The sequence below is a fragment of the Paenibacillus pseudetheri genome (assembly GCF_924513355.1).
Taxonomy (GTDB): domain Bacteria; phylum Bacillota; class Bacilli; order Paenibacillales; family Paenibacillaceae; genus Paenibacillus_AQ; species Paenibacillus_AQ pseudetheri.
The window spans coordinates 118,156-175,826 of record NZ_CAKMAB010000010.1 but is presented as its reverse complement, the minus strand read 5'-3'; the positions used below and the strand labels follow the sequence as shown (position 1 = coordinate 175,826).

At 42.4% G+C, this 57,671-nt stretch carries 51 protein-coding genes, 1 pseudogene and 1 riboswitch (2 of these 53 only partly in view); of the genes and pseudogenes, 18 read left to right on the top strand and 34 right to left on the bottom strand.

The features are described from left to right. The 3 genes from L1028_RS12175 to L1028_RS12165 form a co-directional block, all read left to right on the top strand. Nucleotides 1-27: the end of a PQQ-dependent sugar dehydrogenase gene (locus L1028_RS12175; protein ID WP_234534088.1), read on the top strand. 2,193 nt of this gene lie to the left of the window's left edge; only the last 27 of its 2,220 coding nucleotides appear in the window; its start codon lies off the left edge, out of view; its stop codon occupies nt 25-27. 908 nt (nt 28-935) lie between these two features. Further along, nucleotides 936-2,009 carry a ribosome small subunit-dependent GTPase A gene (gene rsgA, locus L1028_RS12170; RefSeq protein ID WP_234534085.1) on the top strand — a complete coding sequence of 358 codons (1,074 nt, stop codon included), beginning with the start codon at nt 936-938 and terminating at the stop codon, nt 2,007-2,009. Then, nucleotides 2,006-3,022, top strand: a complete 1,017-nt coding sequence (locus L1028_RS12165) for an aminoglycoside phosphotransferase family protein (protein ID WP_234534083.1) — start codon at nt 2,006-2,008, stop codon at nt 3,020-3,022. Before rsgA ends, L1028_RS12165 begins: the two co-directional genes overlap by 4 nt. A 186-nt stretch (nt 3,023-3,208) precedes the next feature. On the opposite strand, the gene L1028_RS12160 is transcribed toward L1028_RS12165, so the two are convergent. The 7 genes from L1028_RS12160 to L1028_RS12130 all read right to left on the bottom strand — a co-directional run bounded on the left by L1028_RS12160 (nt 3,209) and on the right by L1028_RS12130 (nt 10,175). Next, on the bottom strand, nt 3,209-4,066 hold the full coding sequence (locus L1028_RS12160; RefSeq protein WP_234534081.1) for an aminoglycoside adenylyltransferase domain-containing protein: 858 nt from the start codon (nt 4,064-4,066) through the stop codon (nt 3,209-3,211). A gap of 20 nt (nt 4,067-4,086) precedes the next feature. After that, nucleotides 4,087-4,386 (bottom strand): hypothetical protein, encoded by a 300-nt coding sequence (locus tag L1028_RS12155; protein WP_234534079.1) that lies wholly within the window; start codon nt 4,384-4,386, stop codon nt 4,087-4,089. A 291-nt stretch (nt 4,387-4,677) separates the two neighbouring features. Beyond that, nucleotides 4,678-5,652 carry a phosphotransferase enzyme family protein gene (locus tag L1028_RS12150; protein WP_234534077.1) on the bottom strand — a complete coding sequence of 325 codons (975 nt, stop codon included), beginning with the start codon at nt 5,650-5,652 and terminating at the stop codon, nt 4,678-4,680. Between the two features lie 1,198 nt (nt 5,653-6,850). Further along, complete coding sequence (locus tag L1028_RS12145; RefSeq protein WP_234534075.1) at nt 6,851-7,027, bottom strand: hypothetical protein; 177 nt, start codon at nt 7,025-7,027, stop codon at nt 6,851-6,853. Nucleotides 7,028-7,165: 138 nt separating this feature from the next. Further along, a complete protein-coding gene (locus L1028_RS12140; protein ID WP_234534074.1) occupies nt 7,166-7,834 on the bottom strand; it encodes a carboxypeptidase-like regulatory domain-containing protein in 669 nt (222 codons plus the stop codon). Nucleotides 7,835-8,131: 297 nt separating this feature from the next. Beyond that, nucleotides 8,132-9,613: a DUF4179 domain-containing protein gene (locus L1028_RS12135; protein WP_234534072.1), complete on the bottom strand. Its 1,482-nt coding sequence runs from the start codon at nt 9,611-9,613 to the stop codon at nt 8,132-8,134. Continuing rightward, entirely contained in the window at nt 9,606-10,175 is a 570-nt protein-coding gene (locus L1028_RS12130; protein ID WP_234534070.1) for an RNA polymerase sigma factor, read from the bottom strand. The genes L1028_RS12135 and L1028_RS12130 overlap by 8 nt, the downstream gene beginning before the upstream one ends. Nucleotides 10,176-10,835: 660 nt before the next feature. On the opposite strand from L1028_RS12130, the gene L1028_RS12125 reads away from it, so the two are divergent. Further along, complete coding sequence (locus L1028_RS12125) at nt 10,836-11,996, top strand: collagen-like protein (protein ID WP_234534132.1); 1,161 nt, start codon at nt 10,836-10,838, stop codon at nt 11,994-11,996. A 242-nt stretch (nt 11,997-12,238) separates the two neighbouring features. Here the strand turns inward: L1028_RS12125 and L1028_RS12120 are convergent, their stop codons facing one another. Both L1028_RS12120 and L1028_RS12115 read right to left on the bottom strand, forming a co-directional pair. Continuing rightward, complete coding sequence (locus L1028_RS12120; RefSeq protein WP_234534068.1) at nt 12,239-12,625, bottom strand: hypothetical protein; 387 nt, start codon at nt 12,623-12,625, stop codon at nt 12,239-12,241. Nucleotides 12,626-12,791: 166 nt separating this feature from the next. Further along, nucleotides 12,792-14,411: an RNA polymerase sigma factor gene (locus L1028_RS12115; RefSeq protein WP_234534066.1), complete on the bottom strand. Its 1,620-nt coding sequence runs from the start codon at nt 14,409-14,411 to the stop codon at nt 12,792-12,794. Between the two features lie 247 nt (nt 14,412-14,658). Between L1028_RS12115 and L1028_RS12110 the strand changes: the two genes are divergently transcribed. Further along, nucleotides 14,659-15,411 carry a YdcF family protein gene (locus tag L1028_RS12110; protein ID WP_234534064.1) on the top strand — a complete coding sequence of 251 codons (753 nt, stop codon included), beginning with the start codon at nt 14,659-14,661 and terminating at the stop codon, nt 15,409-15,411. On the opposite strand, the gene ybaK is transcribed toward L1028_RS12110, so the two are convergent. The 5 genes from ybaK to L1028_RS12085 all read right to left on the bottom strand — a co-directional run bounded on the left by ybaK (nt 15,400) and on the right by L1028_RS12085 (nt 18,308). Next, nucleotides 15,400-15,873: a Cys-tRNA(Pro) deacylase gene (gene ybaK, locus L1028_RS12105; protein ID WP_234534062.1), complete on the bottom strand. Its 474-nt coding sequence runs from the start codon at nt 15,871-15,873 to the stop codon at nt 15,400-15,402. The genes L1028_RS12110 and ybaK overlap by 12 nt on opposite strands. 96 nt (nt 15,874-15,969) lie before the next feature. After that, the gene (locus tag L1028_RS12100) at nt 15,970-16,221 is read right to left on the bottom strand and encodes a YolD-like family protein (protein WP_042189285.1); all 252 of its coding nucleotides are present in this window, start codon (nt 16,219-16,221) and stop codon (nt 15,970-15,972) included. A gap of 86 nt (nt 16,222-16,307) precedes the next feature. Next, nucleotides 16,308-17,126 (bottom strand): SPL family radical SAM protein, encoded by an 819-nt coding sequence (locus tag L1028_RS12095; RefSeq protein ID WP_234534060.1) that lies wholly within the window; start codon nt 17,124-17,126, stop codon nt 16,308-16,310. Beyond that, nucleotides 17,123-17,656 carry a methylated-DNA--[protein]-cysteine S-methyltransferase gene (locus L1028_RS12090; RefSeq protein WP_234534058.1) on the bottom strand — a complete coding sequence of 178 codons (534 nt, stop codon included), beginning with the start codon at nt 17,654-17,656 and terminating at the stop codon, nt 17,123-17,125. The genes L1028_RS12095 and L1028_RS12090 overlap by 4 nt, the downstream gene beginning before the upstream one ends. Further along, entirely contained in the window at nt 17,646-18,308 is a 663-nt protein-coding gene (locus L1028_RS12085) for a bifunctional transcriptional activator/DNA repair enzyme AdaA (protein WP_423803035.1), read from the bottom strand. The genes L1028_RS12090 and L1028_RS12085 overlap by 11 nt, the downstream gene beginning before the upstream one ends. A 170-nt stretch (nt 18,309-18,478) precedes the next feature. Between L1028_RS12085 and L1028_RS12080 the strand changes: the two genes are divergently transcribed. Next, complete coding sequence (locus L1028_RS12080; RefSeq protein WP_234534055.1) at nt 18,479-19,018, top strand: MerR family transcriptional regulator; 540 nt, start codon at nt 18,479-18,481, stop codon at nt 19,016-19,018. Nucleotides 19,019-19,124: 106 nt separating this feature from the next. On the opposite strand, the gene aspA is transcribed toward L1028_RS12080, so the two are convergent. Next, nucleotides 19,125-20,549, bottom strand: a complete 1,425-nt coding sequence (gene aspA, locus L1028_RS12075; RefSeq protein WP_042128747.1) for an aspartate ammonia-lyase — start codon at nt 20,547-20,549, stop codon at nt 19,125-19,127. 393 nt (nt 20,550-20,942) lie between these two features. Further along, a complete protein-coding gene (locus tag L1028_RS12070) occupies nt 20,943-22,619 on the bottom strand; it encodes a hypothetical protein (protein WP_234534053.1) in 1,677 nt (558 codons plus the stop codon). 236 nt (nt 22,620-22,855) lie between these two features. On the opposite strand from L1028_RS12070, the gene kduI reads away from it, so the two are divergent. The 3 genes from kduI to kduD all read left to right on the top strand — a co-directional run bounded on the left by kduI (nt 22,856) and on the right by kduD (nt 25,377). After that, nucleotides 22,856-23,689, top strand: a complete 834-nt coding sequence (gene kduI, locus L1028_RS12065) for a 5-dehydro-4-deoxy-D-glucuronate isomerase (RefSeq protein WP_076286208.1) — start codon at nt 22,856-22,858, stop codon at nt 23,687-23,689. Between the two features lie 132 nt (nt 23,690-23,821). Further along, nucleotides 23,822-24,577 (top strand): DeoR/GlpR family DNA-binding transcription regulator, encoded by a 756-nt coding sequence (locus L1028_RS12060; protein ID WP_234534051.1) that lies wholly within the window; start codon nt 23,822-23,824, stop codon nt 24,575-24,577. Between the two features lie 41 nt (nt 24,578-24,618). Then, nucleotides 24,619-25,377 carry a 2-dehydro-3-deoxy-D-gluconate 5-dehydrogenase KduD gene (kduD, locus tag L1028_RS12055; RefSeq protein ID WP_234534049.1) on the top strand — a complete coding sequence of 253 codons (759 nt, stop codon included), beginning with the start codon at nt 24,619-24,621 and terminating at the stop codon, nt 25,375-25,377. Nucleotides 25,378-25,423: 46 nt separating this feature from the next. Here the strand turns inward: kduD and L1028_RS12050 are convergent, their stop codons facing one another. Then, the gene (locus L1028_RS12050) at nt 25,424-25,756 is read right to left on the bottom strand and encodes a DUF5301 domain-containing protein (protein WP_234534047.1); all 333 of its coding nucleotides are present in this window, start codon (nt 25,754-25,756) and stop codon (nt 25,424-25,426) included. A 104-nt stretch (nt 25,757-25,860) separates the two neighbouring features. Then, entirely contained in the window at nt 25,861-26,385 is a 525-nt protein-coding gene (locus L1028_RS12045; protein ID WP_234534045.1) for a hypothetical protein, read from the bottom strand. A 141-nt stretch (nt 26,386-26,526) separates the two neighbouring features. Here L1028_RS12045 and L1028_RS12040 point away from each other — a divergent pair, with 141 nt between their 5' ends. Both L1028_RS12040 and L1028_RS12035 read left to right on the top strand, forming a co-directional pair. Further along, on the top strand, nt 26,527-27,177 hold the full coding sequence (locus tag L1028_RS12040; protein ID WP_234534043.1) for an NUDIX hydrolase: 651 nt from the start codon (nt 26,527-26,529) through the stop codon (nt 27,175-27,177). After that, nucleotides 27,174-27,719 (top strand): GNAT family N-acetyltransferase, encoded by a 546-nt coding sequence (locus L1028_RS12035; protein WP_234534041.1) that lies wholly within the window; start codon nt 27,174-27,176, stop codon nt 27,717-27,719. Before L1028_RS12040 ends, L1028_RS12035 begins: the two co-directional genes overlap by 4 nt. 3 nt (nt 27,720-27,722) lie before the next feature. On the opposite strand, the pseudogene L1028_RS12030 reads toward L1028_RS12035, so the two are convergent. Next, nucleotides 27,723-28,208: pseudogene (locus L1028_RS12030) on the bottom strand (beta-galactosidase trimerization domain-containing protein); the annotation flags it as partial. A gap of 43 nt (nt 28,209-28,251) precedes the next feature. Here L1028_RS12030 and L1028_RS12025 point away from each other — a divergent pair. Beyond that, nucleotides 28,252-28,506, top strand: coding sequence for a helix-turn-helix domain-containing protein (locus L1028_RS12025; protein WP_234534038.1), 255 nt, complete (start codon nt 28,252-28,254; stop codon nt 28,504-28,506). A gap of 140 nt (nt 28,507-28,646) precedes the next feature. On the opposite strand, the gene L1028_RS12020 is transcribed toward L1028_RS12025, so the two are convergent. From L1028_RS12020 to L1028_RS11985, 8 genes are all read right to left on the bottom strand, one after another. Next, on the bottom strand, nt 28,647-29,198 hold the full coding sequence (locus tag L1028_RS12020; RefSeq protein WP_234534037.1) for an NADAR family protein: 552 nt from the start codon (nt 29,196-29,198) through the stop codon (nt 28,647-28,649). Continuing rightward, complete coding sequence (locus L1028_RS12015) at nt 29,195-30,088, bottom strand: NUDIX hydrolase (RefSeq protein WP_234534035.1); 894 nt, start codon at nt 30,086-30,088, stop codon at nt 29,195-29,197. Before L1028_RS12015 ends, L1028_RS12020 begins: the two co-directional genes overlap by 4 nt. Before the next feature lie 27 nt (nt 30,089-30,115). Beyond that, nucleotides 30,116-31,126 carry an AAA family ATPase gene (locus tag L1028_RS12010; RefSeq protein ID WP_234534034.1) on the bottom strand — a complete coding sequence of 337 codons (1,011 nt, stop codon included), beginning with the start codon at nt 31,124-31,126 and terminating at the stop codon, nt 30,116-30,118. Next, nucleotides 31,123-31,806: a nicotinamide riboside transporter PnuC gene (gene pnuC / locus L1028_RS12005; RefSeq protein ID WP_234534032.1), complete on the bottom strand. Its 684-nt coding sequence runs from the start codon at nt 31,804-31,806 to the stop codon at nt 31,123-31,125. The genes L1028_RS12010 and pnuC overlap by 4 nt, the downstream gene beginning before the upstream one ends. A gap of 389 nt (nt 31,807-32,195) precedes the next feature. After that, nucleotides 32,196-33,611 (bottom strand): alpha-L-fucosidase, encoded by a 1,416-nt coding sequence (locus tag L1028_RS12000; RefSeq protein ID WP_234534030.1) that lies wholly within the window; start codon nt 33,609-33,611, stop codon nt 32,196-32,198. Nucleotides 33,612-33,698: 87 nt separating this feature from the next. Next, nucleotides 33,699-39,386: a glycoside hydrolase domain-containing protein gene (locus L1028_RS11995; protein ID WP_234534027.1), complete on the bottom strand. Its 5,688-nt coding sequence runs from the start codon at nt 39,384-39,386 to the stop codon at nt 33,699-33,701. Between the two features lie 282 nt (nt 39,387-39,668). Continuing rightward, nucleotides 39,669-41,384 carry a sensor histidine kinase gene (locus tag L1028_RS11990; protein WP_234534025.1) on the bottom strand — a complete coding sequence of 572 codons (1,716 nt, stop codon included), beginning with the start codon at nt 41,382-41,384 and terminating at the stop codon, nt 39,669-39,671. Beyond that, a complete protein-coding gene (locus L1028_RS11985; protein WP_234534024.1) occupies nt 41,381-42,952 on the bottom strand; it encodes a response regulator transcription factor in 1,572 nt (523 codons plus the stop codon). The genes L1028_RS11990 and L1028_RS11985 overlap by 4 nt, the downstream gene beginning before the upstream one ends. A 246-nt stretch (nt 42,953-43,198) precedes the next feature. Here L1028_RS11985 and L1028_RS11980 point away from each other — a divergent pair, with 246 nt between their 5' ends. From L1028_RS11980 to L1028_RS11970, 3 genes are all read left to right on the top strand, one after another. Continuing rightward, a complete protein-coding gene (locus L1028_RS11980; protein WP_234534022.1) occupies nt 43,199-44,518 on the top strand; it encodes an ABC transporter substrate-binding protein in 1,320 nt (439 codons plus the stop codon). Between the two features lie 68 nt (nt 44,519-44,586). Next, entirely contained in the window at nt 44,587-45,474 is an 888-nt protein-coding gene (locus L1028_RS11975) for a carbohydrate ABC transporter permease (protein WP_234534019.1), read from the top strand. Nucleotides 45,475-45,476: 2 nt separating this feature from the next. After that, nucleotides 45,477-46,307 carry a carbohydrate ABC transporter permease gene (locus L1028_RS11970; RefSeq protein WP_060623171.1) on the top strand — a complete coding sequence of 277 codons (831 nt, stop codon included), beginning with the start codon at nt 45,477-45,479 and terminating at the stop codon, nt 46,305-46,307. A 221-nt stretch (nt 46,308-46,528) separates the two neighbouring features. Here L1028_RS11970 and L1028_RS11965 read toward each other — a convergent pair whose 3' ends face one another. Beyond that, complete coding sequence (locus tag L1028_RS11965) at nt 46,529-47,032, bottom strand: DinB family protein (RefSeq protein ID WP_234534017.1); 504 nt, start codon at nt 47,030-47,032, stop codon at nt 46,529-46,531. A gap of 122 nt (nt 47,033-47,154) precedes the next feature. On the opposite strand from L1028_RS11965, the gene L1028_RS31275 reads away from it, so the two are divergent. From L1028_RS31275 to L1028_RS11955, 3 genes are all read left to right on the top strand, one after another. Next, a complete protein-coding gene (locus L1028_RS31275; RefSeq protein WP_279306856.1) occupies nt 47,155-47,283 on the top strand; it encodes a hypothetical protein in 129 nt (42 codons plus the stop codon). 249 nt (nt 47,284-47,532) lie between these two features. Further along, nucleotides 47,533-48,240, top strand: coding sequence for a glycosyltransferase family 2 protein (locus L1028_RS11960; RefSeq protein ID WP_234534016.1), 708 nt, complete (start codon nt 47,533-47,535; stop codon nt 48,238-48,240). Continuing rightward, a complete protein-coding gene (locus tag L1028_RS11955; protein ID WP_234534014.1) occupies nt 48,237-48,953 on the top strand; it encodes a glycosyltransferase family 2 protein in 717 nt (238 codons plus the stop codon). Before L1028_RS11960 ends, L1028_RS11955 begins: the two co-directional genes overlap by 4 nt. A 502-nt stretch (nt 48,954-49,455) precedes the next feature. Here L1028_RS11955 and L1028_RS11950 read toward each other — a convergent pair. From L1028_RS11950 to L1028_RS11925, 6 genes are all read right to left on the bottom strand, one after another. After that, nucleotides 49,456-51,717: a 5'-nucleotidase C-terminal domain-containing protein gene (locus tag L1028_RS11950; protein ID WP_234534012.1), complete on the bottom strand. Its 2,262-nt coding sequence runs from the start codon at nt 51,715-51,717 to the stop codon at nt 49,456-49,458. A gap of 189 nt (nt 51,718-51,906) precedes the next feature. Next, nucleotides 51,907-52,005: riboswitch (purine riboswitch) on the bottom strand. A gap of 102 nt (nt 52,006-52,107) precedes the next feature. Then, the gene (locus L1028_RS11945; RefSeq protein ID WP_234534010.1) at nt 52,108-53,715 is read right to left on the bottom strand and encodes an S-layer homology domain-containing protein; all 1,608 of its coding nucleotides are present in this window, start codon (nt 53,713-53,715) and stop codon (nt 52,108-52,110) included. Nucleotides 53,716-53,920: 205 nt separating this feature from the next. Next, a complete protein-coding gene (locus L1028_RS11940; protein ID WP_234534007.1) occupies nt 53,921-55,522 on the bottom strand; it encodes an ABC transporter permease in 1,602 nt (533 codons plus the stop codon). Further along, on the bottom strand, nt 55,515-56,228 hold the full coding sequence (locus L1028_RS11935) for an ABC transporter ATP-binding protein (protein WP_234534005.1): 714 nt from the start codon (nt 56,226-56,228) through the stop codon (nt 55,515-55,517). The genes L1028_RS11940 and L1028_RS11935 overlap by 8 nt, the downstream gene beginning before the upstream one ends. 202 nt (nt 56,229-56,430) lie before the next feature. Continuing rightward, entirely contained in the window at nt 56,431-57,210 is a 780-nt protein-coding gene (locus L1028_RS11930) for a sporulation protein (RefSeq protein WP_234534003.1), read from the bottom strand. A gap of 161 nt (nt 57,211-57,371) precedes the next feature. Then, nucleotides 57,372-57,671: the 3' end of an ABC transporter ATP-binding protein gene (locus tag L1028_RS11925; RefSeq protein WP_234534001.1), read on the bottom strand. It continues 1,440 nt past the right edge of the window; only the last 300 of its 1,740 coding nucleotides appear in the window; its start codon lies off the right edge, out of view; the stop codon is at nt 57,372-57,374.

The window sequence follows — 57,671 nt, the reverse complement described above, 5'->3', positions numbered from 1 at the left end:
CTTGTTCGATTGGCACCTAACTTCTAACAAATATGAATAGATGAAAAAGCTATGCAGCCAGCGCGTGCCGATGTTCAATCGGCGCGCGCTGTTTGTGTTTAGCCTGTCGTTCTTCCTCACTTCTGTTATCAAAGCTGAAGAAGAACGAGGTTAAACTTGAAATGTATAAGGTGATGAGGATGTAAGTAAACCTTCCACTCCATCTGAATGATATGGCATTAATTCATTAGCTCTTTGTATGTCTATCCATTTTATTTCTGAAATTTCATTTTTTTCTTATCTTTCCATATGTGCCTAAAAAGAAAATACACAAACAGGTTCTATTTGTAAATAAATCTCACGTAACTTGCTCGTTAGTTCAATGATGAATTACTAGTATTCAATGAGTTTCTTTTCGATTTCTGCAATTTCGCCGTTCTTTGATATACCATCCCACAGAATTATTGACTCAGCATCGTTTCACTAGTTGGGCAAGTTTTTTGGAAATCGACGTCGTTTCCTTCAAACAACTTGAGGAAGCGCTCACGCTGACTTTTGATGCTCGCGAGTTCTTTATCAACTGCAGACTCGATGGAGCAGACCGACAATCTGCGCTGTCAGGCATTGATTTTTTTTCCATAATAGGTTATTTTATAGAAAGCTTAGCGATAAGCAAGTTCCTGACACGAAGGGAGATGTGTTTTAATGGCAACTACTTATATGGTGGTTTGGTCTTAAAACTGAATAGCAGGCATACGCGAAAAAAGCGGGGAACCCCCCTATTATTTGGTATGCCATCCTAAGTAACCTTTCGTGAATATTGCTGTTTGCAGGATACGATCAAGGTCGTATCTTTTTTGCGTCCTGATGCCGCGCGACAGCAGCTTCTTTAGAGGCTGCTTGTCCGTGGCATTTTTGCGTCCAAAAAACAACATTAAAGGAGCTAACAAAAAAACATGATGGATTTGAAAACCTATGGCTACACAGAAATAGAAGCAATCCCCGACGGATTATTGCCCGGCAGGGTGACAGAGCTTCGACGCGAGCGCTTCACGGTCATGACCGAGCGCGGCGAAGTAACGGCGGTGCTCAAAGGAGCGTTCTATCACAACGTGGAAATGCGCGTAGACTTTCCGTGCGTCGGTGATTTCGTATTGCTGTACTACAACGAAAGCGGAGATTCGCTCATCGTTACGGTACTGCCCCGCCGTTCCAAGTTCTCACGAGCAGATTACTCAGGGCATGCCGTAGGCTACGCCAAAACCGTGCGGGAACAGGTCGTTGCAACCAACTTTGACTATGTGTTTATCCTTTCATCTCTGAATTTGGATTTCAACGTTACCCGCATCATGCGGTACCTGACACAAGTCAGGCAGAGCGGCAGTCAGCCAGTCGTCATTCTGACCAAGGCTGATCTCGTTGAAGATTATACTCTCCCGCTTGCAGAAGTAACACAAAGCATCCCTGATGTGCCAGTTCATGCGATCTGCAGTCATACCGGCCAGGGGATGAACGAACTCTCTCCCTACTTGATGCCTGGTAAAACAGTCGTCTTTCTCGGCATGTCCGGCGTCGGTAAATCATCTCTGCTCAATGCATTGATAGAACAAGACGTAATGAGGGTTCAGGCGATCCGAGAGGTTGATAGCCGGGGGCGGCATACGACAACGCACCGTCAGCTGTTCATGCTCCCCTCCGGTACGATGGTCATCGATACGCCGGGTATGCGTGAGCTTGGGCTTTTTGATGCCGGCGAAGGCATACGCGCAAGCTTTACCGATGTGGAGGAATGGTTCCCGCAATGCCGGTTTACAGATTGCCGCCATCAGGGCGAGCCGGGCTGTGCCGTTCTCGCCGCGCTTGCCGACGGTTCGTTGCCGCGTGAACGGTGGGTGTATTATGTCGCCCAGCAGCATGAGCACAAGTATGTCCAGGATAAAACAAGCTACCTCATCAACAAGAGGGCTCGAAAGAAAACGATAGCTATGTCAAGCAAGCAAACGAAGAAAAACGGAGGATGGAAGAAATGAATATTAAATTTGAAACGCTTTTCTATGCCTTAAGCCGACAATTCAAGAAAGATATTATCTCGGCTGACTGCCAAACCATGCCGTTACAAGGCGGAACTGTGGGAAATGTGCACCTGGTAAACGGGATCGCCGAAACCGCGGATGGTGAAAAAATGCCGTACCGTATCGTGCTGAAAATTCAAAAGAAATGGGAACGTTACAACGATCCGGATTCCTGGCGCCGGGAATATGATCTCTATTCGTCTGACTTGGGGGCGACGTTCTCGGATGCCTTCCGCTGGCCGATATGTTATCACGCCGAGATCAATGCCGAAGAAAATGAATTCCAGCTGTGGCTGGAATATATCGATGGCGTAACTGGTTTGGACTTGACCGGTGACATGTATGAACAGGCTGCGCTGGAGTTAGGACGTTATCAAGGCAAGCTGTATGCGGAGAAGCCCGCTGTGCTGCAGAGCCTGACCAACCTGAGTCATGCGGATTTCATGAAGAATACGTATCTGCATTACCGGTCATGGCCAGTCGTCTACGATTATATACGCTCGGAGGACTGTGAATTCCCGCAGCACATGCGGCAAATGCTCATCGACATCGATGAGCACGCAGATGAGATACTCGCCCGCATTGAGCAATTGCCCCTAGTGCTATGCCACCGTGACTTCTGGGTGACCAACCTGATCTATGCCGACGGAAAAATCGCGCTTATCGACTGGGATACATCCGGATGGGGTTATCTGGGTGAGGATCTTGCAAGCCTGATTGCGGATGAAGCGGATATCGATCATATGGTCGAATACTACCAACGATGTGTCCCTGCGTATTACAAAGGTTTTTCGGAGTATGCGGATGCATCCCCTATCGCCGATAATTGCATCTTCGAATTGATCATTCTCATATTCGGGTACAGGCTTGTAGAGTGGTATATCCACACAGAGGACGATGACGAGAAAACAAAGTGTCTTCATACGCTCCAAAAAATCCATGAAATGAAGACCAGCCCTGCACAGGGTTGATTCTAAAAAAGAACTCCGAAACCCCTTGAATATAATGGGTTTTCGGAGTTTCTTTCATTACTCCCAGTCGGTGAATCGACAGTGGAAATAAAGTCCTAGGCTATCGCTATTTCATTTAACTAATGAGTTTCGTTAGCGAAAAAGTTATTATTAACAGTCTTTTTATAGGACTAAAAGAATTCTAGTTTAATGAATAGTTGTTTCGAGAACTCTGTCCAGATCATGTGATGCTTCAATAATGGCTGGCTCCAAATCACTCAGCCATTCGGAATACTCTAGACTTGTTACCAAGGATGGATCCTTTCTTAGCTCCTTGCATCTCTTCAAATTCTCTTTCCATCCGCTACTAAGATGTAAAAGTCCCCAATCTGCTGCATGGCTTTTAGACAAAATGACACCTTCCTGCCACCAAGCTATAAATTTAGAAGCTAATAGGAGCCAGTCAACGGAATGTAGACTATTTCCCTTGCCAAACTTCCGCATGCACTTAGCATATTCCTTAAAAAAACTAATGAACTCTTCTTTCGAATACGATGGAATATTGTCTAGACGGGACTCACCATATAACAAGATACTCTGCTCCTTGATCGTATACAGGGTGAACAGGTCTAATTGATTTTCCGTCCAGACGGATTCGCGCTTTGTTCCCCACCATAAGCCACTGCCCTTTTCACCACTCAGCATATTAATCGTAAGAAAGGCACCCTCAAGCATATCGGTGTAGAGGTTGGGTATTTGTCTATCGACGGATCTTTTAAGAAGGGATGATCTATAATTGGATCTCTGTTTGTTTAAAAGTTCGATTTCATTTTGGTTTAGGTCCTCTCCAATTACGACGAGAAAATCCAAATCCCCGTATCCCGGGGATAAATCATTGTGTATTGCCGAACCGTAAAGGTAAATGCTTCGCAACTTTCTATTAAGTATGGCCCGGATATCTTCTACAAATATGGACAAAGATTGTTCAAGTGTTTCGTCTTCAAAGGATTGGATAAACATTACAATCGCTCCATTATGAATTTCTATTTTCAGTAGTGTTTCCATAGTTATGTATCTGCGATCACTCACAATAACCCAGTTATGCTTATGGGTTGGTATCCGTTAAACTTTTCGCCTTCTTTAGATTGTAACAGCATGATATCAACCTCTGCTACGGCATTACGAAACAATTCGTCTGTCAATTCGATGCGATCTACTATATCTTCTATGGTTTTTACACCATATAACTTTTCCAAGGTTAGTACCACTTCGACAGGAAAATCCCGAGATGCATGAATCAAGAAGCTGTCAGCTTGGAATGGTGTATAGATGATCCGAAGTACATCTACAAGTGGATTCACAACATACTTATGATAGTAAATCAACGACTCTAAAAAAAGCCCGCGTTTTGTATATTTGACAGCCCGGTTCCTTTGACTGTAAATACCCTGAGCACGTATTAATTGTGATTGTAGTTGTGAATGGTGAGTCATGTGATCAACGTTTTGATATTTCACGATACCTATCTTATCTCAATATCATACATGGATTTGCCTCCTAATCGGTTTATTGCCATTTTATCGCCCATCGGTTAAACCTACCTGAAAATAAATTAACAATATCCTTGTTAAACTATATTGCCCGTTATTTGAAAAGAATTGATTGCTTCGAATGAATCAAATATCGTAAAATATCGTTTTACCGTTTAGGAAAGGCTTACAAACTTCAATTAAATTTGGCATTTGTTCACATAGCCACTTATGCGAATCTTTTTTACTTACAAGAAAAGCATAGTACCCAAATATCGCTAATAACATAAAACTCTCTAACTGCTCAGTATCTAATCTTCTGGTAAAAATATTAGTATATCCAAATAGTACAGCATCTCGCATTTCACTTTTCATCATAAGGGCACCCATAGCGACGTCCATCGCGTAATATCCAAAGCCCGACAAACCAAAATCAATGAATGAAATCCCCTTTGATGTGAGAATTAAGTTGCTATAGTTGATGTCGGCATGGATAAATCCCCATGTCTCTATCGTTTTGCTCAGTAATTTAATACGATCGTTTATCAACGAAAATGTTTTATCAAGGACATTAAAATCCATTGAAGTGATAATACCCATTTCTTCACCAGTTCTCAACTTGGTCAACATGGTATTCGTCCACTCCAACTCATATTTAGGTCTTATAAAACTTGAATCATGTTGATAGCTCATGGAAAACTGATGTAAATGTGCAATACGCGTCCCAAAGATACTGACTGTCTCCTCAGTGTTCAAATCTTGCTTGCACATATTTTCCCCAAAAAGCCATTTTAATACTGAACAATGTATTTCTTCTTGTTCAATGATAACGGTTGATACCAGTTCACCGTTTAGATTTGGAATAGGGATTTGAACAGGTAATTCGGAATGAGTCGACCAAGCTAACAGATATTCTAATTCTGAGTGGATAGCCTCGCGTGTATTATGCACACCCTGCATGTTTTTTGTAATGGGTTTATGCATTCGCAATAAGTAAGTATTTTCAGATCCTTTTTCTGTTACTTTATATGTAATATTTTCATTATGCCGAATCAATTCCGCGAAAGGATCAATAAAAGAATACATACGTAAAACTTCTTTATAACACTTAGTATAATCCATAAAATATCACCTCATAGTTTAGATAACAGAAAAAACTACTCTTTCTTGAGTTATTCGATAACTCATTAAACTATCCTGCCGTTAGTTGAACAAATAAAAACGGCTGCCGAAGCAACCGCTATTCTACTATCGTTCCCTGTTAGCTTAACAATTTAGGGTCGAATGCTCCTTACTTTAATATTCTTTTCTTAGTTGTATGGATGATTTTATCCAGTCATTTAAAAGAGTTGTACTTACTAAAAGTCCTCACCTATTCTAAAAATGGGAAACAGCACACCAGTATATGAGCCTTGTGTTTTCAACATTGTTTCTTCTGTAGAGATTATAGTGCGTACTTGAGATTCATTGATGTTTAAGTATTTAGTTGTTTCTTGAATTGTCATTAAGGCTTTATTAGAGATTTCATTATTGCTTGTTTAGAGGTGAGCATAAAGCTTAAAAAACAAGTAAACAAACGGAAAACTATAGTTGAATAGTACACATTGATGCGCAGGTGCTTCGGTATTCTGCACTTTTTATTAGCTAATGGTCAGAATAGTTTAATCACTAGGGAGGGGAAGTATTTGAAGTTTGAAGCAAGTGATAAACGCATAATTACATTAACCCCAAACTTCCAAATTTTCACAAGAAAACTATGACATTTTCTTTTCAACTATACTGCCCGTGTAAAGCATGTGATTGTTGATCCGTTGTTTATTGAAAACGCATTCACAGAATCGTAGCCAAATTCAGCTAAAGGACACGATAGCTCAATTAACATGATAAGACAGTCGATCAGTCAAGTTGATCGGCCGCCTTTATTCACTACCCCTGCTTTGTAATAAACTCGCATCGCATAGTCCTAGGATAAAACCTTTTCTTCGGATCAGCAAACTTTTTTACGATTAGATTGCGAAATGCTAAATAGTCTTCTTAATTTGAAAAAGGTCGAAAGTGCACCATTTTTACTGTTTCCATTTCAATTATCTAAATTATACCATGTAATACATTAATACATTGGCGAAGAACACTTAAAGTTAAAAATGCATGGTGTCCCTTTTCTGTAAAAAACGTTCCCCTTACCAAGTAAAGCTCGGTAGATGGTTGCGACTAACGTAAACCATTACTGTAAACCCGATGAATAAAACTGTTCCTTTTCAGGCTTAATGTACTCATAATCTAATAATGTCGTAACACTATCAATAAGTTCGACCGCCTCTTACACGACTTGTTTGGGTGTTTTATCTTTAACATCAATTTCATATTCCTTTCTGAGTAATTTTCTTGATGGAATTTTTAAATACACCTCTAAAAACTTCTGGAATATCTCATATTCTTCTTCAAACTCTCCAGTAATCTCAGCCTTACCATCAAGAGTTAGAAACTCAGGAATCATGCTTTGTTCTATATAAACACTCTTGTAATATGAGCAGGCTATCGAAGCCTGCTCAACACCTCCAGCATCTAGTCGTCTGGATGGATCTCACTCAGAAAACGCATGTTACTCATGCTGTTAACTAGAGGTAAACTCACTTCATTGCGAACCTATAGTTCTATCTTCTTTCCAAAAAAGTGTTCCTTCCCCTTGTTCCATTGTCTCCTTATCGAATAACTTGATATCAATCCGATTATAATCGTAGGCATTTAAAACCTTGTTTGTGCTTACATGGATTAAATATGAATATATCCGTTGGTTATTACCTCCATACTCTAAAACTTTGTTAATCTCATATATTTCAGATGCTTCATTATTTATAGTGACTTTGATGTCATCCTTTGAAAGATCTGGGCTAATATCAATAATTTCAGTGTCATTCAACAAATCAGCAGTTTGATTTAATATCTTAGCTCTTTTTAGACTCATCGGTCTGAAATATAACATTAATTGAGGAAAACCTTGTTTTATACGAAATGCTGTTAAAGTATAAACTTCCAATCCATCAATTTTCGCATTCAATTCAATATCATTAAATAAAGGTAAGTTCCATGCCCAATATTCCAAGTAGTTTATGTTGTAATCCTTACACGCATAAAACGTATAATAAAGTCCTTTCTGAACAAACAACTCATAATTTCCTTCTTCATCCGTAAATGTATTATAAATGTCTTCAAATTGATCATTTAATAGTCTTACTATTGCCCCTTTAAGAGGTTCTTCTTCAAAGTTTGTGATTCTACCAAATACTTTAATTTTTGTCTCCATGGTAATCACCTCAATATATGTATTTTATTTAGTTTGATATCAGATAACGTTGTAATTACGAACTTCGTAAAAGATCCTACATGAAGAGTATTCGCGAATTTATTGAGCTATCCTGCACGTTAGTTAAGCAAATAAAAAACGGATGCCGAAGCATCCGCTATACTACTATCGTTTCCCGTAATTGAACAGACTATATTAAGACATTACAAAATTCAAGATTTTGTGTAGATGTACCCGCGGCTGCTACCAGACACTGTTAAACAATTAAAAGGCCCTGATTTTCCGCTTTCGCTTTTCTTATTTGTCTTCTTTTGGCATTGGCAATGGTACTTTCCAATCCAGGTCATAGCTCTTTTTTGCCAATTCTGAAGTAAGAATGAGCTTTTGAGGGAGTTCTTTCATTTCATAACTTTGCAATTTTATTCGGATATGGTTTCTGCCTTGTTTATCCTTTCCTATCATTTTAAAATCTCCACCTGTTACATTGTATATTTTGCCCTTTTCATCCTTTATAGTCCAACCAAAACGATTAATAATTTTATCTGTGTCATCATCCACTAAAATCGTATCTGCTACATTAATATATGATATATCCTTTAAATAAGCCTCTAGTAAAATAGTAGCGTGCTTCTCATTCTTTGGAGATGCTTCATTTAATGGTTCGTCAAAGGTTACGGACATGATCTCAATCGTTTTACCATCATCATCTACTCTTACAGGTTTTTCCGCAAGCTGTTTTGGCTCAAATGATACGACTAGCGCATACGGTTCTGTTTTTTCTAAAGAATCCAATACTAGTGTATATTGATGATCAGGAGACAGGGGAGCGAATCCATACTTCCGATTAGAATGACCGTATTCTCCCACGGCCTTACGTGGAGTATCAAGCGCCCTAGTTAAATCTTTTACTTTCTCTCCTTTTTCATTTTCAACATGAAAATTCAGTTTATAATCATCATAGCGAACATAAGGATCAACTGAATCTAGTTTTCCTTTCACTTGTTTACTTTCCTCTACTAATCTTTTCTTTGCCTCTTCCGTCCATTTCGTTTCATAATCTACACGGGCAGCAGTCGGTGAATGCATAATGCTATTTAGATTGATTTGCAGTCCCTGTGGTGTGGTATACGTCTTATCGATTGGTAGCACCTTTGAAGCCTTAATTGCTTTTTCTAAATCAATTGGAATCTTTAGGGCCCAATTTCCTTTAACAGAGTCGATCTGATTCCCCTCGAACTGTAATAAAAGCTTCTGTTCTTCTGTTTCCCCCGGTTTTTTTAGAGTGAGATATCCGTAATTCCCTTGGATTTCTGCCATATACGTTTTAGTTTCTTTAATTACATTCCCTTTCAAATCTGTTACCTCTACGTTACTTATGTGAAGCTTATCCGGATGAATAAAGTTCTTTTGCTGATCCTTAATCGAATAAACAGCCACAATTCTCATCGGATCAGCCAATATCTCCTCTATTTCAAGAGTATAGCCCCGATCTGTAACAGAGGCATTTACCTTCTGTGAAAAACCTTCCTGTGCTGCATATTGCAGTTCTTTATCAGAACCATTAAATAGCGATTTAACATAGGCCGCAAAGGTAGGACTCACCGATATCGTTAAAAGCAAAGCGCAGCTGATTAAGACAGGAAGTACCAAAGTGCCTAGTAAACGCGACCTTTTTCTTTTATAGGCTACCACTTGGTCAGGAATTACAAAATTAGGCTGATCCAATTCTCCAGCAACATTTATTAGAGTTTGTGCAATCTGTTTGTCTAGATTAGTCATGCATGTTCACTCCCATCTCGGTAAATACCTGTGTTTCTTTGTTAACTTGTATTTTTTCAGCAATTAACTTTCTGGCCTTATGTAGTCTTGATTTTACCGTTCCCTCAAATACGCCAAGGATTTTTGCAATTTCAGCTATACTAAACTCCTCATAATAGTAAAGAATAACTACGGAGCGATGTTTTAGCGTCATCATCTGAATCGCACGCCAAATCTGTTGCTCTTTCTCCTTTTGAAGAATGCTCTCCAATGGGTTTTGCCCAGGGTCAATTGAGTCCATATATTCTTCCGTATTTTTCTTTCTACGCACCATATTAAGTGCACGATGTGTCACAATTTTTATAAACCAAGCTCGAAACGATGTCCCTCTTCGTTTATCATATCGATAAAGTGATTGATACGCTTCCCATAGTGCTTCTTGAACGGCATCCTGAGCTAAATGATAATCATGGATGATCAAAAAGGCGACTCGAAATGCACTAGTTAAGTGAGATTGAACAAGTGTTTCAAAATCAACTGGACCTCCTTCCTTGGGTATTGGAAAATGATGATTTTCTTTCACTTAAAAGACCTCCTCGTTTTTCCTTTCACTTCTTATTCACCAGTTCTCGTATTTTGGTTCATAAAAAGAGGAAAAAACTTTTCCTTCACTTGGGTGAACTGCTGCTTGCGAGGTTATCAATAAATTTCCCCATTTTTTCATAATAACCGTTCAGCTGAAGAAGTTTGCAGCCTACTTTATCCAGATTTATACTTAAACGATCCTGCCCGTTAATTGAACAAAGGGCTACCTCTCGGCAGCCCTCTCATTATTGACCTATAGTTCCCCGTTAGTTCAATATCATTTTAGAAAATAATCACAACTTACTAACAAAATCGCTGACAATATGAATCCTATTTTTTTCATTATCACCCAAAATTTAAGACGAACAAAAAACGCTATTTTTTTCACATTATTTGAAATTATAGGAAACTTCGAACTAAACGAAACTGCCCGTTTGAGCTTAATATGATAGCTTATAAATGCGGTCTGTATCGGTATCAATGACAAAATCAACCCTAACATCATCTGAATATGGTTGTTTAGCCAAGGACGAAAATTACCAATTATTTACCTATTTTTCTTAAAAATAGTTTTTAGTCTAGCTAAACCAGGCTATAGTCCATCCCTAAAATAGACTACTCACGTACAATGAACCATCACTTTAGGGAGGTGTCATTATTGAGTTGTCTAGATGATAAAAAATGTCATAAGAAAAAAATCGCCACTGTATTTCCTTCGAAAAGAAAAAGAAAAGAACATCGTCGAAAAGTTATTAAGAAGATTGTACAAGTCACATGTCCTCCGCCCGAAGTAAATGTTACCACTCCAACAGCCGTTGGTGCTACAGGACCTCAAGGAGCACAAGGAATCCAAGGTGTACAAGGGGCCCAAGGAGTACCAGGACCCCAAGGAGCACGAGGAATCCAAGGAGCAGAAGGACCTCAAGGTCCCGCCGGTGGGCCCCCAGGACCCCAAGGACCGCAAGGTCAACCTGGGCCAGCGGGAGCAATGGGTCCACAGGGTGTAGCGGGCCCCGTTGGTCCTCAGGGTGCGCAAGGAGTGCCGGGTGCACAAGGAGCCGTAGGTCCTCAGGGGCCGCAAGGTTTACCTGGTCCTGCAGGAGCAATAGGACCACAAGGTTTTGTAGGTGCAACCGGATCGGCTGGAGCACCTGGGGTACCGGGGGCAGCGGGAGCAACCGGAGCACCGGGAGCAACAGGACCAGCAGGAGCAACAGGAGCAACAGGAGCAACAGGAGCAACAGGAGCAACAGGAGCAACAGGACCAGCAGGAGCTGGAGGATTAATTCCATTTTCAACGGGGATCATCCTTAGTGGTGCTACTGTAGTATCAGCTGCTCCAATTTTAATGGGTTTTGGTAATCACACAGTTGAAGTTATTAACGGTTCTGGAGAATCAACCATGCCACCCGAAGCAGGTGGTTTTGCTTTCCCAATTCCCTTTGCAGGTACCGTTCAAAATTTACAGATAAGTGTAGATCTATTGGTTGCTTCCGTGGTTTCTATAAATACTCTCGGTCTTCAATATGATTTCACAGTATTCCGCGCACCGTCAGTTCCTAATAATGGGATTGATCATAGTTCTTCACCTTACGTGACAACTCCGCTAACTAGTTCGGTTAGATTCGGATTTCCGAATAATATCATTACAGCTGGTACTTTCCGAACCGCAACGAATTTAAATGTTGGGGGATCATTAGTAGTTGCTGCGGGTGATCGTATTGGTATTCGTGTACGGACGCTTTTGTCGACGGATCCCTCAGCAGCTGATATCACCCAACTCTCATTTAACGCCAGTCTATCCTATACTCCTTCTTAATAAGCCTCCAGCATTGTAATTAGCCATTTGTTTCATGGGTAGTTACCAGAAAACATATCTCGTCTATTAAGCCCAGATTACCGCCCTTAATAAAGACGAGGAGCAGCCGCTACGGCAACTGCTCCTCTTTCTGTTGAACCGATGGAGTATTGGCACTTTCCTAGCCAGTGCTATTCCGTGCTTACTTCTTAGTTAGGTATCAATTGAACAAATCAGCCCGTTAGTTGAATGTATTCATTGAATTATCCATCCTTTTTTGCGAGAAAAAAGGACTTTCTTACAAAAAACGTATAAATTAATACAATAGCTGACCAGGTAAAATTTCCAATAAATAGTTGTTGATTCTGAGAGTATAATAGATCATAACTTATTAAACCAAATCCAAATACATACATAATCATCAACCAAAACCCCCATTTTTTTAAACGCATATAGCCATAGATGAGAATAAGGGATGTAATAGCCAATATAATCCTAAATGATTGTTCTGGAAAGTTTGGTAACCCAAACCTATCTGCTATGCCAATTTCATCGGCATCTGCATTAAAGAATATTGCTGTGACAGTCAATACAGCTGCACCAAAAATGTAAAAACAACTAATTAAAGTTACTCCTAAAGGTCTTTTCACTTTTTAACCTCCTATACTCAAATTTCAATTAACCTTATTCAGCGATCCCGCCTTTTAGTTCAATTAAGTTACGTTAAAATGTTTGTATAGATCCATGTGGGTCTATTAATCAATCGTTTCCTGATAACTTTAACAAAATATTTCATTTTCTCCAGTTAATTTGAAGCTAGCTTCGATTCATGAACATGATTGTGGAAATACCATTTTTACGATGTGGATCAGGCAATTTTAACATACCGATGTCGACTAAATGTTTGAGTACGAAGGCAAGTATGGTTCCCGACGCCATGCAGTTCTGCGACCAGTAGCGCACATATTTATGTGCATGATCTGGTTGTCCATCGAGGTTCACTTGATAAACAGCTTGATCTAATTTCGTGGCGGCTTCTTTGATTCGTTCGGACGGTTGCGGAATCGCCGCATGCAGACGTTCTCCTGTTTGCTTATCCTTGCAATAAACAATGTTAACTTCAAGGTCAGATTCCGTTCTCAGCAAATATTGTTTGTCGAAAAGACGGCGATAGGCATCAATGTTCACATCATTTTGCGGTAAATCTCCATTGATCACATGCATCAGACTGATGAAATCCGAACTCAGATTGTCTCGCCAACTGTCCTTCCTGCCACACCACCACGTATCGACCTGCCATGCCTTTAGTGCAAACTCATCGGAATCCCGATTCATATCGCCACTATAATAATATTGTTTAGGATCAAAACTGACGTCAAACTCTCTGTGAATCGTTGCATGAGCGGCGTAATGGCCGCCATCTTTGCGGCTTACGGAGACCTCTTCATGGCTCACCCTATTGAGTTCTTTGAAGCTCAATTGTTTACCAGCATACGGAATGAGACTCCACAACAGTAGATTGACATCGCCGCCAGGAATGTAGACACCCGTCTCTTGGAACACTTCACCCATCGAGAAAAACGTCTTGAAATAATGCTCGACTGCAATCTCCGCATATTCTTTGAACAATGGGTACAGTACCTCGCTTTTCATTGGGGACGGATCTTCTATGTACATATTGGTACGATACTTTCTACCCGGTAGTTTATCCATGAATCCGTATTCTTCCAGTAGTTCGATTTCATCCTCTATAAATACAGGTGAAATGCCCAGCTCTTCAGCAATTTCATTAATCGTGAGTGGCTTGTGATACGTTGAGAAAGCGATGTTTTGTCTGATCGCCGTCGCTAAAAAGTCAGAGGTGTCGCCTTTGTTTCCTGGGGATCCGTTATGCCCTAAACCTGTCATGCGAATCGGGTTGATGCCAAGATTACCCATTGATCGAATTGTGTTCATTTTGTGTTTCAGCTCCTTTTTCGCTTCGAATAAATGCCATTTGATTGTGCCGCTAGAAAGACCCATCTCAGCCGCGATGTCGATAATTTTCATTCCACCGTAATAGTACTTAATAACGATTTCCCGTTGCTGGTGAGATAAAAAAGCTATTTCCCGCCGCAAAGCACCAGCCGTTTCTTGACGAATGATCTCGTCGAAGCCCTCGTCTCCGGACATCACCTCTTGGTCATCAATCCGCATTTGGTTGGAAGCTTTCACTTTCTCGCTAACGAATTTCGCCCATACATAATGCGCAATCTTAAAGACGTAACTGTTCAGATCCAAGAACTCTGACTTTTTGAGAAGCGCTTGGTATACTTCCAGCGTAATTCTTCCCGCCAGCTCCTCTGCTTCAGCGATCTTTCCCGTTTTGTTCAAAGCAAAACCATATAGTGGCTTGATGTAATCCTTGATGACTCGGTCAGCATGTTGTTTATTCATGTTCTAAAAGCTCCTTCTATCGGGTGGCACTCAAATATATACTGTAGCGAAAATGAAAAAGGTTGGGTAGTTTAGGAAAAGTTATTCAAACATACTCCCCCTTAGCATAATGCCGCTCCCAATCTAGTTCTATATTAGTTTCTCAGCAAATTAAAAAAGACCGTTTCGGTCTTTGTGCAACTTAGAACACCTCATCTCATGTTACAATACAACCTGAACTCATACTTTACGAAGGCGGTTGATACTGTTGATTTACATCATCAAATTTGTATACAGCTTTGTGCTTCCTCCAGGACTTTTCATCTTACTTCTGCTCGGTCTTGTCATTTGGTTATGGAAAAAGAACCGTCGTCCTGCACTTATTCTGCTTGGCGTTACACTGCTTATGTACTTCTCCATGACTCCCTTAGTCAGTGATGCGTTAATCGGAGGTTTAGAACGAAAATATCCACAACCGGATACATTGCAAGGTGATGTCATCGTCGTTCTTGGCGGAGGCGCCAGCTCTGGTACACCGGATATTGATGGAGAGGGCAATTTATATGGATCTGCAGCGAATCGACTTATTACCGCTGTGCGGCTTCATAAATTTAGCGGTCTACCTATCCTATTCTCTGGTGGACAAGTATTCTCTGACAGCGGTAATGAAGCGGATATCGCCAAAAGACAACTCCTTGGACTCGGTGTCCCCGAAGAGGATATCCTGACCGACAACCAGTCTCTTAACACGGAGCAGAATGCTGTAAATACCGCCGCTATCCTACAAGAGAAGGGACTTAAGCGTCCTGTACTAGTCACATCAGGGTTTCATATGCCACGCTCGATGCAGCACTTCAAGAATGCAGGGCTAACAGCGCAAGCTTTTCCTACAGATTATATCGCCAGCGCTGAATTTTCGTTGCAACCCTCAAAGTTCACTCCTTCGCCAGGAGCCATCTCCACTACAGGCACAGCCTTGAAGGAGTATTTAGGTCTTCTTGTTGCTCATCTATTTAATTAGATCTGTGAATTTCGCATTTATTACCCCTGCAAGAAGCTGCGGTGATACATCCATTTGTTGACCAATTTTTCCGGCGCTAACAGCTATCTTTTCCTGACTTTCTGCGCTGCTATCAATGAACGTTGGATATAGCTTTTTCATACCGATTGGTGAACATCCACCACGGATATAACCCGTCCACTTCTGCAAGTCCTTCACTGGCAGCATCTCAATCTTTTTCTCTCCGGCGGCCTTGGCCGCCTTTTTGAGATCCAGCTCCTCAGCAACTGGTATAACAAATACGTAAAGATTTGCTCCGCTATGAGCGACCAGAGTTTTAAAAACCATCTCAACCGCCTTTCCTATCTTCTCCGCAACTGCCGTTCCATGGATTAGTCCATCCTCGTTATCATAAACAAACACTTCATATCCAATTTTCTTCGCATCTAGCATTCGCATCGCATTGGTTTTGGTTATTGCCATATCTGATCTACCTCTCTTTAATCTATTCGATACTTTATGGTCAAAGAGGCCCCAAAGCCAACATGGCTCACAGGACCTCTTATTGCTGCGTTCCCATTAATCTCTGGGATAATTAACTTGCATAATATCCATAAACGGAACTTTTTCGATACCTTCGTTTTTACTGATGTGTACTTTTCCTGTCCGCGAGTCCATTTCTACAATCGTTCCGCGCACCTGTTCTTCTTTTCCCCATACGGTCAATAAAATCTCAGATCCTTCTTGCTTGGCTTCAACTAACTGATTGCCTAGCTCCTCAAGTACAAATTCATCTCTTGTGGGCCGCTTGGCTACTTTTGCTTTTGCCACTCTACTCCTCCAATAAGCGATTACAGGTATTAAGTATATTAAAATACTAAGTATGAATGCTCTCGTTTATTATAACATGTTTCAGTTTAAGGCTCGAACCCCTTCTGGCTCAAGAAAAGCTCGTCTTCACTAAAAACACTCCGGAGTCCATCGTACACCCTGTGATAAGCCGCCGGATCGTACCAATCTTCCAATTGCAGCTCTTCATAAAGAGAGTAAATACCTAATCTCCGTGTCCGTTTGCCCCCACTGCCATCTCCCATAAAATAATCGTCGATACAGACTCTATCCACCAAACCCCTTAGGATCTCTGGAAAAGACGTGCTGCTCGGCAATACCGGAGCGATGGTAGCTTGAACAGGAATGCCCGCTTCACGCAGTAATTGCAGTGTCTTGAATCTTGCAGATATGGGCGGAGCACTTGGTGTGAATTTTTTGCGAATATCTTCACGATCCGTCTCTACAGTCATACTCACGCGAACCTTGTCTTCTAAGCGTAATAATAAATCTATATCTCTGCGTACGAGCGGACTGCGCGTCTGCACGAACAGAAAATCGGGCGGGGTCTCCACCATAACCTCCAGCAAAGCTCTTGTAACCTGCTCCTTGTGCTCAATCGGTTGGTATGGATCTGTGCTAGAGGACATAAAGATGGAGACTGGTCCTATGGATGTTGCTTTCTCGAGTTCTTTGCGTAAGATAGCTGCAGCTTTTTGTTTAACATCTACCCAGGTTCCCCATTCCTCTGTGCGGAACAGTGAAACGGGCATTTGACGCACATAACAATAAGAACAGCCATAAGTACAGCCGGTATATGGGTTTAAAGAATGACTATATCCGTTCAGATAACCCGTCCCTTTATTTAGTAAGGTCTTTGGGGTTTTGTACTGGATCTCATGGTTCATAATTCTTGAGCAATCTTTCCACTTTCCAAGTTAAGCAGCCTCGTCTTCATCTCTAATCCCCCGCGGTAGCCGGTTAATGTTCCATTCTTACCAATTACCCGATGACAAGGGACCGTAATTAATATCGGATTTGCACCGATGGCCGTCCCTACCGCGCGTACAGCAGCAGGCTTTTGAATATGTGTAGCGATGTCCGAATAAGACCACGTTTGTCCATATGGAATTTCACATAACGCTTTCCACACCGCGAGTTGAAATGGAGTCCCTCGATAGTCAAAAGGAATACTGAAAACCTGCAGTTTCCCTTGCAAATATTCGATCAGTTCCTGTAGAAATGGAACCATTATCTCGTCGTCCTGCACCAGTTCACTTTCGGGAAATCTACGGCTGATCCAATCTCTCATTTCTTCGAAGGGCTTCTGCTGCGACCCCACATAACTTAATCCTTTCTCCGAAGCTGCGATATAGAAACTCCATTCCTTATAAGCTAGCAATGTCCAGTATATGATTGCATTTGGTCTACTCTCCATTTTTCTGTACCTCCAAGAATAATTCAGAATGATTCGTTAATTCTACTTTGTTAAGCTGCCGATACTGCGTTGGGGTGTGCCCCGTCTTTTTCTTAAATAAGGTAATAAAATACGACGTATTTGGCAGACCCACATGTATTCCAATATCAGCTACAGCCCGATCCGTGGTAACCAAATATTCAGATGCCTGATCGATTCTCTTTTGCTGTATATAATCCACTGGAGTGATTCCTGTTACTTTCTTGAAGGTTCGATGCAGATGATAAGGGCTTCCATGACAGACTTCTGCCAGCGTTTCAAGAGTAAGAGGTTCCTGATAATGTTTATCGATATATTCAGTCATTACAGCCACCCATTCCTTATCCGGCAGCCGCTCACCCGTCGGTTTACATCTTTTACAGGGACGAAATCCAGATTCTAATGCATGTTCTGCATTTTGAAAGATACGTGCATTCTCTCGATTAGGTGCTTTGGACTTACAGGAAGGTCGGCAAAAGATTCCCGTAGTCTTCACAGCATAAAAGAATTTATCGTTATAAGCTGCATCATTTTGCAAAATTGCCTGCCATTGCTCCTCGGTCATCTGTTCCACTTCTCCGCTCATATCCATGCGCTTCACCTCTAAACCAAGTATACCCCGCTTCAGGGTCATCTGTACTCATTCTAGAATGTAAAAGCAAGATAGTGAAATATAAGAATGGTGAGATTGCTCGTAATTACACTTTGTTTATCGAATCCGCACTTCCTTTGTCAACCGTGCAGGGAGCAGCAATTAAATAACGAATTACTCATAACATGACTACCTGAACTGGAGGAATCAAAATGGAAATTCTGAAAACAAAGGATGCCGCAGAGCTGCTGTCAGTTAGCCAGACTACGATCAAACGTTGGGCTGCTATGTTCCCTGATTTTTTTCCAAAAAACCGGTTTGGCCACTATACATTCTCAGAGCAGCAAATCAGCTTGCTTAGTCATATTAAAGACCGCATTAATCACGGAGAACCACTAGAGAGTATTCAATTAACTGACTCGAATGAAAAACAGATGTCCATGTCACCGCAAGATCCACTCCATCCCACAGACGTTGAGCCTCTGCAAGATATATTATCCCGGATTCATTATATTGAACGTACACTCGATCAAAAAGCCGACGAAGTAGTCATGATACAGTTGCTTCAGCAGCGTGAGGAGCTTGAGGATCTGCGGATAATGATCAAACAATTAGCGGCAACCCTAGAACCAATGCAAGGTTCAAAAGGCAACGCCCTCACATCTAACGAAGCTTCCCATCCCGTTACTACTGCAAGGTTGCCCTCTCCACCAAGAAAACGTGGTCTGTTACGCTCATTCTTTTTCCTGTAAGCCTGAAACGCAAAAGAACCTACTTCTAACTAACGTTGAAGTAGGTTCTTATTAAATATCGTAGGACATGGATGACAAAGTCAGCGATTAACGGTTAGGTAATCCCCTATTGCTTCTGCAATAAAGCTGAGCCTGCGATTCCCGGATGCGTCATTTCGTATGGGTCCAGAATCAGATTGAGCTCTTCCTCGGATAGCACATTATACTTAAGGCACAATTCACGAACAGATTCTCCTGTCAAAATCGCCTCACGAGCAATACGAGAAACCACTTCATAGCCCAAATGTGGGTTAACCGCAGTAATGATTCCGACACTCCGCTCCACATCCCGCTCTAGCTTCTCTTTATTAGCTTCAATACCAGCCAGACAGAAGTCTGTGAAGACTTGGAAGGAGTTATTCATGATGCTGATGGACTGAATGAGATTAAATACTAGAACTGGCTCCATAACATTCAGCTCCAATTGACCCGCTTGGGAAGCCAGACAGATTGTATGGTCATTTCCTATCACTTGAAAAGCTACCTGATTGATGACCTCTGCCATAACCGGATTAACTTTACCTGGCATAATGGAGGAACCAGGCTGGCGAGCAGGTAGTGAAATTTCATTAAACCCTGTCCGCGGGCCGGAGGCCATGAGCCGAAGATCATTAGCAATCTTAGACATGTTCATCATGCAGACTTTTAGGGCAGCAGATACTTCTGTGTATGCATCTGTATTTTGCGTAGCATCCACAAGATGATCTGCAGTAACTAGCGGTAATCCACTTATTTCAGCCAAATGCTCTACAACCACTTCGATATAACGAGGGTCAGCATTTAATCCAGTTCCTACAGCGGTTGCCCCCATATTTACTTCATACAAATGATGACGTGTATGTTCAATACGTTTGATATCTCTCTCAAGTACTCTGCGGTAAGCCTCGAACTCTTGGCCCAGACGAATCGGCACTGCATCTTGTAGATGTGTGCGTCCCATTTTTATGACCGGATCGAATTCCTTGGCTTTGTCTGCAAACACCTCATGCATTCTGCGCATTGTAACAAGTAGTTGTTCCAGAAGAGAAAGCGTCGCAATATGAATAGCCGTCGGGAATGCATCATTTGTAGACTGCGCCATATTCACATGAGAGTTGGGACTTAAATGACGATAGTCTCCTTTTTCATGACCAAGCAGCTCTAATGCTCGGTTAGCAATGACTTCATTGGCATTCATATTTAACGAGGTACCTGCACCGCCCTGTATAGGGTCTACAATAAATTGTTCGTGCCACTGTCCTTCGATGATCTCATCTGCTGCTTTCACAACAACTTCTCCAAGCCCACGATAGAGCCTGCCGATTTCCATATTTGCAAGCGCAGCGGCTTTCTTTACGATCCCCATCGCTTTGATTAATTCATTGTGCACTCTATAACCCGTAATTGGAAAATTCTCTACTGCGCGTAATGTCTGAATCCCATAGTATGCGTTCTTATCTACTTGTTTGCTGCCTAGAAAATCATTTTCTACACGAAATTCAGTTCCTGTCACAGTAAATCCCTCGCATTCTTTGAGTTAGGTTTGATCGGAATAAGAAAGCGCATTCATTCATATGTCTCACTTAGATATTAACCTTTATTGTGATAAATGTCTCTCATAAAATTAGAGATTAATGTAATTAATTTCAAATAAGATTACGAAAGCCTTGCCCTTAAAGGAAAGCTGGTTTTTATTAGGAGTAAATTTCCAAATGAAGCTATAGCATAGTATGCGCACTAATTAGATTCTATTGCTGTAAATGCATTAGAATATCATCGGACTTGGTACACGGGACTCTAATGGGAAATCGAATCATAACTGTTCATATCGCATTTTCACATAAAAAAAAGCCGACCCTAAGGTCGACTCCATCCAAACTTTACTCACAACTATGTTGAGTTCTTATTAAACCGTATAGTTCTCCAAAGAGATCTTCATACCATTCAGCAAAGCTCGCGGTTGCTCTGACTCGATCTTCATACTCAAATGCAATCTATCGCCATTACTGGTCGTATAATGAGCCGCCAATCCGTCTTCCATCTCAAACTTAGGTTCATTATGGGCCATAGCTATTACGAATGCATCCAGTCCGATGATGCCACGCTCAGCAGACTCCTTAACACCGATCGCCTCAACGATCACCCCACCCGGCATCCCTTCAACGGTTACCTCAATGTATCCCGGACGTTCCTGTAGTTGGTACGATCGAGATAAATAAATTGCGAAATAGACTTCCCCAACCTGACCGAACAAGGCGTTCGGGTCTTGCATCCACTCCCCATGTGGAAGAACACCGATGATCGTATTCTTTTCCCCCTGAGGAATAGGAAATAAAGAAATAACTACATTCTTGTGATAGAGGACCTCCATATAACGACTCTGATGGCGAGGATCTCCCTCATTGTAGCCTTGACCTGGATGGAAGAAATATAGCTGGTTGGACCCTCCTTCTCCATTCACAGGCAGGGAGAAAGCCCAACGGAGCTGTTCATTATCAAATTCCTCTACTCGCTCCCACATCCCGCCTGCTGCAAAATCCTCTGTAATATAGGCATAGGAATGAAGCAATGGTTGAGCGTTCGGATCTGCTGGGACTACCTTCTGTGTAATCTTGGTGGTTTCCACTGGCGTCTGGCGATTCATTGCAGCTGTTAGAGCCTCATCTGGAGCTTTATAGAATAGTAGTCCAGCGTATTCCGTGCGTGGCATTGCCTCTGAGAGCTTGAAGTCCCCGAACTGAACATAGTCATGAAGCACATTAGCATCCCCTGGTACATCATGTGGCCAACCTCTAGAATGTGCACCCACCCAAGCTCCGCGTAAATAAAACTCTGCTCTTACCTTCCAAAGATGATCAAGCATGTCCTTAAGAGTCGTTATTAAATCCGTATCCTCTGCTGGGACAAGCTCCAAAGCGCAGGTAAACGCTTGTATCCAATGCCAGAACCACGGGAGACTGCCGTATTCTGGCATACCCTTAGAGCGGATGTATGACAACGTATCCTTCAAACTTTGCCGACCATCCTCAACGAGCACATCATCTGCGAACATAGTGCCAAAAATCAGCTTTGCTGCCGTATATTTCGCTTCATGATGTCCAAAAGTGATTACCGGCTTACGGAAGAAATCACTCCGATAAATATGTCCAAATGCTGTATTCAGTACAATGCGAAGTTGAGCGTTTAATGATCCACCATATTTTTTGCAAAAATAGACCATCAGACTGCCCATAATTTCCACAGGCAACTCATGCGGCAATGCTTCTCGTGGAATCGGATTCAATCCAAGCGGCCAGTGCCCGTAAAGCTCTGTGCCAGGTTGACGATTCTGTAGCATTAATGTCTCCAGCAGCACATCCTGTGCCTTCTGCTTTGCTTCTTCCCGGTCAAAAGGCAACGACAAAGAATCATCTACTGCGGCTGCAAAAAGATATGAGGCATAATAAAAGTTATTTCGCACATCATCGTGGAACCAGAGTCCACTCTCAAGCAGAGGCCGTCTCTGCGCTTCCAGCGCTATACTTATAATGATTTCTTGTTGACGGTCCTGATAAGTACTCTGAATACCATTCGACTCCAGCATTCAAGTTCAACCTCCCACATCTCAATTCTCAATAATATGACAACAATCCTATGAATGAGAACTATGCATTTTAGCTCTATTGTGCACACTTTTCGTTCATTTTGCAATTATAAAAACCCGTCAACAAACTAAAATGAACATTATAAATAAAAATAAAACTTGTAAAATGAACACAAATGGAGTAAATTGTACCTATACGAACGAAAAATATGCTTATTAAGGAGATTGAATATTCCATGGAAAGACGTTTCGCATCCCATCCTAATGAAGTTAAGCAGTTTGACACTGAGCGCCTCCGTAAGGAATTCCATATTCCTGTCATTTTTGCACCAGATGAGCTGAAGCTTGTACTTACCCATGAGGATCGCATGATCGTTGGCGGTGCTAATCCTGTTAAGGAAGAAGTTGCACTAACAACTGACCTTAAAGAACTTGGTGTTACTTACTTCTTGGAGCGCCGTGAGCTGGGAATCATCAATGTTGGCGGTAAAGGTTCGGTTATTGTCGATGGTACAGAATATGAAGTAGATTTCAAAGAATGTCTGTATGTCGGTCAAGGTTCTAAAGATGTTATCTTTAAAAGTGCAGACGCTTCCAAGCCCGCTAAATTCTATTTGAATTCTGCGCCTGCTCACCAGTCCTATCCAACTACCAAAACCACTCTGGCCGAATCCGAATCTGGTGCGATGGGCGGTTTGGAGAACTCCAACGAGCGTACCATTCACCGGTTCATTCATACAAATGGCGTACAAAGCGCTCAGCTAGTTATGGGTATGACTCAACTGAAGCCAGGTAGCATGTGGAATACGATGCCAGCACATACACATCCACGCCGGATGGAAGCTTATTTCTATTTCGATCTACCGGACGATTCCGTTGTGTTCCACTTGATGGGAGAGCCTAATGAAACTCGCCATATTGTAATGCAAAATGAGCAGGCTGTAATATCTCCAAGCTGGTCCATCCACAGTGGTGTTGGCACTCATAACTATACTTTTATCTGGAGTATGGCTGGCGATAATAAAAGATATGATGATATGGACCCCGTATCCATGAAAGAACTACAATAGAGACAAGCTAAAACGCCTTCGGCGTCCTTTTAAGGACGATAAGCGTTTGTGCGAGAATTATAAGGAAGAGTCTAGCGTGAAATTTATACTTTCTTATAATTTTAATCAATTACGGAAAGCTGAGGCAAGCGGATGAACCCGATACGACGACACGAGATGATTATGGAAGTTATGCTGAACCAAAAAGATGTAACGGTGAATGAACTGAGCGATAAGCTGCAGGTTACCGGAAAAACAATTCGCGAGGATTTAAGCAAGCTGGAGGAGCAAGGACTAATTGTTCGTGTTCATGGCGGAGCTGTGCTGGCACAAAGTGACCAGTTTGGTATTTTGCCCTCCAAGGATCCACTGGATAAGTATTCCGACGAGAAAACAGAGATCGCCTTGCGTGCGCTCGCTCATATTGAACAGGACAATATTATTGCTCTTGACGGTGGAAGCACCACGCTTGAAATCGCTCGCCGCCTGGATAATATGCCTCTAACGGTAGTCACCAATGATGTATACATCATCAGCGAACTGGTTCCCAAAGATCATATTCGTCTGGTCGTTCCCGGGGGTTACCGTGTCCGCAATATGTTGGCCGGCCCTGAAGCCGTCTCCTATGTGCAACAACTTAATATTCAAAAAGCATTTCTGTCCTCGACAGCTGTTCATATTGAACATGGACTTTCTATTTATACAGGAGATTTAATTGAGTTTAAGCAAGCCCTTGTGTCTACAGCCCGTAAAGTGTTCGCGGTTGTGGATCATCATAAATTCGGCCAAACTGCGCTGCGTACATTCGCATCATTGCAGGAAGTAGACATTATCTTGACGGATAAAGGACTCTCCTCCGAAACGGCAGAACAGTTCCGCAGTGCGGGCGTTGCCATTGAATGTGAGTAATAACGGAATCAAATCATTTAAATCAAAGGGGCGTAATTTATATGTCATCATCATTATTCAGCTTGGCAGGTAAAACAGCACTCGTAACCGGTGCAGCTCAAGGTCTTGGACAAGGGATTGCTCTTGCCTTCGCAGAAGCAGGTGCAGATATCGCATCCGTATCTCTTAATACAAGCGAAGAAACTGTAAACGCTGCAAAAGCTTTTGGCGTAAAAGCGGTTAGCATTGAATCTGATTTAAGTGATCATAGCAACCTGCAAAACACATTCGACCAAGCCCTTGAACTGACTGGTCATGTTGACATTCTCGTAAACTGTGCAGGGATGATCCGCCGTACTCCGGCAAAAGACCATAGCGAAAAAGACTGGTTCGATGTAATTAACCTGAACTTGAACACAGTGTTCCTTCTGTCTCAGATCGCTGGCCGCCACTTCCTGGAAAGAGGATCCGGCAAAATCATTAACATCGCCTCCATGCTCTCCTATCAAGGCGGAATCAATGTCCCTGGCTACACCGCGAGTAAGCACGGGGTTGCAGGTCTTACTAAAGCTTTTGCTAATGAATGGGCAGGTTCCGGTCTGAACATCAATGCGATTGCACCAGGCTACATGGCCACTGAAAACACAGCTCCGATCCGTGCCGACCAAAGTCGTTCGGACGCTATCTTAGATCGTATTCCAGCTGCACGTTGGGGAACGCCAGAAGATCTTAAGGGGCCTGCTGTATTCTTGGCTTCCGCAGCTTCCGACTATCTGAATGGTCATATTCTTAATGTTGACGGCGGATGGTTGGCTAGATAAACATTATAAAGATACTAACCCGCTGCTTGGTGGCAGCGGGTTATTTTTACTTAAACAAGCTTGTAATGGATTCCCCATCAAACTTACTTGTAATCTTAAAATTTCCAGAGTGATACTTATTCTTACTAGCAAGATCCGTGATATACAAGAAATTAGTATCAGTGAGGTTCAATCCAAAGCGCAAACCTTTATTTACAAATAGACTTATCCAATAGGTCTCCGTAGGTTTTTCAGAAGCATTACTTCTTCTTAATTTCACATCAGAGAACTCATGTATTATCTTTTCAATTACTTTCGGATCATCAACTTTTATTTGTTCATCATTTGACGATTTAAGAATCTCGATAGATGTGATTTCTGTTGCATCGATTTTATCCATTACAAGATTTCCAAATGAATTATAACTATGATATAGCGTGACGCTCCAAAGGATTGTAATGATTACTAAAGGAATTAGGATGATTACGTAACGTTTTTTCATGATTATAAGCCCTCTATCTCCACAAATTCTCCCGGATGTGCCCGAATATACTGGCCAATCAACCTGTGGCTATCTTCGGCTATGTTCTTAAATCGTTCAAATAAACCACTCATCTCTCTCAACAACTCAGGGTCACGATCGAGATCCGTGATGGCAGCATCAACCCACTGTACTCCAAGTCTATTGTTTCTTTCCTCAAGAAATGCCTTTGTTTCCTGAAGCAAAAGTATCATTGGACCATCGCCAAAAAACCGTATCCCTCCCATCACTCCTGTCCAATACCCCGGCAGGTCTTGCATGTAGGAAATCCAAGCATAATACTCCCCTTCGGAATTACGGCTGTGATCATACATCACTCTGAACATACAAAGTGCCTTCTGTCCATCGGTGAGCTTTGAAATCACTTCGGATTTGATCGATGGTGATTTTGCGCGAATCTGTTGAAAGGTAGGCTCCATACAGGCCCATCCTAGTCTTTCGTCACTTAAAGTGTCCAAGTCTTTCTGCTTCATGGCTACTAAATTCATTTAACTCCCCCTTTGATTAACATCCAAAAATATACATATCTTTCTTACTGATGTCAATAAGAACCTCTCTAACAGTAGGGTAATTCGAACGTTTTTATGATAGGCTTTATTAAGAAGAAATCATCACAAAGGAGCTTTTCTATGCATAATGAGATACTTACCATTTTTGATGAAGCAGGCAACCGAACAGGTACGGCTCCACGTGAAGAGGTACATCGGTTAGGACATTGGCATGAGACATTCCACTGCTGGTTCATAAGCAAAGATCAGGAAGTACCCTATATCTATTTACAGCTTCGCAGTGAACAGAAACAAGATTATACGGGTCTATTGGACATCACAGCCGCCGGACATTTGCTAGCAAACGAAACTGTAGAAGATGGAATACGCGAGGTTCAAGAAGAACTGGGACTGGATTTGTCCTTTAAAGACCTGATCCCGCTAGGGACAATTCCTTATAGTATGAAAAAAGAAAACCTTATCGATAATGAACGAGCGCATGTCTTTGTTTATAACAATCCCAATCGTCTAGAAGATTTTAAGTTACAAAAAGAAGAGGTCGCCGGCATTGTTAAAGCTAAGTTTTCTGATTTCCGCAGATTTTGGCAGGGAAAAATACATAGACTACAAGTCAACGGTTTTCAAATCGATCCACACGGACATAGAATTACCATTGAGCAGGATGTAAACAAGAACCATTTTGTACCCCACGATATGGGTTATTATACTTCTATTATTGAGGGCATCGAGTCAATATTTCTAATATCACCAGTAGTAACGGAGGATAAATGATTATTGATCAACGAACATTTACCGTGAAAGGCATCCAATACACCATTAGATCTGCAATCACTACGGATGCTATGGCATTGTCCAAATTAAGAGTACAAATCGATAGCGAGACCGAGAATCTAGACAGAGAACCAGGTGAGGCGTTCATTGACGAAAAAGGGTTTCAGCAGCTTATCCAATCTGATTCAGAGAAACCAAGAAACTTATTTCTAGTCGCGGTAGTGAAGGATGAAATCGTTGGGTTCTCCAGATGCGAAGGCCCTACTTTAACAAGATTCTCTCATAAAGTAGAGTTCGGAGTATGTGTGCTGCAAGAATATTGGGGTTATGGAATGGGAAAGAATCTTTTGGCAGAATCTATTGCTTGGGCCGACGCTAACGGTATCCAAAAAATCACGTTAAATGTCCTCGAAACGAACGACAAAGCTGTTACCCTTTATCAGAAGCTTGGCTTTGAGATCGAGGGAATATTAAAGAATGATAAGACCCTTTCGGACGGTAATTTCTATAACACTATTGTGATGGGACGATTTATGGATTAATAAGAAAAAGGCATCTTTTACACGGGTAGCAAGATGATACGCATTTCCTTCACCGAAACGATTTACCGTAAGCGCTGGACGGCCAGCATAGAAATCGCTGCGATAAGTGCCTAATGCTTCCGCACCTTCCAAGTGGATCAGCTCAGCAATTTCATGCGCATCATAATCTCCACTAAGATTAAGTGCATTACTCGCCTGCCTTACAACACCATTCAAATCACGGCTATGCAGCCCTTCGGTCTCTTCTGCCCAAATGCCGAGCGTTCTACGAAGTGGTCCAGGGAATCCGCCTAAATGACATAAATCCGTTTCGTTAACGACACCAGACCAATAGGTTGCCAGGAAAGTCCCTCCTTATCCCAATCGAAAATAATCGCTGTTTTTACTGGAGTTGATGTACCTACTACTTCTGTCATTCCCGCCAGTGTCTTCCTTCCCTACCTCTGTAACGTCTTTAAACACACGAGTCTCGGAGTGGCCACTATGGTCAAATTATACTGAGCCACTCCTTATCTCCAACCTAGCAGCTGCTGTGGGGTATTCCGTCCAGCATTTCCAGCGTCTATTCGTACAGGAATATGCCGTATCTCCACATAAATATCTACAGAATCTGCGACTAGAACGTGCGATACAGTTAATGACAGAGAATGCTGATATTCTCGTTCAGGATATTGCAATTCAATTGGGAATGGATACGAATTATTTTATCCGAATCTTCCGAAATACTTATGGCTGTACACCTGGGATGATGAAGCTTCGGCTTTTAGAGGGTGAACAAAAAAGATAACGAAATCCAAAGGGATATCGTTATCTTTTTATTTAAATATGGGATTATATCTTATTGCTTCACACTTAGAATCAATTATCTCTCTTGCATCCAGAAGAAGGTCCCCCCCCTTCTTTCATCAATAACAATTCCGGTAGAAGTTAATCCCGCAGCAATTCGTCCCTCACTTCGGTCAGCACGAATCCAAGTAGGTTCTTACCCCGCCATTTTACGGGATTCTCCGCATCCGGATTGGACTGGCTCATGCCTATTCCCCAAATGCGATCCTGTGGGCTAGCTTCGACGAGAATACGGTTTTTCGTTGACTTGAGGTATTCGCCAAGCTTCGGATTCTGCGAAAATTTGGCTATATTTCCTCTTTTGACAATGTTATAGCATTCTTTATCCCAAGTGTCATTTTCGAAGTTTCTTACAGCACGCCCGTAGGCTTTCATCTCCTTGGGATGCTTAGCTTTAAGGATCGCGTCCAACATTTCGTCATCTCCAAACAGTCTGGCTTTCTCGGACATCATAAACTGCTCGACACAGGAATACTCGATCCCCTCTACCACGAAAGGACTCATCCACCATTGGCTGAAGCAGCTTTTGTCGACGCCGTCGTGCTTTGGCGGTGTATGGCCCCAGAAGAACACAAACTTGAACGTTTTGCCCGCGATATAAGCTTTTCTTAACTGCTCGATATTGTAAATCATTGATATTCCTCCATATTTCTCCGATATAAGCGGGAAGGACGGTGTCCCGCATTTTCAGTATAATGATCGGTCTCCGCTACGAGATCCGCTACTTTACGCCGGAATGCGGCTTTCAGCAGCTCTTTGTCCAAGATCACCTCGTAAACCTGCTGCAGATCCGTCAAAGTGAAGAGATCAGGCATCAAGTTTAGCGCAATATCGGTGTAATTCACTTTTCCCCGTAGTCTCTCAATAGCGCAAGCGATAATCTTCGCATGATCAAAAGCCAATCCTTCATTTGATACGATGGAGTATGTGGTTGACGTAGAGGCCGACTTTGACGTCATTGTCCGACCCACAACTGCCGTAAACTCTTCTTCATCGCTGCTTAGCTTGAGCTCGTATTCCTTCGTTTTCACATACCCATCCTCAATAATCTCTTTCTGCTCGCGCAGAAGCCGATAGGTTACCTTGAACCAGGCAGCTAGGGCAGCGTCATCTCCTGCTTTCAGCTGTACCTGATCACTGTTGATTAAGGCCATGTAGCTGCAGCTCATCACCCAGGTACGAGGGTCCCTTCCAACATCGCTGAAGGTGTACAACTGCTCCATATAAACGTCATCCACACCGGTTTCCTCACGCAGCTCCCTCACCGCCGCCTGCTCCGTCGTCTCGTCCGGCCGGACGAATCCACCTGGAAGTGCCCAATTGCCCAGGAACGGGTGACCTCCCCGCTGAATGAGCAGAATTCGCAGCTCTTTTTCCGGAAGCTTGCGGTAGCTGTCCGCCTCTGTGTTCGTAACGGTGAAAATGACCATGTCCGCCGCCACCGAAGGCCGCTCGAAATCCCCGGCACGGTACTGCTCGAAAAATTGACGTTCCGTAAGTCCATCGCGATCCAACATATTCATGTATCCTCGCCTCCTTTGTTCTTAATTCTAGCCATTCAACTCTCCGAAATAGTTCCGGTAGGGTTCGAACTTTGCCAAGATCTCACTTACTTTGTGCATTCGTTCCTCTAGGTTTCCCCGCAACGTGATATAGGGAATCCGCCGCTCTTTCAAATCCGCAATGATTTGCTTATGAAAAATATGCCGCTTCTGATCCCCGCTACGGTCCCATGTATTCTCGTAAGGAATATCATCGTCACACAGGAAAAATAGATCATAGCGCTGCGCGTTTTCTAATGCGATCCGGGTTAAGCACTCAGGAGCACGGCCGTGGTAATCCAAGGCAAACATATATGTGGTAATTGCATTGGTATCGACAAAGAGATATCGGTTAGCTTTCAGCAGCGCCTGCTCCTCGCGTCCGATATGGCCCAAAGCGATCTCATCGAACGCTTCTAGGCTGATTCTACGATCTACTTGATGCTCGGTCCAGTAATCACGCCCATATTCACTCGCAAAGGTTGTGCGATACCGCCGCGCCAGCGCTTCAGTGATTGTAGATTTGCCAGTCGACATCGCTCCCACAAAAACCACTTTCGTGATTAAATCCCTATACACGACATCACTAACAAATTCGCGGTATTTATAAGGGTCGGCACGTACCATCGTGGCCGAAATTGGCACCCGCTCACGGGCTTCATCCACCTGCCGGTCCGCCGCGCCTAATGCGACACTCATATGCTCACCGTAAAACTCACTAGAGTAAAAATGCGTCACTTGCTCGCCCTTCAGCAGTCCCAGAATATACTGCTCCTCTCGAATCTCATGCTCCCGATCGTTCGAATACCCGTCTGGACCATCCCAAGCTTCGATTACCCGAACCGTCGGATAGAGCTTACGGATCCAGTTCGCCCGAATATGAAGCGGAATCGAGGTCACCGTCGTTTCGTAGATTACCACAATCAATTCGTCGACCTCTTGCAACGCCGTCTCGATCATGAATTGATGTCCTTTATGCAAAGGAGCAAACTTCCCCAGCGTTAATCCAAGCGTCTTCATGCCGACACCTCCTTAGCCCCTTTATTCCAATTGTAATAGCCGTATGCCGCGTTAACCAGATACGCACTCCACATGACGATCATCAGCACCCCTTCGCCACTGCCTTCCAGCATCCGAATCACCCACAACAGCACCGTAAACATATTCAAAACAATATAGACCAGCCATTGTTCCTTAAATCTACTGACCATTAAAAAGGTAGCCACGATGGATAATACCGTCGTAATAGCATCGATATAAGGCGAGTTCTGCCCTGGGATGAACGATAGCCCGATTCCCAGTAGCAGGCAGCCTATTACGCAGACCGCTACGACAAGGAACAGCCACTTAAGATTCATCTGTCGCATGGATAGATTGCCGTCTTGGCGGTTGTTTTTCCACATATAGAAGCCAACGACATTCATAGGAACAAAGAATAACAAATTCAGCATGACCTCTCCAAACAAACCGTTGATGTAAGCCAAGTACGCGTAACCGACGGTATTGTACATTCCGAAAACATAACTCATCAGGTTTCCTTTCGCCGCGAGCACCACACACAGCACCCCGGTGATAAAGACCGTAAAACCGAATAAGGAATCTTTAGAAATAAACGTAAACGCAACAGCAATAGAGGTAAACAAAACTAGCCAGACGATTTCAAACAGATTCCAGCCACCCCATGTTTTATCCACTTTCATCCCCTCGCTTTCATTAAATGCCCTAACCTTCACCTTCAGTTATCTGTTAGTAACATTTTGATATTAACATTTTGTTAATATCAAATATAGCAAAAAGGCGAGAGAGATGCAATAAAAAGGTGAAAATAATTACCAACTTAAGTCTGGCCCAGTCCATGGTCGGTATCCTCTTCCTTAGCATAAGCCTATTTCGAGAATCGGCAATCGGTACATATTCATGACAATGATTTCTGACAAGAATATACGCTGACAAAGGAAAAAACCCGCGATTTACGCGGGTAGGCGTTCGAACATGTACTTGTCATCCTACTTCTTCTTCTCTGCTAATGCGCTCGTATTATTGCCACAGACCCCACCGTATAATAGCTTAAGGCTAAGAATCTTATCGTTCACTTTGCCTCCTCGCCCTTCTGCATGCGGAAAACATGGGCGATCGGAGCCTGCCCGTTCAATTCGCCATCCGGGAGCGTGATCGAGATTCCTTCCGGCGTATGCTCAACCTTCAGCAAAGCGTCGCTTCCGACAAGCTCGATGGCTGAAACAGGCTCCTGATAAGGAATATGAACTATCTTGTCTACGGCTTTATCTGCGCTTTCATACAAGTACGTACAGTATACGGTACTTCCTTTCGAGGTGAACGCGCAGGACCCGGAAAAATACGGTTCGCACACGCGTGTGCCGTATACCGCTTCACCGTAAATCTTCATCCATGCCCCCAACTCATAGATACTCTTAACCGCCCCAGCCGGCAATCGTCCGTCGGGCTGAGGACCTATGTTAAGCGCCAAATTGCCGCCTTTGGATACGACTTCCATCAGAATGCGAACGAGCTCTCTCCCCGATTTATACTGGTCATCGTATTTGAAAGCCCATTGTGTGCCGATCGTAATGCAGCTTTCCCACGGTACGTTCAGCGGACGCTCCGGAATCGTTTGCTCCGGCGTCACGTAATTTTCGTAAGGCCCTCCGACTGTACGATCCGCGGATAGCAGCCACGGCTGCGTTTGACGGGCGCGCTCGACAACCTCGCCCAACCGAATGTCCTGCTTTACCTGGTCACTATCTTTAACCCAACCCGCATCCAGCCACAAAATATCGATCCGGCCGTAACGGCTCATCAGCTCCATGATTTGCTCATGGGTGAAATCGACGAATTGCTCCCACAGCCACGGGTATTCCCCGGGGGAGTACGAGGGCCCTCTCCACGTATTGCTGCCCCTTTCCATTCCTGGCGCCCAATAATACGGCGATTGCCAATCCGCCTTCGAGAAATATGCGGCGATCGCAAGCCCCTTGCTGCGGAAAGCGTCAAACACATGCTTGCAGACGTCGGCATAGCGATGTGCATGAAATGGCGTTTCAGAACCAGTAATTCGGTAATTCGTCGTATGTGTGTCCCACATGCAATATCCGTCGTGATGCTTTGTCGTAAAAATCAAATATTTAAACCCGCCTTCTGCAGCGATTTCCGCCCATAGCTCCGGCTGGAAGCGGATAGGATTGAACGTGCGGTTGAGTCCGAAATATTCGCGCTTCAGCTCTTCGTAGTCGCTCGTCCATTCGACATCTTTACGCGCCCAATCACCGTCTTCGTCGCTGAGAATCCAGGACTCGACCTCGATCTGCGAATAAGGTCCCCAATGCATCATTAGGGCCAATTTCTGATCCTTGAACCATTCCAACCTTTCCAGCGTAATTGGATTTTCCGGCTTCACCCAATTCGTCTCACTGCTGTAACCGTGGACGCCTTCAATTAGTTCCGGTGCATCTGCTTGCTGAAGCTCCTTGATTTCCATATCGTTCATCGGGTTGCCTCCTTCGGTTCTCCTCGTCACATCAGAGTATAATTATTACTTGTAACCCCCCAATATAGAAATTGGGGGGTTACCCGGCTACTGTATAACTCTATTGAGCAAAACTGCTGCTTCAGCACGGGAAGTGATCCCGCCCGGAACGAATTTGTTTGCTTCCCGGCCGTTAATTAAATGAAGTGCCGCCGCCGCTCTTACTGACTCAAGCGCCCAGGCCGCCACAGCGGATTCGTCGGTAAAGGAAGAAGCCGTTTTTCCGTTCAACTTGACGTCTTTCAAGATAACATATGCCCGCATCATCATAGTGACCATTTCTTCGCGTTTGATTTTAGCATCGGGATTGAATGACGTTGTGCTAATTCCTTTAACAACGCCTGCTTTGACCGCCATAGAAACAGCTCTCTCGTACCAGGCACCCTTCGATACATCCGTAAATTTTGATTCGCCCACTGATGTCAGGTTCAACGCTTTAACAAGCATCGCCGTAAATTCGGCCCGTGTTATAGAACGCTCTGGCTCGAACATTGCCGCACTAGTGCCTTCAATAAATTGCTTCGCCGCTAGCTGTTCGATCGCATCGGCCGCCCAGTGAGTAGACTTAACATCTGTAAATAATTTCTTGAATTCGAGCATTGCATATTTACTGAGATGGTGAATATCGGCCACCCATTCTCCGTTAATAAACGTACCTCGCACATATTCCAGCGTGCCGTTGTCAGCCAAATAGTAAATGCCAGTCAGTTTCGGATTTAAGGAAGGATCCGTTTTGAATCGAATCGTCATCGGTTTATCGAAGCTGTTCAAGCTTGTCACTTTACCATCTTTTCCGACAATCGATAAGCTAAAATTGATCACATTGCCGGAAATTTTAATTATTGCATGCGTGGAAGACTGCCTTATTGCTAGAAGGTTATCAGCATCGGATTCAGATAAGTGAGTCATGATTAACTCTATCGTACTGTTTCGTTTATCTTCTGCGGACAATTTATCCGTCAACTGTTTAAGTAATTCAGCGGGTACTTCCAACGTAAATGGACCCGTTTGAATGACTAATTGATGATGTCCGAGCAGTTCGGCTGCATTGGCAGGAAATACAATTTTCTCTTTATCCTTGGCTGCGATCGTCACGACTCCATTGGAGGCTGTAGAAATAAGATCTTCCGTTGTCACTACAAGTATATGAGCATCGGTATTTCCATTGACTGTACCACCTGTAGATGGAATACTACTGTTCCCACCACTCGTCGGTGGGTTACTGTTCTCGCCATCTGTCACCTTCTGCTTAAACGTAACATTGATCGTATGGTCGGCGGTTATGTTAGTAACTGTATACACGCTTCCGGTCACCGTCACAGCGGTACCGTCTAACAACACTTTATCGATTTCATATCCATTGTTCGGATTGAAGGCAAAGGTTTGATCTTCACCCTCATTAACTACAACGGCGCCGTTCGGACTGATCGTTCCGTTGTCCCCCGCGCTCGCCGTAATCGTATTACTGTTCTCACCACCTGTCTCCTTTTGCTTAAACGTAACATTGATCGTATGATCGGCAGTTATGTTAGCAACCGTATACACGTTTTCGGTCACCGTCACAGCGGTACCGTCTAACAACACCTTGTCGACTTCGTATCCATTGTTCGGATGGAATGTAAAGGTTTGATCTTCGCCCTCATTAACTACAACGGCGCCGTTCGGACTGATCGTTCCGTTGTCCCCCGCGCTTGCTGTGATCGTGTTACGGTTCTCGCCATCTGTCACCCTTTGCTTAAACGTAACATTAATCGTATGGTCGGCGGTTATGTTTGCAACTGTATACACGCTTCCGGTCACCGACACAGCGGTACCGTCTAACAACACTTTATCGATTTCATATCCATTGTTCGGATTGAAGGTAAAGGTTTGATCATCACCCTTATTGACTACAACGGCGCCGTTCGGACTGATCGTTCCGTTGTCCCCCGCGCTCGCAGTGATCGTGTTACGGTTCTCGCCAATTTCTCCGTTCTCCGCGAGATTATAGAGCTCAAGCTCATACATAGCGTACATGCCCCATGTCGTATAGTTCGCATCATTGATCTGTATTCTCAGCTTTAGTGCATCTCGTACTTCAGGAATATTAGCAAAGGTGTGCTCCATAACTCCGTCATCTTTGCTGCTTTTCCATTGGATGGGTACCCCCTGTGCTATGGTTTCAAAGTTTATTCCGTCTGTAGAAGCCTGAACATCGATATTGGAAATACCCTGGATTAATCCAGATGTTGTAGCCATGACGATGGTGTTAAAGGTTTGCGGTTGTTCCCAAGTAAGATTAATCTCATGCGGAAACGGATGTTCGGTATTGTAGCCTCGCGAACTCGCAAACATGGTATAAATAATACCGTCAACCATTTTCTTGGCACTATAGTCCTCGCCTTCACGTTCTGCCGTTGCTGTAATCTCAGAATAGCTTCTGGCAATATTGGTGCCTAGCCCATCCTCATTTCCTTTGAGAAAGTTCAATGTGTAGAGCTTTGTAGTTGTCCCGTCGCTTGCAGTGGACCTGATATGAATTACGCTTTTTCCGAATGGAATGTCAAAAGTCTGTGCTGTGTTATTGGCGACATTCTTTCCGTTGACCTGCAAGGTACCCGCTTCATCCGACAGCGTTGGCGTAATCGTGATGGTATTTACATCATTAGGAATCATAACTGGGTAGGTCGTCTTGCTATTGTCAAACGTAAAAGAAGGAACTTTAGGGATTGTTATATTACTTAGCGATCCGTCTGCTGTAGGGTTAATCTCTCCGTTATCTGGAAGGTTATAAAGCTCAAGTTCATATAAAGCGTATATGCCCCAATACGTATGGTTAGCATCGTTGACCCGCAACCTTAGCTTCAGCGCGTCATTAACTGTAGGGATATTCGCATATGTGTATTCCATCTTGTTGTCGTCTGTGCTGCTAAACCATTGAATCGGAACCCTCTTTGCAATGGTGGTCCAATTCGTTCCATCTGAAGTAGCCTCAACATCTATATCCGTTATCCCCTGTAATAACCCTGATGGCGTGGCCAAGACAATTGTATTAAAGGTCATCTGTTGATTCCAAGTAAGATTGATCTCATGTGGGAACGGTACGATGCTCGTATACCCGCTAATACTAGCAAACATGGAACCGTAACTACCGTCAACCATATTTGAAACACCATAGCCGCTACTATCTGCCCTGGCAGCTGTTGCTGTAATAGCTGAATAACTTCTCGCAATATTAGTGGTCGGTTGATTTACATTCCCTCTGAGAAAGTTCAACGTATAGAGTCTCGTGGTTTCCCCATCACTTGCGGTAGAACGAATGAGGATCTTACTTTTGCCTGTAGGGATGTTGAATGTAAGCCTCTGACCGCTGCCATAACGTTGCCCATTGATATCTAGGGTGCCGTTTGCATCCGCAAGCGTTGGCGTAATCGTGATCACGTCTACATCGCTCGGAATAATGGCCTGGTAATTAATATTGTTTTTATTAAAAAGAACCGAAGGCACGTTAGTCAGTTCCAAACTTTGCAGTGTTCCATCATAGATCTTCTGTCCTTCATACATGCTTACTCGAAAGCCGTCAACGAATAGGTTTTTGTTCTCCAGGTTCACTACCTTGATCGTATGCTTGCCTGCTGACAGATTATGATTGCTGTATACCGATATCGAATCGAGTTGAACTTTCTCATATAGGTCTATAATCACCGGAGCGGAATCGTCGATGGATACAGCAATTTTACCGGAACCTTCATTTTTCTCTGCAATAAGATCGATACCTGATCCTGTAAAGGTATAGGTCAATTCATCATCCGCCTTTAACGTGCCTTGAACACCGCCCATATAAGCGTATTTCCGGCTTTTTGCAAACCATTCACCGCCAAAGATGATCTCCCCAGTCGCGTTATCGGTCATGTAGGTCATGGGTACATCCTGCCCATCGTAGGGACTGCTTGGCACAGGAATATCACCCACAGTTTCTCCGGCTGCTGCTTTAACCAGATAATTATGAAGCTTGCTGATATATTCAGGGTCAAGGGTATATTTTCTCGGATCAGACGGGTTAACAGCGCTGTCGGCTATACGTTTAGCAAGTCCTGGATTGGTTTGCTTGAGTTGGTGCATCAGTTCGTACTCCTCAAGTCCGTCTCTTTGGGCCTCGTAACGAAGTGAGCTCTTAACCGTCATATGTTCCTTATCCGGATATACGATCGTAGAATCGCCATAATGTGGGACGTACCATACGTTCCATCCCCAATGCAAGTGTCCTTGCACACCTTCTTGACTAAGATTCCAGAATAACAGTCTGCCCGTCAATATGGGCTGCGTCCAGAATCTGTTCAACCACGGAGCCGGATTGGCATCGCAAGTATACACCCACAAGTCTTTGCCTGCCGCCTGCTCCGCTTTATAGAGATTTTTCTTGTCCTGGAAAACCGGTGTTAACGGGACCCACACATCCACATAGGGTTTGATGGTTTCGTTCATCAGAGTACCGGCCGCATCAGCATCCAAAGTCTTGAAATCCGGAACGATTTCTTTTATTTTTCTAGCAATATACGTCATATAGTTTGTAATGCTAGCACCATTCGGTTCGTCCTTAGTATGCTGATACCAAGTGAAACCGTTAAGCCAGCCTTTTTCCTCTAAATGATCGTGCAATGCTGTCAAGTAGTTCGTAAGATAAGCGTCTGTAACAGGTAGTGAATCGAATTCAGGTACTGACGTTTTCCACGGATCTTGTGGATTATTATTGTTTGGTCTCTCACTCTGCGGCATTTGTTCTAACGCATGGATCAAGTGAATGTTCGCAAAATGAGTAATTCCTCTATCCATAAAGGTTTGAACATATCGATCGAACAAAGACCAGTCGATATTCTCCGGTATCCCGTCTTTAAAAGACACCATTTTGGTACCCTTTTTGTTTAATAATAAGTCTGTACGAACCCAAATCATGTTCTGGCGATAATCGGTCATGGTCTTGGCGAAATTATCCATAAGCTCAAACCACTCATCGCTGTACGTCTCCACTCCATAATAGTTCTCGCCAACGTCATAACTAGACTGCGTTAAAGGATCATCTACAATCTCAGGTGGATTACCTCCAATCATAAAACCATTCGTCATTGACCATTGATAATTAACGAAATTAGCCTCAGAGGTTGGAGGGATTGCAGCGTTAGCAACTTCGACGTTAATTGGTACTTGATAATCGCCCAAAGTCGATTTCACCGTAACCATACCGTAATAGAGGCCAGGAACAGCATCGGCAGGGACATAATTCGTTATTAAGATGGGCTGAGTTGAATTTGCCGCCACATTTATAGAGGTATCGTTCGAAAGCGGATCGGGAATCTCCGATAAGGGGTAGATTTGCGTGCCTACCAAATCCGGTCGATATTGATTGGGCTGCACGGTATCCTCAAGCACGTATTCTTCAAAATGATAGCTTAAGTTGCTGTTTGAGATCGTATTTCCAGGAGATACAAGATCGGAAAATTCAATTCCTGTAATCTTAAAATCGCTTGTGCCTCTTACAGCAATTTGCTCACTTTCGTATTCGTTTTTGGCTGAAACAAGATCAATGCTGTTGTCAGGATTTGCAGGGATCGTACTGGTCCTATATACGGACTTCAATGCATTAACCACCCACACATCCAGGTTGCTACTGTCAGCATGGACACTAGGCGCATTGACCTGGAAAAATGTACTTAATAGAATCATGAAACAGATCATTGTATACATTGCTCGTTTGAACATAGATCAACCATCCTTTCATATTCATTTAATGTTAGAGCCCAATTAAAGCGCTCACATTATGCATTATAATCTCAATTGAAACCCTGCTAAATAAGAGTATTTTTTGAAATCTAACAGATTTCGATTGTAAATAAGAAGAAACGACGTTGTCGTCTTCTAAAGACGATAAGCGTTTCTTCGAAAAATATAAGGATAAAGTATAACGTGAAGCTTATACTTACTTATATTTCAAGCATAAACGCCTTTGGCGTCCTAATCAGGATGCCAAAGGCGTTTATGCGATCATGAATCTTCTTCTCTGATATGACGATACTGCGGTATGCGTACGATAACGGAAGTGCCAATCCCAGGCTGACTATGAATATTGATCCCGTACTCAGATCCAAATAAGAGCTGTAATCTTTCTTGCACATTTTTAATCCCATAGCCGGAACTTTCATGTTCAAGAATACGCGCGATCATATACGGTTCCATACCGACGCCATTATCCTCCACGACAAAAACAATATCCTCACCCTCGAGACTTGCCCGCAGGATGAGTTTACCTCGCCCCTCCCGCTTCAGATCGATGCCATGCATAATCGCATTTTCAACAATCGGCTGTAAAATAAGATGAATCATTTCAAATTGAAATACCTTGTCGTCGGCATCGAATTTTACGTCAAATTTTGAATTGTGCATAGCTAATTGAATATATATGTATGCTTGAACGTTAGTCCATTCATCTTGAATCGCAATAATCTGCTTCCCTTTATTTAAAGTCGTTCTGTAATAACTAGAAAGGTTATTTACCAAGTCACTAATTTCTTGAGCATCGATTCGCAGCGCTTTGGAATTAATTAAAGATAAAGAATTATATAGAAAGTGGGGATTGATCTGAGCTTGCAGTGCTTTGAGTTCGGCTGACTTTTGCGTGACTTTTGTTTGATATACTTCCGAAATGAGTTGATTAATTTGTTTAAGCATAGAACCGAAACGATCGGTAAGCTGCCCGATTTCATCTTTGGAATTCGTGGATACAACAACCGTAAGATCACCATCTTCCACCATCTTCATTTTGGTGTTTAATTTCTCGATTCCTCTTAACAGCGTCTCTGAGAACAAGAAGATAATGATACTGAGGAAAACCATACAGAGGAGTACAATGATGCCCGTTGCGCTTAAAATATTGCGAATGCCTGTATTGTATTGATTATCGGAAACCAAATAATGTAGTATCCAATCGGTTTGAGGAATTTCTTTGTTTATAACTAAGTAGGATTCGCCACCTAATCTTGCTTTTGAAGTACCACGCCTTGAAAGTGATTGAAGCCCGACATCATCTATCTGCTGGGCATGCTCTGTTAACACGGGCCGATTCTGTTGATCGGTAATAATGATGCTCTTCCCTTCATTCATCTTGCCAATGAAATCACCGAAGATTTTATTGTAATCAAACCTGACGTAAAGTTCAGCACTCACGATTTGAAGATCGATATTGCGAATCACTCGTGTGGCAAACAATTCTCCCTCTTCAAACCACCACTTGGTTGTCTCGCTACCCTTTGTCGCTAGATACCAATCCTTATCCTTAACTGCTGAAGAAGGAGTAATGAAGTTCCCTAATTCAGATTGCCGATTCTCAGAATACAACATTATCTCATTCATATCCCCAACCATATACATCAAATTAAAAAAAATAGGTTCAATTTTATCATTCAATGTCTTAAATTGAGTGTACAAATCCTGATCCGGGTTACTCATCAAATCAATAAGCGCAGGATGGAAAACAATCGATTTCATTGACACCTCCTGCCTCTGAAGACGGTAACTGATCTCTAGTGCAAGCTTCTTTGCCTCATTGTCTGCGCTTTGCTGAATCTGTCTATTCAATGAAGATTTGGAACTTTGGTAGGCATACAAGCCCAGTACAATCGTTGGTAGGAAGATGACAATCACATAAGAAAGCAATAATTTCTGACGCAGGCGGATATTACGAATAAATCTGAGCAGAGTCATCTCCTTCCGCCACCCTCTCGATATTGAATAGGAGTCAAGCCGTTATATTGCTTAAACATTAAATTAAAATAGGAAGTATTCGCGAATCCAACGGTACTGGCAATATCAACAACTTTAATCGTTGAATCTCGCAGCAGCTCCTTCGCTCGCTCCATACGAACAGCTGTAATATATTTAACTAGGCTTTGGCCTGTACTTTTTTTAAACAGGAAACTTAAATAACTTGACGATAAAAAGACGCGATTCGCTAAGTAGTCAACCCCAATATCATTTCCGTACTCCATCTGGATGAGTATCTGTACATCTTCAATTACTTTGCGGCTTTGATCATCTGTATTCGTTTTAATTTGCAGTAAATGCTCCTGAAAAATAGATAAAATGACTTGCCTTAACTCAGCAATTGAATTGCAAAGTGCGATTCGCTCCAAACCTTCCTTTAGTAAACTGCTGCTTTTTTTGCCTTGAAGCTCTACTACTTTTTTCAATATTTCTGTAAATAAAAGTTTGGCATACATAGAACTAAAGCGCTTACTACTTCGCATACCCGCAATGAGATACTCTATCTGATGCTCGAGTGTACGATATTCATTTCGTGCAATGGAAGTATAAATCTCCTTAAGCATAAGCTCTAACGATTCGTCGTCTACATGGTCATGAATGCTTTCGGCATCTTTGGAACAAACGACACTTCTATCCATAAAAAACCGAAAATTCATTAACTCTTCCATTTGGGTGAACTCGTCATGAAGCCCCTCTAGCTTATCTACCGGACTACCGACAATAACTAAACATCGCCGGTCGAAGCGAGTCTCCAGCCATTCTTTAACCTTTTCTCCATAAGTCATAAGCTCTTGCCCGTTATCACTGTTCTTTGAAGCGGGATCTATAACGACGAGCATAATACATTGGTACTCATTCATATTTAATAGCAGTATCTCATGTTTACTAGTCGATTGAAGAAATTCAAACGCTTCTGTATGATGTTGATCAAAAAAGTGATTTTGCAATCCAATCATAATCATATACATCCGCTTATTTTCCAGATGATTTAGTCCAGCAAAAGCTGCCCGTTCCTCGTAATGGACGTCACTCTCACGACCTTGAATGAGATCAAATAGGAGCTTTTCTTTCTCATACGCCACTCCTTTATGAAAGCCTTTGATCAGCAACTCGTCCTTCTCTCTCTGAAGTCGTTCGTCATCTAGTATAGCAACTATGGATTGGAATACTTTGAGGAATTCCTTCACATCGATCGGCTTCAACATATAACTAACCGTTCCAAGTTGAATCGCTTTTTGTGCATATTCAAATTCCCCATAAGCACTGTAAATAAGCACCTTAAGGTCCGGAATGACTATCTTTGCCTGCTTGATTAACTCTAGACCGTCCATGAAAGGCATGCGAATATCCGTGAATAACAGATCTACATGATGGCCCCTTATATATTCCAGCGCTACTTCCCCATCGTTGGCCTGAGCAACAGAAAAAGGTAGAGCATGCTTCTGAATAAGCCATTCAATCGCATCGATTTCAGCTTGTTGATCATCGACTACTAGAATATGATACATATTTTCCTCCTATCCGTTCATCCGGCGGTATTTACTCGCTTCCAGAGGATACTCACTACAAACCAAAGCATAGCACACTAGGCATTCCTATTCATACCATGTTACATTAACCACATGATTTGGTTTCTATTGTCAGATGGATTCTGTTAGATTTCGAAAAAATCTGTTATTTCGATGGAAATGGCATTTACATTACAATGATAACTATACCGAAAAACAAATTTTCTAAATTTGGGAGGTCTTTGTATGAAGAGAACGTGGTTAGTTCCCACTACCGCTTTACTCACTTTGTCAATTCTATTTACAGGCTGCAGTTCGAACAGTACAAACAACAGCAGCGCTAAGGAAAGTGCAACACCGAATGATACAAAGACACCGGAAGAATCAAAGGATCCAGAAGCGGTAAAGAAAGTGAAGGTCAGATTATCGTATTGGAACAAAGAAGACAGTGTAAAGGCACTTCTGCAATTATTCAAAGATAAACTTCCCGATATAGATGTGGAGTATCAGTTCATCGATAACAAGACTTACGTAGATGTCATCAAGACACAGCTTGCAGCAGGCGAAGGTCCTGACATTATAGGTGGAGTAATCGACGCAAATACCGTCAAGACAGGGTATTTCGAAGATTTAACAGAACGTTATGCCAGCAAGTATTATGAAACCGGCACGTCCACCGCAACATTTGATAATAAACTGTACGGGTTGCCGCAAGCTAGTTGGTTTAATGGGGTTTACTATAATGTTGATTTATTTGCCAAATATGACCTAAAAATACCAACAACGCTGGATGAGTACTTCCAAGTAGCAGACGTGCTGAAGAAAAATGGAATTAAACCCCAAGCGATCGGTCTAAAAAATCCTAACGTAGCAGGCCAGTCCTTCCTTGGTTTAGCACTCAATGATTTTATCGGCACAACAGAAGGAAAGAAGTGGAACGATGATTTTGGCAAAGGAAACTCAAAAATGGTCGATGCGCTGGAGCCTGCTTTGACGACATGGACCGAATACTTGAAACACGGTGTCTTCACCAAGGATATGCTTGGGCTTGAAGAAGAACAAGCGATTGACGAATTTACAAGCGGTAAGGCAGCGATGTTCCAAGCAGGACCTTGGTATATGGAAACCTTTAAGCAAAAGGCGCCTAACATGAAGATTGATATGTTCCCGAACCTGGGTACAAAAGGCGGCCCGGGTTGGATGGTCGGTGGTCCTGGGGTATCGTTTGGTTTGAATGCGAAGTCCAAAGTTAAGGATGCAGCGTACAAGGTGCTAGACCTGTTATCCACACCAGAAGGTCAGAATGCTTACTGGGTCGATAATAAAGGAGGTTCCTCTTTTTTGAAAGGGGTTACTTTTGAAATGCCAGCAGAGTACAACGGTGCTCAAGAAGCTTTCAAGGCGGGCAATGTCATGTACCCTGTTAATAATTGGGGCGTTGCTGGTCCTGCTTTCTCAGATTTAGGAAAAGGTATTCAAGAAATCATAGCAGGTACTAAAACGCCTCGACAAGTGCTAGAAGCGGTAGACAAGAAAGCAGTTGAACTACTGGAGAAATCTAAATAGGTCGTATAAATTACAAGGGGCAAAGCGCTTTGCTCCTTGTACATCCTATAAGCTAAAGGTTGTTGCGCATGAACAAACCAAACATTTTCAAACGAGAAATCAATTATGTTCTGCTTCTGCTTCCTGCCTTACTTATTTATTGTACCTTTTTCATATTTCCGACGATAAAGACCGCTTTGTACAGCTTTACAAACTGGTCAGATGTACATCCAGTTGTTGTCAAATTTGTTGGTATAGACAATTATATCGCTCTATTTAAAGATTCAATCTATTTGACAGGTATTAAAAATACTTTAATCTATGCAGTACTCGCTATGCTCGGACAGAATTTGCTAGCCATTCCATTAGCGGTCTTTCTCAATAAAAGGTTAAAGACAAAAAATCTGCTGCGGGCTGTTTTCTTCCTTCCTGCGGTGTTCAGCGTATTAGTTATTGGTTTTCTCTGGAATTTTATGTACTCACCCTCCGACTTCGGCTTGATTAATCAACTTGTAGTTGCTCTTGGCTTTGAACGCATCAATTTTCTCGGAGATCCGCATCTTGCGCTCTATTCGGTCATCATCGCCTCCGTATGGCAGTGGGTTGGTTACACAATGGTTATTTATTTGGCCAACTTGCAGAGCATCTCAACAGATTATTATGAAGCGGCGAAGATCGACAGAGCGAGCGGGTTGCAAATGTTCCGCTATATCACGCTTCCTCTACTGCTTCCAGCGATCACTTTCAATACGGTTATGGGGATGATAAACGGCATGAAGGTATTTGATATTGTTTATGCCTTGACAGGCGGCGGCCCGGGGTATTCTACGGAAACAATCGTATCACTCATGATCAAGAAAGGGCTCAGTGAAGGTTTCTATAGTTACGGAGCCGCATTCGGAATCGTCTTTGTTATCCTCGTTGGCTTCATCACCTTTATTCACTTTACACTAATCAAAATGTGGGAGCGGCGGTAATCATGAATCGATATACAAAAGGAACTGCCGTCACGGAAATTCTCTTGCTCGTCTTAGGTGCGATTTTTTTGATCCCTATTTACTATTTGATCATCACGACTTTTAAGACCCCAGCTGATGCGGTCTCTCATCCGATGGGCCTTCCAGTTAACATCACGTTCGTCAACTACGTTCGCGCCTTTAAGGCAATGAACTACATTCATGTGTTGGGAAACAACCTTATCATTACGATTTCCTCGGTTGCGGGTATTGTTATGTTTTCCGCGATGGCTGCTTATAGCTTGGTACGACGCACGAGCCATTTCAATCGGATCGTGTTCCTTTTATTCATGGTTGGGATGATGGTACCGTACCAAATGGGGATCTTGGCACTTTATAAACAGGTAGCCCAGCTTGGGCTTATGAATTCCCACACGGGCGTTATTCTGATAGAAATTTGTTACAACCTCCCGTTCTCTATCTTTTTAATTAAAAGCTTTATCGGCTCTGCCGTTCCATTTGAACTGGAAGAAGCTGCAAGGGTAGACGGCTGTGGGGTTTGGAGAACATTCTTGCAGATTGTGTTCCCGCTGCTTATGCCGGTGATTGCCACTGTAGCGATTTTGAATACACTTGGTGTATGGAATGATTTCATGACGCCGTTGTTGTTCTTGCAATCCCGTTCAAAGGGTGTATTACTCTTAGAAGTGTTCCGCAATATTGGGCAATTCTCGACCGACTGGACGAATTTCTTCCCGATGATGCTCTTAGCGGTTGCACCACTCATTCTGTTCTACATTTTCATGCAAAAATATATCATTAACGGCATCACGTCCGGCTCACTAAAGGGGTAGGAGCTTAAAGGCAACTATTGGCAGTGTAAATTGAGTATTATCATACAATACCGATACGCGGATTCTGCATCGTCCATCATAAACCCATATGACGATTGAAACGCACCATTTGGATTTATGAAATGAGGCACTGTTGTTACCTTATAGTCGAAATGTTCTCCTACCAATCCACAGAGTTGGTGAAACTACTGACGGGAATGGTTAGTATGGTGAATTAAGATTCATTCCCACACCAAATTCCCCTTCCTCATTTTTGCGATGTATATGATTTGCCCCGTGTGACTTGGCAAATGTCTGAACTGATGTAGAAGCATTTCTAGGATGGTGGATCGATTGTTCAAAGAGGCAGAGTCGAACGATGGATAATCCAAATAGGGCTGTTCCAGTAATCGTGCAGGGTTTGCTTTCATCATTTCAAGAACCTCAATGATGCTGTCATAAGATTTTTCCGAAATTTCCAATGCCTGCTCTTTCGTCATCTGTAAACCGCGTTCGAATTCGATGGTCCTATACTCGTTTAATGGAGCACCGAAATATGCGGCATCAAACCAATAACGTGCAGCCCCTGAAATGTGCGCAATCAAATTCGCGATACTGTTGCTCTCTGGCGTTGGTGACCAGACAAGGTCTTCATCGGTTAACTGTTCAATCACCTTTCGGGTCCACTTCTGATCTGCCTTGTATTTAATTAGTAGATGGTCAATCACAATATTTGAACTGTCCAAAATACTCCACCTCCTTATATTTCACTAAATAATAGCAAACAAACGTTCGTGTGTAAAGAGTGTATCGTGACTTCAAGACCCCTTTTCGAGGGGTCATTTTCTTTTTCAGGAGGGTTGTAAGAATGAGGATCATCAAGGTACAGCAGGTCTTTGACATCCTACGCCGCGCTAGAGTACTTCCGGAGGCACTCCTCGACATGTCAGGTGCAATCCCAGGCTTTTTTTCTACGAAAAACTCCAATTACAAATAGATATTATTATTTAGCATATACAATTGATGCCTAATCGATAGGCAGTTTTGCCTTATCATTGGACCCGTAATCCAAAAATATGCAGATGGGTTCTCAGGTTATACGAGCACAGCCATGACTGTGGGTTTTGTGTTCTTAATACAAATCCATTTTTGCATCCATGAGGTTGATATGCCGTTACTCTATCCTAACTTGGACATATCGTATTATGAGACTTTTCCTAAAAAAAGCATCTGAGGGGTTGGTTAAATGAACGGTGTTTCCATTATTACCTGTACAAATCGTCAAAATTATTTAAACAACCTACTTCAAAATTACAGCAGACAACGATATACCCAAAAAGAACTCATCATTATTATCAATAACAATGCAATTCCACTTTCCCCCTACCAACACTTAGCTAAAAAACACAAAAACATAAAGATATTTCGTAAGCCAGAACATCAAACTCTGGGTTCATGCTTAAACTATGCCGTAACGAAATGCAAATATCATACCATCGCCAAATTCGATGACGACGATTATTATGCCCCTCATTATTTGACAGAAAGTATTCAAACATTAAATAGAAAACATGCTGATATTCTTGGAAAACGAGCTCATTATATGTATTTAAGTGGTTCAAAGACTTTGATCCTTCGTTTCGCGCATGACGAACATCGAATAGTTACCCATCTCCCAGGCGCTACACTCGTCTTCAAACGTAAAGTATTCGATCATGTGAAATTCCCTGATAAAAACGTGGGTGAGGATGATCTTTTTTGCAGCAGAAGTAGAAAGAAAGGTTACACGGTGTATTCTGGGAGTAAGAATAACTTCGTAGCTATACGAAGAAAGAACTCTTCTAAGCACACATGGATCATCAGCGACAGCACTCTAATAGCAAACCATAAGATCATCCATAAAATTAAAAATTACAAGACATTTGTTGGACGCAGTCCAAAGATCAAGTTATGAAATGGGCTCCAGATTCCACTAAATCTGCTGTATCTATTCTGACCTGTACAAAACGAGCTGACTGTTTAAATACACTATTTAATAACTATAAACGACAGAATTTCAATCCTAAAGAACTAATCGTGATCATAAATAATGATAGCTTGAAGATCAATGACTATATAACTGCTGCAAAAAAACATATGAATGTGCGGGTTTTTAAAGTGCCGGAACATCGTTCCCTCGGATTTTGTTTAAACTATGGTGTGCAATTAGCGAAGTATAGTTATATCGCTAAATTTGATGACGACGATTACTACGCTACTAACTATTTAACTGATAGTATGCAAATACTCCAGAAGACTAAAGCAGATATCGTTGGAAAACGGGCTCACTATATGTATTTGAATGATAAAAAGTTACTTCTGCTTCGTTACCTCAGTATGGAGAATAAATATGTAACCAATCTTCAAGGTGCGACCCTACTCATTAAACGCAAGGTGTTCGATCAGATTTCTTTTCCAAATCGGAACCGAGGGGAATGCGTCAAGTTCTGTTCTGATTGTGCTGCACATGGCTTTAAGCTTTACGCAGGAAACAGGTATAACTTCGCAGCAATTCGTAGGAAAAACTCCAAAGATCACACCTGGATCGTCAGCGACAAGAAGCTTTTATCCAAAAGTGTTAAAGTTATAAAAGTAAAAAACTTCAAAAAATACGTCTCTCGAAGCTGATTTAATCCTCAAAAAGCTAGAAGCTCCACTGAACACGAATTAGGATTCGGCTGAGAAAACTGTTCAGAAAATTTATGCCAAAATAGTCGTCCAACAAATTTATCAAGCTAAATCTCCAGTAACTTACTTGGGCAGGCCTATATAATACAACAGAGTCCTGATCATAAAGCCGTTGCACCAACGATGGCTTTTTTGATATATCTATCTGTTGCAACACTCCCAAAGAGTGTCAACAGAATAGTAGGAAGCAGCCCGAATTACGTAATGATTCCAATCCCCTTTTTAAAAAGTTCGGCACCAAGATATAAAAATGGGGCTTGCCATTGCTAAAACAATCATGGAGCGCCATGGAGGATCAATCGTAATCGATAACACGCTAGGTCAAAGCCGGCAGATGGCGTTGCGGTTCATCAAAGGAATCGACCGTAAATAAAAACCAGCAAGTCTCCGGTCAAAGGAGATTTGCTGGTTTTTTGGTTAAGATTGCACTTCACAGCTATGATTAAGGCAACATTTTTACATATTGTCCGTACACATAGGCTTCTTTTCCGTTAAAGTTAATCTTCACCCATCCATACTTATCGGTGCTTAGTACCTCCAAGACGGTATCCTTAGGCACTGCTGTATAAATTTTTGCAGTGGATGAGGCGTTAGCCCGTACATTCAAGAAATAAGCTGTAACTTTAGCTAGTCTCTCTGCTTTATCCGCAGGTTTTTGTACAGGTAGAACTTGCTCTGGTTTAGCCTGCTCTTCAACAACTGCAGGTTCACTAGGTTTAGGTTGTTCTTTAACTACTACATCCGATGAGGTTTTTCTCGCTTGATTCAGCTTTTGATAGAAATTACCTTTGGTTTTTACTTCAGAGAACAACGCTTGGTTTACATTCGCTTTTGTAGAGAGCGCAGCGATTTCTTCTTGCGTTACCGCATCTAGAATGTTAATGGAAGCTATATTGGAATATTTACCATCTCCCGTTGTTGGAACAGATAGAATACCATCATTGATTAACTCCACAACATCTGCACGTGCTGGTGCTGTCGTATCGACACCTGTCACTTTCCAATTATGATGGATTGTTGGTTCGTACACGCCTTTTTTTACATCTTTCAAATAAGCGATTGAGAGATTTCGAATGGTACCTTTATCTTCGCCATAGGCAGTAGCATCTTTAGAAGACCAGAGCTGCTTGAATATTCTTCCTTCCAGAGCGCCACCTTTAGCTTTCAGGGCTTCCATTCGGTAGGCGTTCATTCCAAGCTTCAGCGTATCGTCTGCTTTCACGGAAATCCCACTCGCATACTTCAGGTTCTTAATTCTGCTTCCATAAGGCTCGGATAAATCAACATCATAAGATACGCCACCAAAGAAATCATTGGTGCTGTATTTCGAGGCACGTCTCTTGGAATCGAAGCTGATGGTTACATCGCCTGGACGCGTCGAGTTGAAATAACCTACTGCCCATTCCATATAGTCTTTTAAATCTTTGCCTGTTACCTGGTACACCGTAACTTCACCAAGCGCGAATTGATAATTGTAAGCAATATCTTTTTTCTTAATCGGCCCAACGTCTAGTTTAGCCTTATCATTATCAATCTGGTGTGCGACGACATCGGCCTTGCTATAGTGAAGCATCACTTCGCTGAAGAAGTCCGATAACGGCGTCTCTTGGGTTTGAACAGCAGGAATGCCTTTCATTTCATTGGATGGGACAAGGTTTGTTCCCTTCAGTTCAGCGACAACGGTATTCGCGTCCGCACGTGCGAACTCGTGGAATGGCTGTAAAATGCCCTCTAGTCCAGCATCGGATTCCTCAAACGAACCGTCAGAGGATTTTACTGCCAGCGCCTTTGCTTGTTTGTCTTTCAGAACCACTTTATCGCCTTGCTTCGTGAACTTCAGGTCGATACGCGAAATATGTGATCCATATTTATTAGGTTCAGAAATGAGCACGCCGTTCACTGTTTTCGATTCAACTAGGGTGTGCATATGTCCAGCGAAAATAGCAGTCAGTTCGGGATTCGCATTCGCGATATCCGTTACACCTGTACCTGCTTTTCCATTCTCATTATCTAGTCCCATATGCATGAGACCAACAATAACATCCACCTTGCCTTTTAGCTCAGCGATAGCTTTTTTTGTTTCTTCTACAGGATCCTTCACGATAATTCCGTCTAAGTGGTCGGTTCCCTTTTCAAACTCAGTAATCATAGGTGTATTCATGCCGATAATGCCAACTTTGACCCCGGCCTTCTCAATAATGGTATAAGCCGGCATATACCGGTCACCATTTTCTTTGAATACGTTTCCAACTAAGGGTTGTCCCTTAAATTGCGAGGAGATTTTCTCTAACACATCAAGCCCAAAATTGAACTCGTGGTTTCCCATTACCCATGCGTCATAGTTCATCTCATTCATAGCTACCATCATAGGTGACTTCGGTTGATCATTAAACAACTCTGCAGAGTTATCTTGTATCATGTCTCCTGCATCGAGCAAAATCGTGTTCGGATTCTCTTCACGAACCTTTTTGACAATCGTGTACAGCTGAGTCAAGCTGCCCGTATTGTTCGGGCCGTCAAGCGCGTAATCCCAAGGCATAAACCTTCCATGGATATCCGACGTTCCGAGCAGTGTTATGGTTGTTTCCGGTTCTGCCTCTGCGGCTTGAACTTTGTTACTAGAGAGAGGCGTGATGAGGGCCGTCACGCATAACATGAATGTGAGCAACAGTCCGACATAACGCTTTGGAGCAAATTTCTGCATGCTGTTCATTCTCCTTTTATGTAAATTTTATATAAAGATAGCATCCATCAGCAAGTACCGACTGAATACTACCGTTATAAGACTAATCAGCATGTCAAATGAATGACCTTGGAACTCGGTTAAACTCGAACGATTTCGGCTGCGATTATAATAATTTTCACAAAAAAATTCCTAACTACGGAGAAAATACAAATCTTGTACTTTCTTCGTAATCAGGAATTTCGGTTCCTGGTAGAGACCTCCAAACCATATTATTGGAGTTATACGAAAATTATATTAAATTCATTAACGTTTTAAGGATAATTAAAAAAGTTGAGATTGTCAACATAGTGCCTAACACCGATAAATCGTTTTGTTTATTGTTATCCATCTGCCATCCAGTCTTTCTTTTTAAAAGGAATAATTGTAAAATTTCTCTGCATTACTTACGCTAGACCATATATCTGCGCTTTCCCCACCTATATACCAATAAGCGATTCCGGCTAGATTGCTCTTAACGCTTAAATCGTATTTTGTTATTAATGAACGGCCATCCTCAATCCAGATCGTGTGCTTTATGGACTGCTTCGAATAGTTGGCAACATATTGTCCTAAAGTCTCATTCCATACGGGTTTCATTCCATAGTTACTAATAATCTGATTTTGCTCCGGAAGCGAGATATACTTAGAAGTTGAAACCGTACCATTCGGGTTCAATGTCCAGTCACGATTATATAAAGGTAGTGCCAATATAACCTTATGACTAGGTACGACCTTTAGTACAGTATCCACTGCATGTTGATCAAAAGGAATAGAAGCATTGGGCCCTGGAAGCTTACTCCCATCATAATGTTCGTCATAACCCATCATCACCATATAGTTCACTTGCTTACCTAGTGCAGCGTAGTCAAAAGCATCTGTCCAATCTGTTCCAAGATCGGGAGAGACGTCTATTGACAGCATCGCGTTAAGAGCATACATTTTCTCAGCTAATAATGTAATGAACGAGGTCAAATACTCACGATCGTCAGGGGCTACATTTTCAAAATCAATGTTTAGTCCATCTAATCTATATTTGCTCACTAAAGCTACTAATTGATTTACTGCCGTATTCCTTGTGCCTGCACTCGACAACATTTGATGGGTCGCTTCTTGATCCGATCGATTGCCTACCATCGCCCATATTTTCTTATTATTCTTCTTTGCCCATGTGATCAGCGAAGCATCCGTTGAATCCGTTACTGTACCCGTTTTTCCTACATAATACCACCGTGGTGATAAGGTGTTAACGTTGGATTTCAGAACCGTATTCTCGTATTGTGCCGTAGTCTGCCCGTATTGCCAGCCTATAACGATTCGCTCCTCCGGCTCATCATCAAGTTCTGCTGCCCAACTCTCATTTTGCAGCACTCGGTCAATGAGGACGGCCGTTTCCTGTCTAGTTATAGGATCAGAGGGTCGGAAATTCTTGCTATTATCCCCCTTCATTAAACCTAGATTATTTACAGTAGCAACAGCTGATCTTGCCCAGCTAGCAATTTTATTTCGATCATTGAACGAGGTTTGAGCAGAAGTATGGTTTATTTGCTTTAAAGCTTTGGCCATCCATACAGCCGCTTCCTGCCTAGTAACTGCTTTCGCAGGGGCAAAGGTCGTTGCCGATGTGCCGTTAGCCAGCTCAAGCTGAACAGCTGCCTGTATCCAGCCGTAATACCAAGCTTTTTTAGCTACATCTGTATAAGGAGATACTGGACTGACTGCCGGATCAAGCTTTAGCAGACGGTCAAGAACCGTAATGAATTCCGCCCTAGTAATTGATTGAGTAGGTGAAAAGCTTGTCGCCGTTATGCCAGTTAATATGTTCCGGTGATACAAATCTATGATTTCATTTTTAGCATAACTAGTATCTATATCCTTAAAAGGTGCCTCATCATCAGCCGATATATGTTGAATAAATAATCCAGCTGCAAGCACTACTACAAGTATCGTAATTACAAATCTACCAAATCTATTGTTCACGAGATGATCCTCCTCGGATATAATCTTCGAATTATACCAAGGATAGAAGCTATAAACACTGCTAAAATATTGGTAGCATGCGATACTATACCACAAAATTCCAAAGCTAATGAAACTAGATACGTATCGTGGAATCCTGCTTAAGTGACAAAAAATAGGAGTACCCCAGTAGCCATTTTCTGACTGCGCGGGATACCCCTATGATTTAAAGAGCCCGAAATAAAAGCTCACCTTTGGATTGAATGTATCGATACATCGCACCACACACCACTAATATCAACAATCCAATACCTAACAAAATGAGATTACCATTCAGATCGGCTAGAAGAAGACTCAAACCGAAAAGGATCAGTAAACTTATAAACCCTATCAACATCGCCACTAAGACGGATGCGCTTTGTTTGACTACCGATACTTCATTTGTCCACTCCAGTTTAGGTAACTTCAAGTTAACGAGCACACCTATCATTGCAGTAAGACAAGCATATAAGACGGGAATAACCAGTAATAGCAAACTTTCCATCCATCCGGTATCTAGAGATATCATGAGGAGCACACTACTGACAACTACAATCGGCACGGTAATCGTGAGATTCACTGCGACTTTACTTAGCAATATCGTTAATGTCGGTACAGGTGCGCTTTTTAAAATCCAAATATTATTACCTTCGAGCGAAATAGAACTGGATGTCGTACAGCTTAAAGTTACAAAAACGGAAACAAACAGTGGAGCCAGTCGATTTAGATAATTTGAAAGCTCTGGTATCTCAACGAGTTGTCCTAGTTGCTCTGCACTAACGAACAGTAAGGCGATCGCCAATACAAGTAACATTACCATGCCTATACTCGTGTTAAGTACATAGATAGAAGAACTAAAATAGCGACGCAGCTCTTTTTTATACAATGTGTAAAGCGGTGAGGATACTGCAAGTGATTTCATTTGATATTTATTTTTTGAAAAAGAAGTCGTAAGACCTGTGTGGATCGCTTTATATTTGCTACCAAGCACGATGGTAAACAGCATAAAAGAAATCAGCGAAAACCCAATAAACAATACTAAGGAATCAAACTGAAACGAGCAAACCGCATTTACATACATAAGCGTCAAAGGATACAAGTTGTATATTTGATCAGCGATTTGAGCACTCATATCCGCAAGTAATTGTGGATTGTTACCATTTATTTGACCTGAACCAACAATTATAGCAATAATTACAACAAAAGTTAGGATGAGCGTTATTATACGACTTCCTTTAAATCTTGAGGAAACCCAGCTGATCAGAGCACCTATAATCGTTGCAGCTATGATCGGCACTAATGGAATAAATAACAGTGTAATCAAAAAATAAAAATAATATAGTACGCCGGGATTCACCTTGATAGCATAAACAATGCCTGCAGGTACCATCACCATCAAAGAGAAGAATAGGTCTAACACATAAAGCTGAGCCACCCGACTTGCTACAATATGACTCGTTTTGATTGGCAGCGACATTACGAGATCGTAGTCTTTGGAGCCAAATAATACACCACTTGCCTTATAGATCGTTGTAAAAAATCCGATTAAGCAAGTAACTGCCATCATTATCGCAAGCAGCAGCTCTGGCCGGCCAATTTGTTCAAGGGTCTCTGCTATCATATAACTATAACCAAATGAAACCACAGCCATCATGACAATTCCAATTAGGATCCCGATGCTCAGCCAAAGCATTTTTCGTCTTTCTTTCGCATCACGTGTGTGCAAAGCTTTATTTAACCCAAAGGAAGAGATCAGCTGAATCTTCGTCAATCTCCAGATATTAATCATGCTTAATCAACTCCAAAAATACATCTTCAAGGCTACTGTCACCCTTCACCTCTTCTGTTTTCCCATGAGTAATCAATTCTCCCGCTTTGATAATAGCAATCTTATTACAGAGCTTCTCGGCCACATCCAGTACATGCGTTGAAAAAAAGATCGCACTGCCCTGACTGCAAATCTCCGTCATGATTTTTTTGAGCGTGTGTGCCGCTTTTGGATCAAGTCCCACAAAGGGCTCATCCAGAACTAACAGCTTCGGTTTATGTATCAGTGCTGAGATGATCGCGAGCTTCTGCTTCATACCATGAGAATACGAGGAGATTAAATCCCCAAAATGAGATGTGATCTCAAATTCATCACCATACTTTTTAATCAATGACTCCCGATCCGCTTTCGATACACTAAAAAGATCACCAATAAAATTCAAGTATTGAATGCCGGTCAGATGATCGTATAGATCTGGATTATCCGGTATATACGCAGTAATCGCTTTGCAGGCTAAAGGATCTTTTTTGATGGAATGTCCACCTATTTCGATATCCCCCTCTTCAAAATCAAGAACACCTACTACTGCCCGAATCGTCGTTGTTTTCCCCGCGCCGTTATGACCGATAAAGCCATAAATATCGCCTTTCTCGACCACTAAGTTCAAGTCATTCACTGCCTTCTTACCGCCCTTATAGCTCTTGGTAAAATGCTTAATCGTCAACATCTTGGCACTCCCTCTCCGTTCGTATTCGTATTAGTAACTTCATCAGCAATCAATGCCTACCGTTTCATACGTTGTTAGGATAGTTTTACTATAGTACGTTTATCCTGTCCATTTAGTTCATTCCATCATTAAATAAATTTTTCTTTATAAAAACGAAAAAAGAGAGGGGTTCTCCCCTCTTATATAATCCTATTCCATTTGTTTATACGTATTTATGGATCGTTGCGAGCAGTTGATCAGCTACATAGTCAACTCCGTAAGCAAGTTGAGTGTGATCAAAGCGTATTTTCACAAAGCTCTCATCTGTATCAAGCGCATCGGCGAACAAACCAGCTAAACCACGTGCCTTGCGATCAATCTGTAAGAGCAATTCAATGCCATCCTCATTTGGAAAAAAAACGATTTCTAATTCGTCTAGTTGATTTCGGAACTGTGAGGGGGGAACGAATTCAAATTCTTGAACAAAATCCAAGCCATTGATCCTGCCATAACGCGGTGAATATTCACAAGTCACTTCACGAATACGGAATCCGAGCTGATTCATCGCATCCATAATAACAGCACAATATGGATGAGGGCCTACTTGAAGATAATCCTGATCCTTCGGATCAATTGCCTCTTTAATATCAAGTCCGGTCTGTATCCAAACCGGCGATCTGCCTAACGTCACTGGCGTTATCGCTGGAAGCTGGAATGAGACGGGAAATTCATAGACCTGCTCCGCCACTACTTTAAATTTACTCGCTAACAGGAATTTTGATACCGTCGCTTCCACTTCCATTTTCTTATCGTTCAGCTCTTTCAAATAACGCGTCTTAACGAATGCGTAGACGTCATCGACCTCCTGATCCACTCGGCCACCTTGAATTCGGACGGTACCACTGATCGTATCACCTGCGTTCACAAAATCTTGATGGAGCATGAGATCTACTTTAGCCGCTCCAATTCCAGCACTCGCAAGCATTCGTTTAAACATTGACATTGTAATGAATTCCCTCCCTAATATTGCATATTTAAGGATACGAAGTGAACCCCCTGAGGTTTCATTATTAGGTCAGAAATTCCATGCTATTGACAACAAAAAAAAGAAGTACTCACCCCTAAAACTCGGTTTGAATACTTCTGATTTAATAATCACAAAGTCTACGCTGAGGCGAACTGACTGTTATATAATCTGGCGTAATATCCACCACTGGCTAGGAGTTGATCATGCGTACCACTCTCCACAATGTCACCATCCTTCATGAAAAGAATGAGATCCGACTCCCGAATCGTTGACAATCGATGGGCAATCACAAAGCTGGTCCGACCAGCGATCATAGTCAGAAAAGCTTTCTGAATCCGTACCTCAGTTAATGTATCAATACTGCTTGTAGCTTCGTCTAAAATGAGCATAGGTGGATCTACAAGCATTACTCGTGCAATGGTAAGTAGCTGCTTCTG

Excerpts from the sequence above, each read along its gene's own strand:
- rsgA (WP_234534085.1), top strand. The coding sequence starts at position 936 with ATGATGGATTTGAAAACCTATGGCTACACAGAAATAGAAGCAATCCCC.
- L1028_RS12165 (WP_234534083.1), top strand. The coding sequence starts at position 2,006 with ATGAATATTAAATTTGAAACGCTTTTCTATGCCTTAAGCCGACAATTC.
- L1028_RS12160 (WP_234534081.1), bottom strand. The coding sequence starts at position 4,066 with ATGGAAACACTACTGAAAATAGAAATTCATAATGGAGCGATTGTAATG.
- L1028_RS12150 (WP_234534077.1), bottom strand. The coding sequence starts at position 5,652 with ATGGATTATACTAAGTGTTATAAAGAAGTTTTACGTATGTATTCTTTT.
- L1028_RS12145 (WP_234534075.1), bottom strand. The coding sequence starts at position 7,027 with ATGATTCCTGAGTTTCTAACTCTTGATGGTAAGGCTGAGATTACTGGA.
- L1028_RS12140 (WP_234534074.1), bottom strand. The coding sequence starts at position 7,834 with ATGGAGACAAAAATTAAAGTATTTGGTAGAATCACAAACTTTGAAGAA.
- L1028_RS12135 (WP_234534072.1), bottom strand. The coding sequence starts at position 9,613 with ATGACTAATCTAGACAAACAGATTGCACAAACTCTAATAAATGTTGCT.
- L1028_RS12115 (WP_234534066.1), bottom strand. The coding sequence starts at position 14,411 with ATGAATAAACAACATGCTGACCGAGTCATCAAGGATTACATCAAGCCA.
- ybaK (WP_234534062.1), bottom strand. The coding sequence starts at position 15,873 with ATGGCAATAACCAAAACCAATGCGATGCGAATGCTAGATGCGAAGAAA.
- L1028_RS12095 (WP_234534060.1), bottom strand. The coding sequence starts at position 17,126 with ATGAACCATGAGATCCAGTACAAAACCCCAAAGACCTTACTAAATAAA.
- L1028_RS12090 (WP_234534058.1), bottom strand. The coding sequence starts at position 17,656 with ATGGAGAGTAGACCAAATGCAATCATATACTGGACATTGCTAGCTTAT.
- L1028_RS12085 (WP_423803035.1), bottom strand. The coding sequence starts at position 18,308 with ATGACCCTGAAGCGGGGTATACTTGGTTTAGAGGTGAAGCGCATGGAT.
- L1028_RS12080 (WP_234534055.1), top strand. The coding sequence starts at position 18,479 with ATGGAAATTCTGAAAACAAAGGATGCCGCAGAGCTGCTGTCAGTTAGC.
- L1028_RS12070 (WP_234534053.1), bottom strand. The coding sequence starts at position 22,619 with ATGCTGGAGTCGAATGGTATTCAGAGTACTTATCAGGACCGTCAACAA.
- kduI (WP_076286208.1), top strand. The coding sequence starts at position 22,856 with ATGGAAAGACGTTTCGCATCCCATCCTAATGAAGTTAAGCAGTTTGAC.
- L1028_RS12060 (WP_234534051.1), top strand. The coding sequence starts at position 23,822 with ATGAACCCGATACGACGACACGAGATGATTATGGAAGTTATGCTGAAC.
- kduD (WP_234534049.1), top strand. The coding sequence starts at position 24,619 with ATGTCATCATCATTATTCAGCTTGGCAGGTAAAACAGCACTCGTAACC.
- L1028_RS12050 (WP_234534047.1), bottom strand. The coding sequence starts at position 25,756 with ATGGATAAAATCGATGCAACAGAAATCACATCTATCGAGATTCTTAAA.
- L1028_RS12045 (WP_234534045.1), bottom strand. The coding sequence starts at position 26,385 with ATGAATTTAGTAGCCATGAAGCAGAAAGACTTGGACACTTTAAGTGAC.
- L1028_RS12040 (WP_234534043.1), top strand. The coding sequence starts at position 26,527 with ATGCATAATGAGATACTTACCATTTTTGATGAAGCAGGCAACCGAACA.
- L1028_RS12035 (WP_234534041.1), top strand. The coding sequence starts at position 27,174 with ATGATTATTGATCAACGAACATTTACCGTGAAAGGCATCCAATACACC.
- L1028_RS12020 (WP_234534037.1), bottom strand. The coding sequence starts at position 29,198 with ATGATTTACAATATCGAGCAGTTAAGAAAAGCTTATATCGCGGGCAAA.
- L1028_RS12015 (WP_234534035.1), bottom strand. The coding sequence starts at position 30,088 with ATGAATATGTTGGATCGCGATGGACTTACGGAACGTCAATTTTTCGAG.
- L1028_RS12010 (WP_234534034.1), bottom strand. The coding sequence starts at position 31,126 with ATGAAGACGCTTGGATTAACGCTGGGGAAGTTTGCTCCTTTGCATAAA.
- pnuC (WP_234534032.1), bottom strand. The coding sequence starts at position 31,806 with ATGAAAGTGGATAAAACATGGGGTGGCTGGAATCTGTTTGAAATCGTC.
- L1028_RS12000 (WP_234534030.1), bottom strand. The coding sequence starts at position 33,611 with ATGAACGATATGGAAATCAAGGAGCTTCAGCAAGCAGATGCACCGGAA.
- L1028_RS11995 (WP_234534027.1), bottom strand. The coding sequence starts at position 39,386 with ATGTTCAAACGAGCAATGTATACAATGATCTGTTTCATGATTCTATTA.
- L1028_RS11990 (WP_234534025.1), bottom strand. The coding sequence starts at position 41,384 with ATGACTCTGCTCAGATTTATTCGTAATATCCGCCTGCGTCAGAAATTA.
- L1028_RS11985 (WP_234534024.1), bottom strand. The coding sequence starts at position 42,952 with ATGTATCATATTCTAGTAGTCGATGATCAACAAGCTGAAATCGATGCG.
- L1028_RS11980 (WP_234534022.1), top strand. The coding sequence starts at position 43,199 with ATGAAGAGAACGTGGTTAGTTCCCACTACCGCTTTACTCACTTTGTCA.
- L1028_RS11975 (WP_234534019.1), top strand. The coding sequence starts at position 44,587 with ATGAACAAACCAAACATTTTCAAACGAGAAATCAATTATGTTCTGCTT.
- L1028_RS11970 (WP_060623171.1), top strand. The coding sequence starts at position 45,477 with ATGAATCGATATACAAAAGGAACTGCCGTCACGGAAATTCTCTTGCTC.
- L1028_RS31275 (WP_279306856.1), top strand. The coding sequence starts at position 47,155 with ATGAGGATCATCAAGGTACAGCAGGTCTTTGACATCCTACGCCGCGCT.
- L1028_RS11960 (WP_234534016.1), top strand. The coding sequence starts at position 47,533 with ATGAACGGTGTTTCCATTATTACCTGTACAAATCGTCAAAATTATTTA.
- L1028_RS11955 (WP_234534014.1), top strand. The coding sequence starts at position 48,237 with ATGAAATGGGCTCCAGATTCCACTAAATCTGCTGTATCTATTCTGACC.
- L1028_RS11950 (WP_234534012.1), bottom strand. The coding sequence starts at position 51,717 with ATGCAGAAATTTGCTCCAAAGCGTTATGTCGGACTGTTGCTCACATTC.
- L1028_RS11940 (WP_234534007.1), bottom strand. The coding sequence starts at position 55,522 with ATGATTAATATCTGGAGATTGACGAAGATTCAGCTGATCTCTTCCTTT.
- L1028_RS11935 (WP_234534005.1), bottom strand. The coding sequence starts at position 56,228 with ATGTTGACGATTAAGCATTTTACCAAGAGCTATAAGGGCGGTAAGAAG.
- L1028_RS11930 (WP_234534003.1), bottom strand. The coding sequence starts at position 57,210 with ATGTCAATGTTTAAACGAATGCTTGCGAGTGCTGGAATTGGAGCGGCT.